This window comes from Entomohabitans teleogrylli, from assembly GCF_001484765.1.
GTDB classification, from domain to species: domain Bacteria; phylum Pseudomonadota; class Gammaproteobacteria; order Enterobacterales; family Enterobacteriaceae; genus Entomohabitans; species Entomohabitans teleogrylli.
Genome location: NZ_LLXO01000014.1, coordinates 1 through 52,801 on the forward strand (window position 1 = coordinate 1; position 52,801 = coordinate 52,801).

The following is a 52,801-nucleotide window of genomic DNA, read 5'->3' on the forward strand; positions in this document are numbered from 1 at the left end:
ATCGCACAGGTTGGCATCGCGCAGGTCGGCATCGCACAGGTTGGCTCTGGATCCGCATTCGCGTGATGACTCTATCCAGACTCTGTGCTCGTCTAAAATTTTAGCTAAATCAGATGTGTTCATTGTTAGCTCCAAAATGCGAATAAAATAAATGCGATTAATCCCCAGAAAATTGCGCAGAATGTGATAACGAAACCCCATACGACAATATTTGAATTCACCATGGCGACACCCTGCCAGGTAAATCGGTTAATCTTCTTGCACCGGTCATTGCTGTAGCGATATAGCTTGACTCGCCGTTGACAACCTCAACAAATATTTTTTTGCCATTAACTTTTACGGTGTAATTTGTTCTTTTGCCCTGTATGCCGTACTCACCGAATCTCATGTGATGCTCTGTCAGAGCTGCCTCACATGCCGCTCTTTCAGTTGGTGATTTCCTGCTGCGGTTAATCAGTCTCATATAATATCCTTAGTCATATTTGACCCGGCCTGTTATTAGTCCGATTCCCCACGATATCCACGGCAGGGTAAATCGCGGGGCGTATTTATTTTCGTATCTCAGTAATATCTTTCTTGCCGCTGCGTCACGCTGTGATTTGCTGGTTATTTCCGGTTGACTCCACGCATGGTCTATTTCCGCCTTGGCTTTTCTGGCTATTGAGCGCAGAGCATTCAGTTCTTCCGGAGTCACAATTAACAACCTCAATTGCGTAGATAATGGTGTATTTCCGGCTCATGACTTAGCCCCTGAATTGTTATCTTTGGCCATGCTGTTCATGTCGTCGGCCTTTGTTGTTGCTGGCTCTGCTTTTTCAAACCAGTCATCAGGAGTGGACATAGCATCGCGCAGGCTGGCGTAAATTTTCTTCATCTGAATCATCTGCGCCGGCCTCATTGCCTCAACGCGGCACTGAATGCGTTTCTGTATCTGTTCTGATGTCACACCGAATTCGCTGCGGAACACGTCAACCATTTTCTTGATCGATTCAGGAGATGTATCTGCTGTACTGGTCAGCGTGATTTCACATTGCCGTACTGCGGCTTCTATGACATCGCCGGGGATAACGCCGAGAATGCAGGCGCGCAGACGACGAGACCCCTGATTGGCAACCATCTCGTAAATATCGCGCGGATCGTCAAGTTTTTTCTTTCCGTTTCTGGTGTAGCGAAAATGCGGTACAGCAAACGTCTTAACCTGCCGGGTATTTGTCTCTATGTCCCACGCAAACGCTTCGACAGTAGACTCACCTGATTTCTGCTCCAGCTCTCTGATTCCAAACTGGATATTCCCCCAGTTCTGGGCCAGCGCCTCGGCAAGGCGAATGCTGGGGCCGGTTACTTCTGCGCCGCCGCGAGAATACGAATACAGCGCGCCCTCTGCGAGGGTTGGTCTTGTGCAGGCCTGCAGAATTTTATCCATCGCACATATAGGATCTCGCGGAAATTTTTTGGCGATAACCATCGCCGCCTGAACTTCCTGAATTGCTCGCTGCTGTTCAACAGCGACCATTGCAGATCCTGCTGCCTGGGTTGCCGGGGCACCAAACGGATTGGCTACTGAGTTATTCATCACGATTCCTTGCCCACGCAGGGCGCTGTATCATTTCAAATCCCAGGCCCCACTCATTACTGATTTTTGCCTGGTGGAATGTTTGCAGGTCACGGCGATAAATCCGGTATCCTGCATCATGATCATCATCATCAAGCACAAAGAGCCTCACCGGATAACGACCGCAATCAATGCTTTCACTCACTGCGAGAAACGCAAATCTTGGCGCCACGCCATTGATAATTTTGTAACCATCGCAGTACATGGCCTCCTGGACGTGATACCGAAACTCTTCGATATGACGCGAAAATCTCTGCATATCCGCAACTTTCTTCACATCAACTATGAAATGGTGATTTCTCAGCATCCTGTCTGGTCTGGATCTGCATAGTTCTCCGGTTTCCGGGTCTGTCCAGTAAATTGATGCCTCGCTATCTCCCTCCTGTTCCAGCAACCACCTGGCGCCGGGGTGAGCAAAGACGCTTTCGCGCATCAGTTTTAATTTCCTGCCCTCATCTGAGCTCATTACCGTCATTTTTAAACCAACACACTGAAGAATAAATTCAGCCTCTTCAGCTTTTCCTGAATTAGTTCTGCGATTAAATTCAGGCGCCACAATGAATCGTTTATCAAATTCATCAGGTTCAAGTAATAAGCAGTGAAGCGCGGTTCCCATATCCAGAGATTTCGTTTTTTCATTATCTACTGGAGCAAGTTTTCGCCACTGATAAATAGCAGGGCTTATTGCAATATCATCCAGTTGAGACTTGCTTATCCCCGGACCACCATGATATTCATCATTTGATATTCCGTGATAAATTCCCTGTTTCATTATCATTCCCTCACCGAATATTCATATTCACATTGTTTCTTTGCCAGCATTTCTGCTGTGATACGCATGAACTCAGAGGCCAAATCCTGATAATCAACATCATCCATTAGAGAGTTTATTGCAGCGTGATCTGCATGTGTATTTCTGATCATTGCTGCAAGGTGGTGATATTTGAGTTCGCTCTCATAGAAATCAGCCAGGTCTGATTCCATTTTCTCAATTGCTATTTGTGCACAGTTCTCATCACAGCGTAACTGTTCTGCCCGGTCATGCATAATATAAGTCTGCATATCGATCACCCCTGAATTCTGAGTGTAAAAATCCCTGCCGCTATCGGCATAATTAATTAGATCTGGTAATTTGCTGTCAGATTAAATCAGGGTTGCCTTTCTGAGCCAGAACGTAGCAGAGGCGGCGAACCATCACCCAGAACAGCGAAAGGGGAATTGCCTGCTGCTGTGGTGGTTTCATCATGAAATCTCTCATCCTGCATCTCCTCTGGTATCCCTTTACGCCGGGTAGCGGAACGTTTTCCTGTCGCGCCAGCTTGTTGCTGTTGCTTCGATGAACTTAGAATACTACACAAAGTAGATTAGTCAACACTAAAAGTAGAAAATAGAAGGGTTTGAGCTACAATAAATTGTATTTTGTTGTTTTTATTGTGTATTTAGTAGAAAAAGAACGAAAAAAAACCGGCACAAAGGCCGGATTTTTTGTTTGAGTGGTTAGCGAGAGTATTTTGTGTAGTATTCTTTCAACTCTTTGTATCGCATTTCGAAAGCGGAAAGCATGTTGCGGGCTTCTATGTCAGGAAATTTCCTGAAAAGTAGCAGTAATCGGATCTCATCTTCACTCAATCCAGGAAATTTTTCTTCCTGGCTGGTGATTGCTGGGAGTTGTTCTGTTGGGGATGTTGCGTATTCAGCTGTATCCTCCTGAACTGTGTGCTCGCCGTAGTCAAGCCATGAGGTGGTAACCCCAAGCCATGTGGCAATCTTTTGCATTTTTTCGGTGCGAGGCTTCGCCGTACCCATAGTATAGCGGCGGGCCATCTCGTATGTGACTTTGATAGCTGAACTTAAATCATTGACAGAATAGCCTTTTTCTTTAAGTACGGCATTTAGCCGGTCAGCAAAGTCCTGATGTCTTTTCTTGTCTTCTACCATATGTAGAAGATTAAGCGAGTAGTTCAACATAGTCATTTCTATTTTAAATAGTTGCTTTTTCTACTTTGTGTAGTATTCTGTGTTCAACCAACCAAGGAGAACGCAATGATCACTACGCCTTACAAGAACATCACGGAAAAAGCAGTTAAGTCCGTAGGGACGCTCTCTTACGTCACCCGTATGTTCGATCTTAAATCTGTCCAGTCGGTCGCTAACTGGATTGCTCGCAATAAGGTCCCTGATACCCGTGTCACAAAGCTATGTGAGATGGGCGGCTGGGTTGTCACTCCGTATGAATTGCGGCCCGACATCCATCTCAACCCAACCAGTGGAATTCCAGAGGATGTTATCAACAAATGGAAATTGAGGCTGACACATGAAAATCACACCGACAGTTGAGCAGATAGCAGATGTAATTCAGCAGCGCGCACAGAGATTTGGCTGGAAAAGCGTGGGCGTGGACATGGCTGCAAAATATCAGGAGAAGCGGGGCGGTGATCTGCTGCCGGCGCCAGATACTGAGGACGGCATCAGAAACGCTGTGCAGCGCGTCAGGAGAATCTGGCAGGGGCTGTCGGGTTGCAATTATCGCGCGATGGCCGAAGACCTTCGGGATGTTGCTCTGGAGACGATACCAACGCGCCAGCGCATGGAGCTGGAGCAACCAGACGCACCAGAACTGTCAATGGCCAGAGTCATGGAGGCATACGGTCAGACGATGTCAGCAATCACGGTCCGCTGCCCGTCTGCCATGTCTCAGCTGAACAAACTGATTGAAAGTTTGCAGGCACTGTATCCGATCGTCGAACAAATGGCGGTTATGTAGTGACCGGAGGAAGCATGATTTTATCAAATAAAAAATCCGCGTCGGGCGAAGACACGGATTTCTGGTATTGCATGAATTATCACCATGACAACATACAGGGTGCATTATGACAAATGCTGCAAAGGTTATCAAATTCCCCGGGCCTGAACCTGCCTGGAAGGAGCAGCGAGTGGCTGATACAGACGACGGTTTTACTCGTCTGGCAAACGAACTCTATGAAGAGCTGATTGGAGCCAATCTGACGCGAAATCAGGCGAAAGTGGCACATGCGGTTTGCCGGAAAACGTATGGATTTAACAAGAGGATGGATCGCATTGCAGATGCCCAGATCGCCCAGTTAACCAGACTGCCAAGACAGAAGGTTAACGCTGTAAAAAATGAGCTGATAGGTATGCGTGTGCTCATCACTGAGGGGGGGTTAATTGGCCCGAATAAAAATCTCAATGAGTGGAATATTCCACCAGTAAAAAGCGGGCCAAAGTGTCACCACGATAGTTACAGTCACCACGATAGTGACACTGTCCCCACCATAGTGACAAAAATTGTCACCAAAACAGTGACAGACCTGTCACCAAAACAGGGACACACAAAAGACACTATTACAAAAGACAATAAAGACAATATAAATATACCCCCTATAGTCCCCCTGGAGTCTGCGAAGAAAAAACCAGTGAAACGGGCAACGCAGTTTCCCGTTGGATTCACTCCGACAGACGGAAACCGAACACTGGCAGAAAATCTTGGGGTCGATCTGCGTGGCGAGATGGAAGCATTCGCCGATTATCACCAGTCCAAGGGCTCGACGTTCAGGGACTGGTCCCTGGCACTGAATACCTGGCTGCGTAACGCCGCAAAATTTGGCCGATCAACTCCACCGGCCGCAAAGCGCAGGCCTGCGCCTGAGGGATTTGCTGAAAAAAACTATGGTCAGACTGAAATTCCGTCCTGGATGGAGGAGTGATCATGAATCTCGACGAACGAATTTCTGCTCTGGAAAAAAAACTCATTGAGCTGGCCAGCCCTCCACAGATTATCGAGCACTCGGAGGTGGTTATCAGTCGTGAGATTTGCCCGGAGCATGGCGAATATGAACAGCGCAGGCGCATATCCACGGCCCAGGCGCCGATACGGCTGCCGGTGATTCCCTCACGGTGTCCGGGTTGTATCCGTGAGGAGCTGATAGGGCTGCAGGCAGAAAAAATAAATCGCGAGGAACTGGTACGAAAAAACACAACTGACAGGTTGCTGGCTGAGCTGAACGTTCCTGAGCGATTTTCAGACTGTACGCTGGAAAACTATGAGCCAGTCAACGCAGACGCAAAACGCGCGCTCAGGGTTTGCCAGGCATACGCATCGAAATGGCCTCAGCGTCTGCAGAATGGTGGCGGACTTGTTATGTGTGGCAAGCCCGGTACCGGTAAAAACCATTTGGCACTGGCTATTGCCAGACAGGTGATAACTCAGTATCAGAGCCCGGTAGTGTTCACTACAGCGCTGAAAATTGCCCGGGAATTTAAATCCACCTGGTCGAAAAACTCCGCCAGGACGGAGGATGATGTCATTCGACATTTCACACGTCCCGACCTGCTGATCATCGATGAGGTCGGTGTCCAGTTTGGTACCGAGGCAGAAAAATTAATCATGTTTGAGGTAATCAATACCAGGTACGAGCGTATGCGGCCAACAATTTTAATTAGCAATCAGAGCAAAGAGGATCTGGCGGCATTCATCGGTGAAAGGGTGATAGACCGCATGAACGACGGCGGAGGTTGCACGCTGGCGTTCACGTGGGGAAGTTATCGCTCTTCTCAGCCAGGTAAAAGCGAGGCAGCCAATTGACACAGCCAATCTCCCGGGGATATATTCCTAAGGCGTCGGCAAAATCCGGCGCCGGGATTGGCATCCTGGAAAGGTAAAGCGCATAACCGCGCCAGCGGTTTTTTTATGCGTTAAGCATAGTCGCATCTCAATGGTGGGGCATGTGGGGGCGCCGAAAGGTGCGCCGGTTCTTTACCTCCGGTTATGCCAACCCTGCATGTCTCACCGCCACTGATTGGCATCAGTAGTGGTGATTAACCAGACAAAAGGTAAATCCCATGAAAACCCAGCTCATCCCCGTATTTAACGGCACAATATCTAACGAAACCACCACGCTTTGCAACGCCCGAGATCTACACGCTTTTCTAGGTGTGGGAAAGGTTTTTGCAGCATGGATTACCAGCCGCATAGCGGAATATGGATTCATAGAGAATCATGATTATATTTTGCTTTCCAAAACTGGAAAGCACTTAAAAAGTAGTAGAGGTGGCTACAACCGCAAAGACTATCACCTCACTCTGGATACAGCCAAAGAGCTGGCAATGGTAGAGCGCAACGAGAAGGGGCGGCAGATACGTAGCTATTTCATCGAGTGCGAAAAACGACTCAGAGAACAGAGCAGTTCACCATCGAAGTCTCGACAATGGGACAATCGCATACTTTGCTACCAACTGAACGGTGTGACGGTGGGAACGATGCATCTCACTGACGATCACATCGTGATCTCCATGTCTGACCATATCCAGATGCTGCGCCGGCATGGATATTTAGTTATTAACCGTTATGAATTAAACAGCCTGACAATCCCGCAGCTAATGAAATTATCGTTTAACTGAAATTCGTAAATCACAATCGCTATGGGCTATCAATAGGTAGCCCTTTACTCCAATTGATCGTAAATAACGATCAAAACAATTGGTTTTGATCTAAAAAATCTATCAATTGAAAAAGCAAGATTAATTTAAACCAAATGTATTTTATCTATATGATTTTTAATGGATTAAAATATAATGACAACAACAGTTTATAATTGTAAATATGTTTTTTATTAACGCAATATTGATTTGGATCAAGAAAAATTAAAATAATATTAATTTTATTGCTGAGTATCTAATGTTGCGCTAGTGTTAATTTTAGCCAATCCAGTAACCAACGCGGAAAAAATATTTTCCTTTTCGCCTGGATGGCTGTGCGCTAAATCTTCATAAAATAATTTTTGTTCGGGTGATTTATCTATGAAATGCAAAGAGTTACTGTTAATTATAGGAGTGCCGGGACGCTATGAGGTTTATTCTGACGGAAAAGGCGAGTTTACGGCACTATCACTGCCGGATGCGGCAATTTTAATTACGCCTGAGGCTCATTTTCAGTGCATTGAGCGCCTGACTCCCTTGCCTGTTCCTGAAACTGATTTATAATAATCAGTGCCGGCCTGAACAACTGGCACCTGTCGCGTCACCGGAGAGATACCGATGGCGCATACAATCTGCAGTTTTCCCCAATCACTGACGTGTAATCGCGCCGGTGATTTTATGCGTCTGTCATCCTGCGTGGTGGCGGCATGAAACAACAATTCCACCTCATCAACGAACACATCCGGCAGAACGCCATTGATTGCATCAGGGCATTGCCGGTCGATGCAAAACGCCCATTGGTTCTGGATATCCGCGAGATGACCCGCTCTCTTGCTCAAAACAGAATGCTTTGGTCTTGTCTCAATGATGTTTCAGAGCAAGTTGTCTGGTACGGAAAAAAACTCAACTCAGAAAGTTGGAAACATATTTTTAGCGCCAGTCTAAAAGGGCAACAGACCGTTCCTGGAATAGACGGCGGATTTGTTGTGCTCGGTCAGTCAACCAGCAAAATGCGCGTCAGTGAGATGCGTGACTTGATAACCCTGATTCATGCCTTTGGAGCAGAACGTAATGTGCAGTTCAGTGATGAGTCTGCATGTGCTCGCGAATGGGCTGTCCGTTTTGGGGGTGAGAATGATCAGTAAAGTCCGAGTTGACCAACTTCTTTCCTTTGATGAAAAAAACGGTGTTTTTGTTTGGAAATTAAACCGTGGAGGGAAAGCGCAGAAGGGATGTGTAGCTGGCGGAGTTGATAGTAAAGGGTATAGGCAGATCCGTATTGATGGGACGCTTTATCTTGCTCATCGACTTGTCTGGTTGATCAAATATGGCGAGTGGCCAGAGCACGATATTGATCACATCGATAGGGACCCGCTTAACATTAGGCCGGAAAATCTCCGTAAATGTACTGACCATGAAAACCAACAGAATGTTGCCCCAAGGAAAGATAACAAAAGTGGAGTGGCGGGGGTTTATTTCTGCGAAAAATCAAAAAAATGGAAGGCGCATATCACCTTTAAAGGTCGCACATTCCATCTTGGAACATTTTCCACATTTGAAGATGCAGTTGAAGCTCGCCTGAAAGCAAAGCATGAGTTTCATACGTTCAGCCCTAAACAAATATTAAGCAGTAAGCAGTGGGGTGAACGAAATGCATAGCCCACTCGCCAAAGTCATTGAGCGCGGCATATTCCGCGTACCGGCGCGTCGCAAGCGCAAAGTCGAAGTTAAACCGTCAGATATCCCGACCCTGAAAGACTATACCGTTCGCTTGGTCGATAAGAAGTGGCTACGCCTGAGAGCAAGGAGGCCACATGCTTAAACGTACTCAGCGCCGGTGCAAAATCTGCCGGGCAAAATTCACCCCAGCATTCGAAAACCATCGTTGGTGCTGCCCTGAGCATGGCGCTGAATTTGCCATGCAGGAACTGGAGAAGAAGCGCGATAAGCAGGCCAATGCGAAAGAGAAGAAAGAGCGCGCAGCCTGGCGCAAGCGCAAAGCAGCGGTGAAACCTCTTCGACACTGGGAGGATTTAACTCAGCGGGTCGTTAACGACTATATCCGCGAGCGTGACCACGATCTGTCGTGCATCAGCTGCGGCACGTTCGATACGGTGCAGTGGGAAGCCGGTCATTACCGCTCACGCGGTAAAGCATCTCACCTGCGCTACAACGAGGACAACATTAACAAGCAGTGCCATCACTGCAACGTGCAGATGTCAGGTAACCAGCAGCAATATCGTATTTGGCTGATACGAAAAATAGGGCATGAGCGTGTTGAAGCGCTGGAAAACAACAATTCCCCACACCGATACACCATCGAAGAACTGGAAAAAATCAGGAGGCATTACAGCGCCCTGAGGCGTCAGCTCGTAAAAACCGGGGGGGCGGCATGACTACCGAAACCATAGCAGCGCTTAAAGCACACTGGCAACGCCTCCGCCTTTATCGTTTTTCAGGATCGGTTATGACGGATTACCGAATCATCCGTAACGCAGCCAGGTTAATCCAAAGAGCAGAGGCCACGAAATGAATACACAGTATCTTGAGTTTGTTCGACAACAGCTCATCGTGGCAACCGCTGATCTGAGCGGAACAACAAAAGGGCAACTGGTGGCGTTTGCTGAGAACGCCACGTTCACTCCAACGGCACGCAGTCGTACCAGAAAAAAAATTATCCATCCACAGACGGGCCGGCTTGTAAACCCATGTAACCCACCTATACCTGGCAAACAATCCTGCCCTAAGGGGACGTCGATAGCCCTTGTTCAGCCGATTGAGTACTCATCATCATCATGGCGCAGAGCTGTTATCTCTCTCGAGAATCACCTGAAGTCCTGGTTGCTGTGGAATTACAGTGAAAATATTAAATTTGAGCACCAGATATCCATTACCCGCTGGGGGTGGCAGGAATTTAAATCCCGTATCGGTGAAAAAAAAGTCACAAAAAAAACAATGGAAAGGCTAGAAAAATTAATCTGGCTCGCCGCTCAGGATACAAAAATGGAACTGGCTGGACTGGATGTTTATGAATTACAGAAACTGGCAGAACTTGTTGATGTAAAGCCGTCAAACTGGTCAGAAACTTTTTCTGGGCACTGGGAATCAATGAAGGGCATATATCGAAAAATGGACGCCGAAGCATTATTGGCGGTTTCTCGGGCCAGATCACAACAAAAAGCGATTAATTTTCATTGCGGAGTTGCAAAACTGAAGTGAAGCAGATATATTTTAATAAATTTTGATATTGTCGCCAGAGCTTTAAGTGACGACGATTAATAAGAGCCTCGGTTTAACACCGGGGCTTTTTGTTTCATAGCGATCTGAATTGATTCAGATTTTTCAGCTCCAAATCGCATAATGAATTGTCTGAGGTGGCGTATGCTTATTCGTGATTTATCACACAAGGAGACGGCAATGAGCATTACATTTCAGGATATCAAGAATAAAAAAAACGAGCTTGACAAGAAGATAGCTTTTCGTGAGGCGACGCTCAGGGGGGATGCAGCAAAGCTGATGGTCGCATATCGTGACTCTTTATCTTTACCCAAAGCGGAATGGTTTTGTTCTGACGGGCGAGGGAGGCCATATGTTGAGTCAGGTTACCTCATGAATGGTAAATTTGCTCCCTGTTCAGTGAGTGGATTTTCTCTTGACGAAGAGCGACGCCTGAAATTCATGATAAGTACTGTGGTGAGTGATGATGGGCTACATGCAGGAGAATATTACCTCGTTAGCATTGGTATGTGGTATGAGGAGAAAATGCTGCATGTTTCTGTAGGCGGCGTTCCTGGCAGCATCATTGTTGCATGTCATGATGATACAGACTCATATTTTGAGGTGTGTACAGCTATGAAGGACGTTGTATTCCGTTCATTCAATGATCGCCGTCTTGATTAAACGACAATCCCGCCTCACGGCGGGGTTTCTGCATCATCTTCCCTGCCGCGTTCTACACAGAAAATTGAATTAAAATCCTGCTCCAGCCGTCGCAGGTCAATAACATCGTTTTCATCATAGTCATCCGGAGGTGCTCCAGGAAGCGCTGGAAAATCACTCATCGGCGATCCCCATGTGTTTTTTAAAGCCAGATAATGCGAGCTGAATAACCTCCTTTCCGTCCTGAGTTGCGAAAAATCCAGGCAATCCGTTCAGGTTAGCGCTGAGCCACTGTTGATCGTTAACGGTCATCTGGCCGCCGATGGAGTTCAGTACGGCGACTGCCGGGTGTGCTGGCTGCGCCGGCGCTGGTGTCTGATTAATTACTGCCGGCTGTGGTTGCTGTTGTAACGACAACTGCCGCTGAACCTCCTGCTGAATGAGCTGCTGGATGTTCGGAACAGGCTGTGGCATTTGCTGCTGTGGGGCCTGCTGAGGCTGCATAAATGGCTGTTGATACTGATTCTGGTATGGCTGCTGGTACTGGGCCGGGTTGGGATAGGTCATTTGCGGTTGCTGTGCCATGAAATTGAGTTGATTTCTCATGTTTTCGAGTTGCTGCATGTACGGTGTCTGAAACTGGTTGTTAAACATTCTGGCTCCTGAAGTAAGGCCCCCGAGGGGGCCTGATTATCAGATTTTGGTGTTGATGGGGTTCGCAGTCTGGCTCGCGCCAGTGAGCGTACCGCTACCAATGTTGATCTGAGCATTGGTGGCTTTAGCCAGTTGCCCGATATCGTACAGCTCACGCTGGAATCGGTCGAAAAACAGCGCCTGAGCCTGAGCCTGCTGTTGGAACTGCACAGCTGTCTGGTTCTGGTTGTTGATCATGTTGATTTCCAGCCCGTGACGATCACGATCTCGGCTGCGTTCATTACGCAGTTCGATGATTTCGTCCTGACGCTCAGCAGCGATGCGGTTCAGTTCCAGGATCTGGTTGTTAGTAATCAGAGCGCGCGTCTTCTCGCCCTCGTTGTGAGTAGCGGTAGCCAGATCGTACCGGGTTTCACTCAACTGCTGGCTCAGCTGGAACATGGTATTAGCCTGTGCCAGCTGAATTGCTGTTTGCCCCTGTTGCAGAGCGATGGTCTGCTCCAGCGTCTGGGTGGTCAGTGAATCCTGAGCCTGTGCCAGCGCCAGTTGAAGATTTGCCTCTGCAAGCGGGACAGCGGCCTTGATATCGCCCAGGTCGCTTAACTGCTGAACGTCCATGACATCATCAACTGTGCAGCAGCGGGTCTGGCAGCAACAATTGTTGTTGTTGTTATTCAGAGCGGCGATTTCCGCAGCAGTGATACCGGCAGCAGCGGCGCCGCCGCCCCAGCCACCGCCCCATCCGCCGCGGAACAGAGACGCAGCCAGGATACCGCCGAGCAGACCACCGCCGCCAAACCCATCGCCGCAGCCACCGTAACCGCCGCCGTAACCGTAGGGTTGGGTGGTGAAAACATTTACCGGCTGTTCCATATGTGAGTCCTCGTGTTTGTGCTTGTGCTTGTGTTTATGCTTAACTTTGTGGTGATGTAACTCGACATCCTTAGCAATGATGTCGTCAACTTCACCGACGTCTTCTTCAGCCATTGTCAGCCTCCTGTCGTCAGACATAAGAATTTTCGTCTCCGGCTTCCCATTCATCAATAACGTTAAACAAATGTTATGGATACGAAGAACATTGCTGTGAGGCGACCTTGCCGCGCGTGCGGCACGCTGCTGTACTTATGCTCTGTATGCGGGCGATGGTATGCACCAGGTCGTGCAGACCAGATATTCTGCGGCCCAGCGTGTCGAATGCGTAAGGTGAGGGCAATCAATATGGTGGCGAGTAAAGACGGTCGTAAACTGCATTTACTGGGAGAGGTCAGAGATGGTGCGCGTGTTCTGGTGGCGGTTAAATGGTACGATAAACATAAGAAAATCTGGATTTTAGAATTAAAAACCAAAGAAGAACTGGATTGATTAATTCCCCGCCACGGCGGGGTTTTTTATTTAACGCTCCCGCGCTAAAAGCCGGACACTATCAATTGTTTATAACTGCAGCGGATACGGCCGGGAGCGTTAAATAAAGAGTAATCGTGAAAATGGGCGACCGCCTGGCTGGTGGAACAGCTGGCGGCCATTCTGCCCGTGATTCGAGTCACGAACAAAACCAAGGCCCACCCGTCTGATCAGACGAAATAACCCTGGCATGGATTTGTTCATTTAACAACTATTCAACATGAATAAATCCCCGGATGGTGGGGTGGGTTATGAGAATGGATAAATATACAACAGGCGCCTCATATGGCTGGGGATCGTTCACCACCATGCTGGGCGCAATTACGCTGAACGACTGGGCAATTATTGTAGGTATCGCCTGCACGCTGGGGACGTTCCTGGTTAATTCATACTACAAACGCAAGGACTACGAGTTACGCAAAGGCAACGGAGGGCAAAATGCTGAAAACACTCAGAAGTAAAGTCGCCGCCGTTATCGGCGCCGGTGCTGTTGCGATTGCCACTGTGCTGTTGAGTGGTCCGGATAGTTTAGAGGGGAGAGTGTACGTTCCGTATCGCGATGTCGCAGGAGTTCTAACAGTCTGTGACGGACACACAGGGAAGGACATCATCCCCGGAAAACGATACACAGATCCTGAATGTGACGCCATTTTTCATGACGATCTGGCTGCGGTGGCCAGGCAATTAGACCCCCTCATTAAAGCCGAAATACCGGAAACCACCCGGGCCGCGCTTTATTCATTTGCATATAACGTTGGTACCGGTGCTGTTGCAGGATCCACGCTGCTGAAAAAACTGAATTCAGGTGACCGTGTCGGGGCCTGTGATGAGTTGCGTCGCTGGGTGTATGCCGGTGGTAAAAAATGGCAGGGCCTGATCAACCGCAGGGAGATAGAGCGAGATATCTGTCTGATGGAGGCACCATGAAACTGCGCTATCAGGTGATGTTAATCTCCCTGGCTGCGACGCTGATCGGCGGGATTATCTGGTCTGCCAGTCATTATTACGAAAAATATCAGATCGAACGCCAGCGGGCAGACGCCGCAGATCTTCAACTCCAGCAGGCTACGGCCACAATTGCAAACATGACAGCACGACAGCAACAAGCCTCAGTGCTGGATGCACAACATACGGAGGAATTACAGCGTGCGAATGCTGAAAATGATGATTTGCGGCGCAGGGTTGCCGCTGGTGGTTGGGTGCTCGTCAGCGGTAAATGTCCCTCGCCAGCAACTGCCAGCGCCAGCAGCGTGGGCAATGCTGCCAGCGTCGAACTCACTGGAACTGCTGGACAAAACATTCTCGATATCCGGGCCGGAATTATCAGCGACCGACAAAAAATAAAATATTTACAGGATTTTATCAGAGAGCAATGCTGGTAGGCATTACAGGCGGCTTTTACGAGAGCCGCCGATAATGCTATTCGACTACAACCCACTCTCCGGCGCTGTCTTTTTCTACCTCTATCAGTGAACCAAACTGTTGCTCTGGTGTCTCCCCGCTGGCGTTTACTTCCCACTCCGGCATTTCTGCGAGCCAGTTTTCTTCTGTATCAACGGAGCCTGTAGCCGGGTTCATGAGATATGTTTCTTTGATCATAGTTAGCGCCTCGTCTATGTTTTTTTTGCGGTTTTTTAGCATGACAGTTATATCGGCGGAAACCAGGTCGGGGATCTGATATTTTCCTGATACCCAGTTCCGGATTGTACGGTCACTGACTGACAGAGCTGCAGCCATGTCAGTCTGCCAGCGTTTTCCGAAAGCGGCCTCACCGGCCGCGATAAGTTTTTCTCGTTTCATCGTGCTGCCTTTACCTCAGCCCATATCTCGCGCAGAGCCTGAGCAAACCAGTCGCGGAGAGAAAGCGCTTCACCCCAGCCATTTTTCTTTCCCGCCAACTGGCGAGCCATTGACCACGCGCGTTTCATCATCAGTGATTTGTTAATAACGCCGTTTTCAATAACAGCATTAGCGTGACCAGCAGTTTTATTTTTGCGACGTAACATCATTTTAAAGCCCTCTGGCTATTGGTCGGGGCCAATCCCCTTACCATGGAAACACTATAACATTCCTAAATTTAGGAATCAATGTTTTTATTTATCAAAAAATGCCATCAGGCATTGCCAAGAACTTTCTCTAAGAGAGTTTAAGGCAATGCCAAAGCATACCAGCGGCACCTGCCGCGTCCCCTTCTAACGTAATGGCCGCTGGTGGCTTTTTTATTCTGAGGCGATTATGAAAATAGCCATTGATTATGACTGTACGTTAAGTATGGCTATAGGTCTGTTCTCACGGTTTATCGCTGATGCTCGCTCTGCTGGTCATGAGGTGAAAATTGTCACATATCGCCATCCTGACAACCGGTACGACGATATCCTGCAGATTGCTGCCATGCTGGGGATTGAGGTGATATTCACCGATCACAGGCAAAAAGCCGAGGTCTGTCTGCGCCTCGGCTGGTCACCGGATATCTGGATAGATGACAAGCCGGAGCACATACCTACCGAACACGGGATGAAGAAGGTGCTCAGGAAGCAAGCGAAAAGGCGAACCGAAGGAAAACGGTGATTTATTTTATGCTGGTTTTTTTGCTTACTTTGGCTATTTTCAGGATAAACGATCTGATTTCAATCAGAGGTGTCTCGGTTTTACCGAGTGTTATATTTATTTAACCAGAGGAATGTTCTGTTATGGCGCTCACAGACAAGCAAGAAATGTTTTGTCGCGAGTACCTCATCGATTTAAACGCCACGCAAGCGGCTATTCGGGCGGGGTACAGCGAAAAGACAGCCAATCGCACTGCGTCCGAAAACATGTCAAAACCTGATATCAAGTCCAGAATCGCCGAACTGAAATCGCAACGCAATGATCTGGTTGGCATAAATGCAACATACGTCCTTAATCGTCTCGTTGAGATAGACCAGATGGACGTTCTCGACATCCTTAACTCTACCGGGGAGCTAAAGCCGGTAGTGGAATGGCCAAAAGTATGGCGCACGACTCTATCAGGTCTGGAGGTCGTGGAAATGGCATCAGAAGGCAACACTGCAGCGCTGCTAAAAAAAATTAAGTGGCCTGATAAGGTCAAAAACATTGAATTGCTCGGCAAACACATTGACGTGATGGCATTCAAAGAGCAGGCAACCCACGAACACACCGGCAAGAACGGTGGCCCCATCGAAATGGCAACTATGACAAAAGAAGAATACAAAGCAGCGCGGCGGGAGATGCTGGAGGATGACGACTGCTGAGCAAAAGGCTTATGCCCGTAAGATTGAGTGCGAAGAAGACGGGCTCTATTATGCTCGCTACTTCTTCAAACAGCGCACTGGCGGAAAGATGATTGTCGCGCCGCACCACAGGGTGATTCAGAAAACACTGGATCGCGTCATTGATGGTGAGATACAACGCCTGATCATTAACGTCCCGCCGGGTTACACGAAAACGGAACTGGCAACCATTAACATGATGGGTCGCGGACTGGCGCTAAACTGCCGGGCCCGCTTCATGCACCTGTCCTATTCGCATAATCTGGCATTGCTGAACTCCTCCACGGCGCGCGGCATGATTAAGTCGCAGGCGTACCAGTCCATGTGGCCTATGACGCTACGTGATGACGCAGATAGTAAGGCTATGTGGTGGACTGAGCACGGCGGCGGCGTTTACGCGTCGTCAGCTGCTGGACAGGTTACCGGATTTCGTGCCGGGCACATGGAGCCAGGCTGGCAGGGGGCGTTGATTATCGATGACCCGGTTAAACCTGACGATGCATATTCCGAGATCGTCCGTGATGGCGTGAATAACCGTTTTAACGAGACAATAAAATCACGACTGGCGGTCGAAACGACGCCGATGATTGTCATCATGCAGCGTATTCACTACCACGACCTGAGTGGCTATTTGCTGCGTGGAGGGAGTGGTGAGAAATGGCATCACCTGAACCTGCCGGTGATCATCGACAACAGCCAGTCATACGCTGCGCAATATCCCGAAAACACCCACGCCATACCCATCGACCATGGGCTGCATGATGGCTGGCTATGGCCGTTCAAGCATAACGAATCGCACCGCGTATCGCTGTTCTCGCACAGGCGCACCGCCGAAGCTCAGTATATGCAGAAGCCTCGACGGTTTAATGCTGAGGGCGCGCTGTGGACTGAGGTAATGATAAGTGCGGCTCGCGATCTGCAGATTCATCACGACAAAGTTCGCACAGTCGTAGCTATTGACCCGCAAGCAACAAACAGTGATGAAAGCGATGAAACAGGGATTGTTGCTGCCAGTTCATACGGTGCCGGTGATAAAAAACAGTTCTCTGTTGATGGCGATTACAGCGGTAAGTATTCCCCTGCCGGATGGGCGAAGAGGGCCATCCGGGCTTACGAGCAACATGAAGCAGACGCAATTGTTATCGAAACCAACCAGGGCGGTGACATGGCGGAGGAGACGCTCCGCAACGCTGATTTTGAGGGGAGAATAATTCGCGTGCACGCCAGCAAAGGAAAGTACGCTCGCGCTGAGCCAATATCGGCGCTGTATGAACAGGGTCGGGTGGCCCACCACGGCAATCTCTATGTGCTTGAAAACCAGCTAATGGAATATATACCGACCACGGCAAAGAAATCTCCCGACCGTCTCGATGCGGCAGTTTATGCGCTCACTGAACTCGGCGGCACTCAGCCGATGGGAATGATGATTCCAAAACGCCTGCAAGGTCGTTAAACTGAGTAATAAGTGGCTAGGGTAGCTCCCGAAAAGCGGCATCGTCACCGCCTGCCACTGATAACCTGACGAGCAACTAAGGCGAGGTTGTACATGAGCATCAATGAAAACAGCGATTCCTTTGAGCTTATCGTGAAGTACGGTTTGCATGTTAAACCATCTGAAAACAGCGCTTCAGGTAAGCGATTTGCAAGCGTTGGATATCCGGTAAGTGAATGCCACTTGGAGTATGTGCATGAAGAGCTGCCAGGTGACGAGCTTGGAAATAAGATTGCATACCGTACTGCAATATTTCGCGCAGTTCAGGCCATAACAATCCTGCACGACTTGCAAGATGGGCGAGGCTGAGATGAAAAATTCCCTCACCGTTAATCTTAGAGGTGCGGAAAATGACGTCTCTGTTGATATTCTGAATGAAAAACGTATTCAGGCCATTTCACAGTTACAGCATGAAGAAGAAAACGTTTATCGCTCCGCCATTGCTAAAAGATTTGGTGAGTTTAACGATGAAAATGCCAAGAAATGCTCGTTGCGAATGGCTGGCAGCATTAAGCAACTCATGTACGGTGAAGATATTCTGTGTGAAATATATCCCTTTGAACAAACAGCACTTCCAGGTTCTAGTGCATCGAACCGGATAACGCTTACGCTTAAATACAGAATTATTTAGTAGTTAAAGTTACGAATTAAGGTCGCCACGGCGGCCTTTTTTATTGCCTGAAATACAGCAATGAGGTTCAGATGAGTGCATCAATGCCAGCATTTAACAACGGGCTGCGGCTATATGAGGAAAATGGCAGTATCGGAGTATGCACGATGGATGGCAGGCCAATTAATGGCCTCATTTCTGTGATTGCGCATTCTGAATGTGGAGCAATCACCAAAGCCACCATCGAAGTCGAAGTTGTTAACGCTGAAGGCGAGAAGGCAACCCACACTGCTAACCGTTATAGAAAACCATCCACTACCTGGTGAGGACCCAGAATGAATAAAAACCTCACTCTGGCCGTCAACCATGCATTGAATGACAGTATAGCGCGTGCGCGTTCTGGACTACTCAATCACAGCATGGGTATTGACGCGAAACGCTCTACTGCATGGTGTGAGTACGGATTCAAGGAAACTCTCGATTTTTTTGACCTGTATAAACTTTACCGGCGAAACGGGATCGCTAACGGCGCGGTAAATAAGCTGACTGGCAACGTCTGGAAAACAAACCCTGAGATTATCGAGGGCGAGAAGAAGAACGAATCTGACGCAGTTACGGCGTGGGAACAGCGAACAAAAACCGTATTTACTAACCGATTATGGCGTGTGTTCTCTGATGCTGATCTGCGCCGGCTGGTGGGTCGATATTCTGCCATTCTCCTGCATATTAAGGACAACAGAGGGTGGAATACCGAGCCAACAAGAGGGCGAGCTCTGGAGAAGGTCACCTCTGTATGGGCTGGGGCAATCAAGGTTAAGGAGTGGGATACGGGCATTAACTCCCGGACCTATGGCCAACCGAAAATGTGGGAATACACAGAGCAACTGGCAAATGGATCGGCGCGTAGAGTTGATGTTCATCCTGGCAGGGTATTTATCCTGGGTGATTATTCTGATGATGCTATCGGGTTTCTTGAACCTGCATATAACGCCTTTGTCAGTCTGGAGAAGGTTGAGGGTGGTTCTGGAGAGTCTTTCCTGAAGAATGCCTCTCGTCAGATGAATATCAACTTTTCTGACGGCATTGATTTCAAAAACATTGCTGCGATGTATGGCGTCAGTGTTAGTGAGTTGCAGGAGAAATATAACGAGGCCGCCAGGGAGATAAATCAGGGTAACGATGTGCTGCTGATTACCCAGGGTGCAACTGTTACTCCGATGGTTACTGAGGTCGCGGATCCATCGCCAACCTATAACGTCAACCTGCAGACTGCCTGCGCGGCTGTTGATATCCCGTCCAGAATCATCATTGGTAATCAACAGGGTGAGCGTGCCAGCACGGAAGACCAGAAATATTTCAATTCCCGCAGTCAGTCATATCGGGCAGATCTCTCGTTCGAGATAGAGGATTTCTGCAACAAGCTGGTCGGGCTGGGGATTATTGATGATGTCCAGCAAAAAACAGTCATCTGGGATGACCTCAACGCCCAGACGGCAGCAGAAAAACTGGACGGTGCTTACAGAATGGCACAGATAAACGCAACGATGCTGGCCGCTGGAGAGCAGCCGTTCAGTAGCGCAGAAATTCGTACAGCGGCTGGCTATGAGGGTGAGCCAGAGCCGTTAGGTGAAGACGATGAAGAAGAAGCCGAAATCGCCAGTCCTCCCGGGTAATCCTAAAGATCCGACTGGTGTAGATCGTCTGGAACGCGGAGCCATGAAAGCATTCGCGGAACGCATGAAACGGATCAGAAAAGTTTACATCGATATTCTGGAGCGCATTCCGGCATCACCTGCAGTAAACCAGCGTTACGCGTTCGATCTTGATGTAACCCTTCTAACAATGCTGCTGAATAACGCCTCGCTCAATGTTGACGAATTACTCTACGGAAGCACTGAAAATAACTGGTTCTGGTCTGATTACGTCAGCACGGCATATCAGCGAGGTACAGCACAGGAATTTGCCAATCTCTCCCGGCAATCTGCGGTATATGCCGCGGGCCAGCAAAACCTTCAGACAATCCTCATCAGCGCGCCTTTCCGGAAGCGGATGGCATTGTTACGGGCCCGTCTCTTTGAGGAAATGAGGGGGCTAAGTGCTGATGTGAAGGCAAACATGGCAAGGATCCTGACAGACGGACTGGGTAGAGGGCAGGCTCCACGGGATATCGCAAAACGACTGACCGAGCAAACCGGTATTGAGTCACGCAGAGCAAACCGCATCGCCAGAACAGAGATCACCACCGCACTACGGCGTGCTCGCTGGGATGAGTCTGACGACGCTACAGAGCAGTACGGGATTAAAAGCAGACTCATGCATATCTCAGCGTTAAGCCCTACGACGAGGGCAACACACGCCGCACGCCATGCACATCTGTACACCACTGATGATGTCAGGGAGTGGTACTCAACCGGAGCTAACGCTATCAACTGTAAATGCAGTCAGATAAGTGTGCTGGTCGATGATGACGGGAAGCCTCTCGACGAAAAAGTTATCGAGAGGGCGAGAAAAACATTCAACACAATCAGGGCCCGCGGTTATGAATGGGCTGAGGATTAATTATGCCAATGCAGGTCAACGTCACCACCAGGGTGAATAACCAGTCTATCCGCCGGGAGGTTCACAACGGGCGGGAGCATATTGTTATACCGAGCTACACGTTGCCGGCCAATGTCATCATGAATAACGAACTGTATACGGAGTCTGAAATAGATGCTCATTACCGGGGGCTGGAAGGCACTCTGGCGCCGTTAGGTCACCCCACGGTTAACGGTCAGTTTGTTTCTGCGTTTTCACCTGAGGGCCTGAATGTTGGGTTTATCGGCGCGTGGAATCGCAACGTCAAAAAGGCCGGTAATCGTGTCTATCTGGAGAAATGGCTCGACGTAAACAGAGCTCAGGAGTCAGCGGGTGGGCGCGAATTACTGGAGCGAATCAAAGCTATCGAACGTGGTGATGATGTTCCGCCAATTCACACCAGTGTTGCAGTATTCCGCGAGCAACTGGAGGCGAACGAGGAGCAGAAAGCCGCTGGTGCACAATGGGTTGTGAAAATCCACGCTATGGATCATGACGCAATTCTGCTGCATGAGGTTGGGGCTGCCACACCAGAGCAGGGCGTCGGTCTGATGGTAAATGCAGATCAGGCTGTTCCGTTGCAGGCAAACGCCGGCGCACTGGTGGGAGAATCATACCGGGAACGAGAGCGCAGGCTGGAGAGGGCAGCTCAGGAAAAGTTTGCGTCAGGTTCAGATGATTATGCGTGGGTTGCTGATTTTACTGATTCTCAGGCCGTCATTGTTCGCAACGGTGGCAGTGCTCAGGTTTATGGGTATGCCGCAAACGGCGGAAAAATCACGTTTGACGATACCGGAACACCGGTTGCCAGGCAGGAGTCATGGGTCTCCATCATCGGTAACAAAATCAAATCACTTTTTACTCAGCAGGATACGCCTGCGACAAATCAGGAGGGCGACATGCCTTTAACCAAAGAAGAACTGGAACAGATCGGCGCTATCGTCGGTGAGGCAATCGCTGCCAACAACGAGAAGGCACTCAAGCCATTACAGGACAGTATTTCTGCTATCCAGACCAATCAGCAGCAACTCAGCGAAACACTGACCTCCAACAGTCGGGCGGAGGAGAAGACAAAGCGCGAGGCAGTGGCGAAAGTACACGGTGAAATCGTTGCTAACGCGCTGTCAGGTGAAGCGCTGGATGTGATGTTCAAAAATATCGGTCAGTCTGCGCCGCTGGGGGCTAACTCTGCACAGCAGCAGGAGGCAAACGGTGCGCCAGATCCATCCGTTTACTTCGGAGGTGCTAACTGATGGCCCGCTATCGTCGTGTGAATATTGATGGTAAGTCGCTGTATAAAACGGAAACCCGCAAAGCAGCTACTGATCTGCTGCCGGGCACGTTTGCTGTGATTAACGGCGATGAGTTCACCCAGGCATCAGCGCTGGTTGGCCGTCTGTATGTGTTGGATCCTGCGTTCAGTGAGGGGCTGAGCATCACTGACACTATCCCTTCCGGTCATTCAACCAGTGGTAACTATGTCGAGGAGGGGCGTGAACTGGCTGTGCTGTGTCCTGCAGGCACATACGCCAAGGATACACCAATTAAGATTGGTTCTAATGGCCGCGGGGCGATCGCATCATCTGATACAGATTCGGTGATCGGGTATAGCCAGGATGACGCTGTTATTGCAGCCGGTCAGACCGATTTCATCCGCGTGCGATTCCGCGTTGGCACGGCGGCGTAAGGAGAAAATAATGTATTTTGACCCTAAAACACTGGCTACAAACAGCCGTTTACGTGCTCACTGGGATTCGCTCTGGGGGCAACGCAATATCTGGAATACATCCCACCGTCTGATGGTTAACAATTATCGCGGTGCGATGGACACAGAGACGTTGGCCGCTAACTCCCTGCTCGGCGATGGTCTGGGTATTGATTTCTGGAAAGAGGTTGATAATCAGATTATCCAGTTGCGGGATCAGGAAATTGGCATGGAAATCGTCAATGACCTGATGAGCGTGCAGACTGTTTTACCCATTGGAAAAACGGCGAAACTCTATAATTTTGTTGGTGATATTGCGGATGATGTCGCTGTAAGCATTGATGGTCAGGCTCCGTATTCATTCGATCACACTGATTTCGGCAGCGATGGCGATCCGATCCCGGTATTCACTGCGGGGTATGGTGTTAACTGGCGTCTGGCCGCTGGACTGAATACGGTTGGTATTGACCTTGTTCTGGAATCTCAGTCTGCAAAAATGCGCAAATTTAACAAGGCGCGCGTATCCTACTATCTGGATGGAAGCAGCAAGATTCAGGTAGCCAACTATCCGGCGCAGGGGCTCCGTAACCATCGCAACACAGCCAAAATTAACCTTGGTTCTGGCGCTGGTGGTGCGAATATCGATCTGACCACAGCAACACCCGAACAGTTACTGGAGTTTTTCGGCCCCACCGGTCCGTTTGGTATGACGCTGCGCGCCAATAAAATAACCGCTCTTGATAAGTTGTGGTTGAGTGACGCTATCTGGGCAAATGTGTCTAAGCCATATGTTATCAGTGTAAATGGTGGTTCAAATGCTCTGCTCGGCGGTACAGTTCTGGATGCAATCAGGCAGTTTATTCCGGCCCGTGACATCGCGATGACTTACGCGCTCACAGGCAATGAGTTACTCGGCTATGAGCGCAGGCAGGACGTCGTGTCACCGCTGGTGGGAATGGCGGTGGGCACTGTTCCGGTGCCGCGAACAATGCCGCAACACAACTATAACTTCCAGATCATGTCAGCTGAGGGTCTGCAGGTTAAACGTGATGCTGAGGGTCATTCCGGGGTTATCTACGGTGCAAATCTGGGCTAAGGGGGATTCATGGCTAAGTATGAAGTTGTCCGTCCATGGCATGGTGTGGCACTGGGGGATGTGGTGGAGTTTGAAAAACTGCATCCGTCTCTGAAATCTCACCTCAGGCCGATTTCATCCGCCGCCGCGGCATCAGCAACACCAGCGGCAGAGGTAACACCAGCAACGCCAGCGGCGTCCAGCAATAAAGAGCAGAAAAAGTCCTGACATGTTTGCGCCAGTTGGCCGCCGAAAGGCGGTTTTTTTATGCCCCGCTTCGGCGGGGTTTCTTTTTCGGGAGGCGTGATGGTCATCTTTGAACAGGCGAGTGAATATCTTGATGGGCAGGGCGTAAATCTCCCTGAGTTCCTGCTGAATGCCCTGATTGAGCAGGTGAACAGTATTCAGGAATGCCTGGATGCTAATTACCCTGAATCTACAGCCCTCCTTATCCAGATGTATCTGCTGGGATTACTGGCGCTGGCGCAGGGGGATAAATATATCAGCTCACAACATGCGCCAAATGGTGCATCTCAGTCATTCCGGTACCAGTCATTTGCAGATCGCTGGAGTGGATCACTGAATTTGCTGCGATCTCTCGACAGGGAGGGTTGCGCGACCAACCTGATCCCCCCTGATCCAACCGTAACGGCTTTTGGTGGGTTGTGGATTGGTCGCGGTGGCTGTATGTGCGGGAATTAATATGATGTGGACATCAGTAGATGATGGGTTACCGACGCCGTTCGTTAAGGTCTGGGTGCTGACCGACACGGGTCGGCAGACAACGGCCTATATCAGGAGCGATGGAACCTGGAATTTTTTATGCCCGAAATTTGCAGCACAACAACCGGCCGTTGTGAAATGGAGGGGATAGCGAGTGAGCAAAACTGCAAGCTGGTGCTACACCAAAAATGCCACGTTCTGGAAAAATCTCGGTTTTAATGAAAGCGGTGATCCGCTTGGTTTTGCTGAACCGGTTATCATCAAATGCCTGTATAAATCAGCCACAGCCGCGAAACAGGATGCTGTGGGCGTGGAAATAACCACGACAATCACATTCTGGACGGAGTTTTCTGGTGCCCGGCGCGGTGATTACATGATGCCCGGTATTTCAATGGACCAGGACCCGGTAGCGGCTGGCGCTGATGAGGTGATGAGCGTTGATCTGGATGCCAGTGCGTTCGATTCATCACCGGACGATTACACCATCAAAACCGGGAGGTAGTCATGCCGGTACGAATAAGGGGATTTGAGCAGGCCAGAAGCAACCTGGATGACATAGTGAAAGACATTCAGGGAAAGAAGGCGGTCAGGGCACTGAAGGTTGCGACGGGAATTATTGCATTGCACGCCGCGCAGTATACGCCGATCGGTAAAACATCAACACTAATCAACTCACTGGCGCAGGATGTTACAGCCAGGGGAACCAGAATAACCGGCAGGGTAATTTACTCTGCAAACTATGCAGTGTATGTGCATGAGGCTCCCGGGGTTCTGAAAGGAAAGCGCCGCCCGGCATCGCAGGGAGGGGGTAATTACTGGGACCCATCGGGTGAACCTGAGTTTTTAAAGAAGGCTGCAGAAGAAACAGAAACCGAGGTCAGAGGGGCCATCGCCAGGGAGATGAGGTTATGACGCCACCAATGTATAAGCGGGTGAGAAATTTTATCGCTGAATCAGGACTCCTGACAGGATACATCATCCAGAACCTCATCTGGACAGATGATATTGCCGATACCAGAAAGACCAAAAGTTACGTTGTATTCAGACCTAACGGTGGAACCAATCCTGACAGGGAGCTGGGAAGTGAACATTACACCATGGTTGATGTTATCTCGGCAAGGGGACCATCAGCTCATCATCGGGCTGATAATACTGTAAATGCAATCGTCGATTACGTGCAGAAAAACCCCATATCAGACTCATGTCTCGGTCAGATAACCTGTCTTGGTGCTGTGCCGGCCCCCGTTCTGTCTGCTGAGGGTCGCCTGATTTACCGCCTCCAGTTCGCCTGCCTGTACGGCGAATAATCCACAAAACATTTTCTCCTGCCGCCTCCGGGCGGCTTTTTTACGTCTTTATGTCAAAGAGGAATTACCCACATGGCCGAGAATTGCACAACGGACAATACAAAACTGTTTGGCCGCGCTGTCCTCCTGGAGGTGGCTGACGGTTGCGGCGATACAGTACCGGCAGAGGCTGAATTTAAGCTGCTGATGCCCGGAACGTCGAAAACGTTCGATATGTCTCCGAATACCACGACGTCATCTGCTGATGATACCAAGGGCTGGGTAGAAAACATCGTGACCTCTAACGATCTGACGCTGTCGTTTGAGGGAGAGGTCCGCGTTAACGATCGCTCTGATCAATACGGCGTGTACAAATTCATCAAATATTACGTTACTGAGGTCAACAACTCGCGCCAGCCGACGCTGTGGGTGCGCATGAGTTTTGGCCAGTTGCAGATCCAGGGATATATGGTAATTACCTCTCTCAGCAATGACGGCGGCACTGATGACATTGTCACCCTGTCTACAGAGTTCAAAGTTGCTGACGGGGCAACGGTTAGCGTGACCGATATTACTGAAGAAGAGACGCCCTGATTAAGCGGGCGGCGCCAGTCACCCATGGAGGTTTTGTGACGCCATTAACGGAAATCGGGGAATGCCTGATCGGTGATGGCCGGCGGGAATATTTTTTCCGCCCGTCATTTGCTGCGATGACGAGGATTGGTGAGCCACGGGAGATAGTCAGGGTCTTTTATGACCTGCACAACACCGATCCGGATGTTGCAGATATCCGCTCTGTAATCGATGGTGCGGTGGAAACGTTTGGCTGTCTGCCGCCGTATATCCTGAAATACATCAACTCATACATCACCAGACAGGTAAATGACAGGACTCTGACGGCTGCCAGCACAATTATCCGGGCTTGCTGTGATGATGATGTTACACCACTGACCGGTGAGTTACGACAGGGTAAATCAGGGCGAAAGGGGATGCTCTGGCGCTGCGGTAAAATGTCGCCAGAGGAAATGCTGCTGGTAGCTCAGTCTCTGATACTGCATGGGATCATCGGCAGGGTGAAAATGCGCAAATTACAGCGGCATGAGTCATCAGCGACGGTCGGTGAGTTCCATGCTATCGAGTATATCAACGCAGCAAGGCACCATTTCGGTATCAGCAGGCAGGAGGCTGAAAACCTGACGATGACCGAATTTATCATGATGCTGAACACGAAATATCCCAGTCAACATGGATTTACACGAGAGGAATATGACTCCGTGGTTGATGAGCATTTCCGCAGGAAAGAGCTACGCCTGCAGAAGGAGAGAGAAAAAAACACTAAGTGACAGCCCGGCATAGTCCGGGCTTTTTTGTGTCTGCATATCACCGCGCATCTCACGCGCATTTCACACAGAACCTTTCAGGATGACCCTTGAGGATACCGGCTGGCTGTCGGTGCCTTTCTGTGGGCCGGATTCCTGTGAGACAAGGTTCATCACTAAAAGGTAATACCGATATGAAATATCCAACTGAAATTAATGGATTAGACTTCCGCGATCTGGTATTTGTGGCCGATAACGACCCGGTAACTGACTCGTTTATGGTGGCGAAGGCATTTGGAAAGTTGCCTAAAAACGTAATTCGCGACATTGAGCGAACTATCGAGGCCTGTCCTCCTGAGTTCGATACAAAACTCAATTTTGAGCTTTGCTATAAAAACAATGAGTTGCAGAACGGCAAGCCGCAGAAGTTCTATCGACTCCGCAAAGATGGCTTGATGCTTCTGGTCATGTCCTACACCAAAAAAGAGGCGATGCGCATCAAGATCGCCTACATCAACGCCTTTAACTGGATGTACGCAATGCTTCAGGTTGGTCGGCGCCAGTTTGAAGAGGAGCGTAATGCTGTGATGCTTGAGTTCATGAAGGAAAAGGATGTCGCCAGTATGTCTGGTCGCCTGCTGCGTCGCTGGGGGAAAGAGAAGAAACCGCAGTTACTTTCGCGCATTGAGCAATTGGACAAGCAAGGTCAGTTGGTATTGCCTGGTTTTCCTGGCGCACTAACCGAAGCGTGAAACCCACGGATCTGTGGTTTTTGAATAGCCCGCTTTGCTGGGCTTTTTTTACAGGGCATAACCATGAATACTGACCTGAGTGACGAACCAGAATACACAAACGGCAGCTATCACGAATTTCCGGCTGGCTCAACGGATTCACGCCTGAGCAGAATAGAGGCCGATATCGATCACGTTAAATCGATGCTGCGTGATATCAAAGATGATGCCCGGGAAGTGCGGCAGGACATGCGGAGCGACTTCAAGCTGCTTTTTGGTGCTCTCATTGCCGCAGTGCTGGGACTGGCAGGAATTATGGCACATGGGTTTGGGTGGCTATGAAAAAAACTCTTTGCACAGACTCACCAGGGCGATAGGCAGCGTTTTTAATATTTCCCCTTCCGCAGGCTACACAGAACGCCTGAAAAAAGTGTCCGACTCCGGCAGTATCGGGGGTGATTTCCGGTGTGCTGGTGATGAGCTAAGAAAAATTCTTGATTGTGAGGCAGAGGAATTTTCACCTGATAAGTCGAGCCAAAGGTGAGCCGGTGGTTTCGGTGATGAGGCTCAGTTTTCATCATCATCTGGCGTGATATTATTCGAGAAATTGCTTTGACAGTATAGCAATCAAAACGGTAATGATAATTGCCGAAACGATCTTCCATGTCTGAGCGCTGGCATCCTTATGGATATCTGCTTTTAGTGACTGAATATCTTCTTTAGTCGCTTTTTGTGATAAATCATCTTTAGTCGCCTTCTGGGATAAATTGGCATCAAAGTCGACCATTTTCTGAAGGATGACGGCGACATCCCTTGATGTGTTTGCTGATGATTCCCTCAGCCTGGAGATATCAATCCTTGCTTCAGAAAGATTGGTTTTAATATTTTCCACATCTGACTCAAGTTTTGCTACGCGAGCTTCTAACATGCTGTCTCCTCCGCCGCCGCCGCCATAATTACCAGCCACATCACCAGGCTGAACAAGACGTAGACGATTTTTAGCATCTAAAGATACATCCATCATAATATTATCATTCTTCATGGATTATGCTCACTAAAAAGTAGGCCAGAGCGGAATGAACAGGCTTGTTATCGTGATGAATGCACGCCTTAATCAGGTAGTGTCCTTCTTCATGAAATATGCACTTATCAAAGTTCAGTGATATTGATGCAGCCAGATTTTTTGCTGGATTTTCGCCACTCCTGGCTCTCATCCAGACGCCTTTTTCACCGCTTATATCTACTTCCAGATTGCCTTCAATTTTTAACAGGCTGGCCGTTATCCAGTAGGGTGTATCGCTCGAAAGGCCAAGAAAGTGAAGTTGGAAGTACATGTCCGTTGTAAGCGGAAGCGAACTGGTTTCTAAAACCAACATCGGCATTTTGTTACCGTCATCAATGCGATGATACGGGTAAAGGAATGCAATTTTTTCAGGTCTCACGGCTATCCTTACCATGCGTGGTGATCATTCAAAACCTTAGTAATGATGAGGATAACATGTAGCGTCGTAGCGATCAGCAAAAACTGGTAGCTAAAGTCAGGTTTCCTTAAGTTCGCATCCTGTACAAAACGAGATATCTGATGCTGACCCTCCCGCTAACAAGTGCTATCCTGTAACAAATTATTGCTATGGAGATGGGGATGTGAAGAAAGTTACATTGGCTGCAGCTGCAGTTACAGCAATTGTACTTACAGGTTGCGCCTCTGGCGGGAACAAGTCTATTGAGCAAGAAACACAAATTGGCGTTCAGAGTAAAATAATCAAAGGGAAGACGACTAAGCAAGATGTAAGGGCTGCATATGGCGATCCCACTGGAGTATCAATCTCTAGCGACGGGAAAGAACAATGGCATTATGTATTCACGAATACACAAGTCAGCGGTAAAGCTTTTATTCCTATTTACGGGCTGTTTGATAACGGAGCTACTACTAACATGAAGCAGCTCATAATCGTTTTCAATGGTGACGTTGTAGATAATTACCTGTTTAATAATTCAAACACAGAAGTTAAATCTGGACTCTTAAACTAACTTTCATCTTGTAGACCTCGCACCGGCGAGGTTTTGTCGTATCATTACGAGATGCCCCGGATAAACAGTCCGGGGCACGCTCTTACTGAGCAGCAATTTTCGCCCACTTGTGCATTTCTCGTCTGGCGGTATCTGCCCGTTTAGCCAGTTCCGGAACTGCCAGTGTTTCAAGATCGTCGCAGTGGATAACAACATAGCCAGAGCGTCTGGCCAGTTCCATTGATGTTTCTACTGACATAAAGCATTCGCCATCCTGTGCGTGGCGGACGTATGCGACCTGACCATCATTTATTACCGTCAGGAAAGAGTAGTTGAGGCGGTCGCCTGGTACGGTTGCGGGCAATTCCTGCTTGCCGATGAACTCTCCCTCAATAACTTTCGATGCGAGATACTCTACTGCTTCAGCCGTCTGTTTTGTGGTTAGCTCGTCAATATGCTTTACACCAAACTCTTTATGTACCAGCTTATAAACAGCCTGGTAGGTCAAACCGTACTTACCCATAATACGATTAACAATCCCGCGCAATGGGGTGCGGTCATCAACAGTTGTCTCTGGTGCTGGTCTGACTGCAGATCCTTTAGTCCAGTAGTCATGCAGAACGGTGAAACATTCTTCCTGATACTGAATCAACTTGTCGCGGATGTCGGCGCGTACCTTTTCAGGGTTTATACTGAACAGCCAGCCGTTGAGCTTCTTCAGGGGAATGCAGAGTAGCTTTCGCAACTTGCCATCTACGGCAACCATAGAGATATCTCTACAGTTGAATTTATCCTTCATTTTACGCAACTTAACTGATTGCCCTGTCCAGTCGATGCCGATGTTCTCCACAATCTGACGCATCGCTACGTAAGTCACTCCAGCGGCAACAGCAGTTAAAACTTGCTGGCCGTTGAACGGTACGTAAGAGGTGTTAACTGCTTCAAGAATTGCTATACTTGTCATGTCGGTTTTCCTTCGAAGATATACTGACATCAGAAGCCCTGACTGTTACAGCAGTTGGGGCTTCGCTGTTTCTGGCGATAAATTCTGTGACTGCCTTAACTATTAAGTAATTGATCGAGCGTTCATTGTTTTTTGCTATTAAATAAAGGCCATCCCGCATGTGCATTGGGAGTCTTACCTTTAACTGCCATTCCTGTTTCATTCACTCTCCTTGGTGGCACGGTGGAACCATTGATAATGTAGACCCACAGTGCCACCATGTCAACGATGATTTATGAGGTGACCCGATGGCTAGAGATGAACCAAAAGTAAACGTAAGAATGCCTCAGGAGTTGAAGGATAAGCTTCATGCGTTGGCGGCGCAGAACAAAAGATCTGTTAATGCTGAAATTGTTGCTGCCATAGAATTTTCCTGCAGAAAAGCATTTGGCGAGGTAATTGAAAGGGACGAAGGAACAGAGATTATCCTGAATGAAGGTGACTCCCTGGTACTTAAGTCTCAGATTGACACCCTGAAAAAAGTTGTCGAAACAGAGCGAAAGGTGGACGAAATCTTAGCAACGCTCGAAAAGTTTAAGGTGGATCGCTGACCTTGTGTCAACCATTTGCTAACATGTGAGAAAAGTTGCGGAGGGAAGATAATGAAGAGGATAGCGTTTTTATCGTTAATTGTTTTAATTTTTAGCACTTACTCGCACGCAGATGAATATCCAGAGATGAAACAATTGAAGGAGCTACATGCTGAAATATGCAGGGAGCATAGCAAACCAGATTTATGTTTGCGAGCTGTTGGTTATTTAATGAAAGGCGTTCAGACTGAAGGCGATATCTATAGCCAGTGTCAAGAACTTACAGAGGCACAGCGTGATAATGAAGAGGCATGTAGGGCAGCGATTGCTGTTCGCCAACTGATAAATGGCTTCAAATAATAATAAATTCATTTTTTATTTTAAAGTGAGATAAAATGTTCAAAATGATTGGTTGTATATTACTTGCAATAGGTATTTTCTGGGTTGGTTATGCTTTAATAATGGGCGTTACCGTTGGTTATGTAGATAAGGTATACAACGCTGGGTTAATGGCTCACAGGCAAATACATGCAATTGTTGGTAGCTCAGTATCAATAATTGGAACTATTTTTTTAACCGTAAGTGTAATTATTGAAAAAATTGATTTTATAAATAAAGAGAAGGTTGATGTTTTAAAAAACATGAACAATGGTCTTGCTGATATAGTTGATTTATATAAAGCAAAGTAATTATCAAATATATCAAAATAAAAAACTCGCCTAGTGCGGGTTTTTTTATTTCCGGAGAAATAAAATGCAAGTTGGATCCCTGTATATTGATATTGACATAGAAACAGCAAATCTTATTGAAAGCCAGAGAAAAATAAACTCATCAATTAATAATGTTGAGGCTGGTTTTAATAAATTAGATAAATCTGCAAACAGCTTAAATACAAATCTTACAAAACTTGCAACTGTAGTAAAGGGAGTTATTGCAGCTACAGCATTGCGCGAACTTGCTGGAATGGTCCAGAGATACCAGGAGATGGCAGAGCGTGTAAAAATGGCCACCACTGGTCAGGCGGAATTTGAACGAGTGCAAAAGCGCCTGTTGAATACTGCTAATGGCACGTATCGCTCATTATCTGAAGCGCAGGAACTCTACATCCGTACTGCCAGTGCTCTCCGCAGCATGGGATACACGACAGACGAGGCGATCGACGTCCAGGACTCACTGTCTTACGCATTTGTTAAAAATGCCACCAGTGCCGATAGCGCAGAATCAGCAATATCAGCACTTACGAAATCAGTAAACACAGGCAAGGTATCGGCCGATCAGTGGCTAACCATAATAACTGCTGTACCAACTGTTATTGATGATATAGCTGCCTCAAGTGGAAAATCATCGGCACAGATAAGGGCGCTGGGCACTGCTGGTAAACTGACTGCTACTGAACTGACTGAGGGATTGAGATCATCGCTGAACGCGAACGCAGAGGCGGCCGCGAACATGGCAAACAACCTGACAGATGCTGGAGTTCGTTTCAAAACGGCGATTACTCAATTACTGTCAGGGATTGAAAATCAGACTGGTGTTCTACAGGCATTTACTAATGGGATCATCTCTATTGCGGATTCCATTCTCGAATTCAGTTCAAAATCAGATAACCTTAAAGCGGTGATTGATGGGATCTCCGTAGCAGCTATCGCTCTGGCAAGTGTTGTTGCTGGAAGGCTGGCTGCATCCTTCATCACTGCGACACAGGCTAATTTAAAATTTATAGCAACAACTTATCAGGCTGCTGGCGCGCAGGCAGTATTTAATACTGCGCTAACTGCTGGTAAATCTATTCTGGCGCTTTTCGGTGGGCCATCTGGAGTTGTAACGGCAGCAGCAACAGCAATTTTTCTTCTTTATCAGAAAACAGAACTGGCAAAGAAGGAAAGCATTGCGTTTGCTGATAGCCTGAACGAGCTAACATCCAGCACTAATAAGCTGACTACAGCACAATTAAATGCAGCAATAGCAAAAACGGAACAGTCTATTAAAGCTCAGGAGGAAGCTATTAAATCCCTGCTTGACGAGCAGAAGCGACTTGAAGACGAAAAAGGATTTATAAAGTTAGCATCAAATATAAGAGGTGCAGAGCGAGCAGCTAAAGACCTAAAAAGAATCGAGCAGGAACTGGCGATTCAGGCAGAAAAAGTTGAAGAGGCAGAAAACAAGTTAAGTCAGACTACTAGTTCTCTGGGTATTTTACGTGCGCAGCTAAGTGGAGAATACAGGACCGGTATTGATCTGCTTAAGCGCGATGGTCGCGAGGCTGGTGTTACAGCTGGATTGATGAATCAGCTTGGCGATGCCATTAACTTCGCAGCAAGGGCAAAATCGAACTTTAACGCTACAAGTCTATTTGTTGAGCGTAGCGAAGAAGGCGACAAATATCTCGAAAGTCTGCGTCAGCAAAACCAGTTACTTTCCATTACTGATAAAAGAGAAAGGGCAATTACAGAGGCAAGGCAAAAAGCGCTTAGCACCGGGGTTGAGGCAGGATCAAACCAACTTCGCCAGATAGAAGAAGAGGCCGCTAAAAAGTTCGATTTGATTAAAGCCGATAACGACCGTAATAGCGCCCAAAAATCATCAGCTAAGTCATCTGATGAGGCTGCTACAGCGTTACAGCGCCAAAATGAGGAGATAGCACGTCTCAGCACCGGTTACAAAGAGGGCTCTCTGGAGCTGGCTAAATACGATGCTGTGATGGCGCTTGGCAACAAGGCGTCACAGCAGCAAATTCAGCAGGCGGAGAGAAATGCAGAGGCGCAATGGAGACTCAACGAAGCGATACGTGCTCAGGCAGCTATTGCTCAGTTAATCCCGGAAGCTGGTGAAGGGGTGCGATACGAACAACAGACGCGAGACCTGAAAGCTGCGCTGGATGCACAGATTATCGATCAGCAGACATTCAGCCAGCAATCGGAAAAAATAGAGCAGGAGCACCAGGCAAGTCTTGCAAAAATCCGTTCCGGTGAGGTTGTTACGCCGAAACACGCAGCGGCAGCAGAGGTTGATCCTGTTCAACGGCTTGCCAATCAGCACGCTCAACAGATAGCACTCATACAGCAATTTGAGCGGCAGGGAGTGCTGGAGCATGAGCAGGCTATCGCGCTGAAAACGGCAGCCGACAAAAAATATGAAACAGAGCGAACTAACGCGCAATGGGAACTCCTCAGCCAGCAAAGCCTCGGCTATGACATGCTGACGAGCGCTATTGATGCGTTCAGCGGTAACGCCTCCAACGCTATCACCGGGCTGCTAACCGGAACTATGAGCGCTACAGAAGCGTTTCGCTCGCTGGGTAACACCATCCTGAACAGTGTTATCAACAGCCTCGTGCAGGTGGGCGTTGAGGCGCTGAAAAACTACATTCTCGGCCAGACTCTCGGCGCAGCATCCACTGCGGCGGCAGCTACACAGGCCGGGGTTGTGGCGTCGGCATGGGCTCCAGCGGCGGCACTGGCGTCACTCGCAACGCTGGGCACCAATTCAGCGGCGGCAATCGGGGCCATTACCGGAACTGTTGGAGTCGCTCAGGGGCTGGCGCTGGCCGGTGCCCGTAAAAATGGCGGTCCAGTTTCTGCCGGCAGCCTGTACCAGGTGGGCGAGGGAGGGCTACCGGAGATATACCGGGCCAGTACCGGGAAGCAGTACATGATCCCCGGCGATAATGGCAGGGTAATCAGCAATAAGGATATGCAAAGCGGCGGGATGAATATTCAGATTAATATCACCAACGCTGCAACTGGCGCTCAGGTATCCCGGCAGGATGCATACGAGCAAAACGGCACAGCGGTTATCGACCTGCTGATTACCGACATCGAGCGTGGCGGACAGTTTTCCGGCGCCATGCAATCTACATTCGGGCTCAACCGCAGGGCTAATGGCAGTTTTTAATCTATCGTAGTGAAATATTGCAGTACATCATGACAAACATTTTGATATTGATTAACGAATAACCCGCTTTGGCGGGTTGGTTCATCATTCAGGTAGAGAATTCATGACAGTTTCCAGGTCCCTCCCCAGAAAACCTGACGACCAACCACAGGAGCCACAATGGTAAGCAAAATCATCGAAGAAAGAGCCGACAGCTACAAAACAGTTGGGACAATAAACCGCCCTTGTATAACCACCAGAGGTATCTTTTCTAAAGGCCGCTCCCATGTGCTGGACAAACTGCTCTTGTGCCCGATAACGCTCTATCTCATTCGTAAGTTCTACGCATTTGGCCTTCGCCTTGGACAGTTCTTCTACGGTGGCAGCATGGGCTTTTTGAAGTACGTCAATTTGCTCGCCAATGAAAGCGATGCGTTCGCGCAACACCTCGTTGCTTTGAACCGCAGAGAGAGCGCCGATACCAGTTTTAAGGGAAGCAATAATTAAACCAATGTCCATATTACCCACCAATTTTACAAGGGTATTTAGCCTAACCTGGTAAGGTGGTGTCGAAAATCCTGATAAAAGATCAGTGCAGCAACAACTGCTTTTTTTATTCCTGGAGGAAAAGTGGCGACAGTACGCTATCCAGACTGGCTCCCGCTTCCCCAGCGGGCAGATCAGAACTTTACGCAGGACACTGGTTTTCAGACTATTCAGCCAGCGATCGGGCCTGCGATTTTCATCCCGCAAACTACCGATTTGAAGGGGAAGTGGTCACTCAAGTGGATTTTTACCCTTGAACAAGCAGAGCGGTTTAAATCGTGGCTACGTTCGCCAAATTACTGCGACCGAGGAAATGCCTGGTTCACGATACCGATTGACCTCGGCGACACGCAGGGCGTGCAGGATCAGGAGGTTCATTTCACCAGTATGCCGGTGCAAACCAGTAAAAACGGCATAACAGTGACGTGGACTGCGACTGTTATTTGTAACGAGATAACCGATATCACCGAATATTATGACGACTGGATTGTCGAGGCTCCGCAGGGTTACGGGTACTGGCTCGATTATCTGGTAACTGCTGTTATGCCGGAGGCGAAATGACAACGCTGAGAGAATGGAAAGAGCGCAGGCCTGCCAGTGATCTGAAACAAACGCTGGAATTTTATCATTCGACATTTGGCTATTATCGGCTGGTAAACAATTCATTTCGACCAGCGACATTTGGCGGTAATGAATTTCAGCCATCGAGATTTTCCGTTGTAGAACCAGCACAGGATGGAACAACGGATATTTCCCTGACTATTACCCTCCAGGCTGGTTCTCAGGAGGTGCGGCAGATACTGAAAAAATGGCGCGGTCAGGCGCGTATGTCGCCCATCTCAGTGAAATATCAGTTGTGGGATAAAGTCGGCGATGAGGTGTCGCTAAAAACGTATAGCGTTTATGTGATCGGCGTTCCTGTTGGCTCCGAGGATATCACTGTAAACGCTGGCCACACAAACCCCCTGACGCTGGCCAACAACACCATATACACCTATCAGCAATTCCCGGGACTCCTGAGCCTATGACAGAGATAGAATTTGTACGGACTGTCACCGGCAGGCCGTGGGCTAATCGCGCCTGTACGTTTGATGAGCTGGATTGCTGGGGGCTGGTGGTGCTGTATTACCGGCATGTATTGGGGGTTGAGCTACACCACCTGCCAGATTACGAGTCAGGCGCTGATTTTGTGACGTGCTATGAATCGGCGGCGTCGTGCTGGCGCACAATACCGGCAGCGGTGCCCGGGTGTATAGCCGTGTTCTATCGTGGTGACGTTCCGGCTCACACCGGCGTAATGCTCACCCCTGTCAAATGCCTGCATTCCCGCGGCGAACACGGATTTGTCAGGATAGACAGCCCTGTCGCGCTGCTGCGCATCTACAGTCGTGTGGAGTATATGAGTTATGCCAAAATTTGAACTACAGCGACTGCCCGGGGCGCCGAAAGAGCGAGGTGCTATAGCTGCCGGAACACCCTTGGTGGAATGGCTGAATGGTCAGCGCCTTCATAATTGCGTGGTCATTAAACTGAATGGCCGCGAACTGGCTGACGATTTTGACATTAGCTACCCGTTGCGCGACCGCGATGTAGTGCATGTTTTCGATCAGCCTGAGGGTGGCGTAGGCAATCTGATAACATCTGTTTTGCGTCCTGTTACAAAAATTCTGTCAACCAGCCTGAAATGGCTGGGCGGGGCGCAAAAAACATCATCGCCGTCAATCTCCACCGGAGAATCTCCGAACAACGATCTGACACAGCAGACTAACCGGGCGCGCCTGTACCGTGGTCGCCCAAACAGCTACGGACTGACAAGAATTTATCCCGATCTCATACAGGAGTCTGGTTATGAATTTGCTGACAACAAAAAACAGGTTTTTGAATGGATGAATGCCGGGATTGGCCGCGGCATCATATCGTCTGTTCGGTATTCTGAGTCGTCACTGATCGCCCTGGCTGGTGGCAGTTATCGTGTTTATCAGCCCGGTGAAGTGATCCCGGAGATTCCCCAGCCGTATGCGTTTGATGATGTGGACGGGCAGGAAATCCCGGGCAGAAACGAGGATAGCGAGGAGATTCGCCAGCAGGCAACCACTGATAGTCTACTTAGTGGAATTTTTGGCGGCGGCCAGTTCCATGCGCGGATCCTCAAAAACAACGATTTTGACGGCATATACGATTCTCCGAGACCGCTTGCTGTAGCTGTGACAGTAAATGTCTCATATAACACGGCCAGTGGTCCGGTCACAAAAGACGCCAAAATTAACGCCTCGTTATTCAACGCAACAATTACAGACGACGGCGCAGAGATAAACCCGGAGCAGTATTATAATTTTTATTTCGATACCCTATCCGGTGCCGATTATGACGCACTTCCGGCAGATACCATTGTTAACTCAACGCTGTTTACCATTACCGAGTACGAAACAATTGTGATCGGGCCGTTTTTCGCTGCTCTGGAATCAGAGCAACTCTGGATACATCTCTACGCTAACCTCGGGAAGCGCTATGACGCGCCGGCGCGGGTTACGCTGTGGGCTGTGGACAGTGACAATAACGCGATCGCCGGTACAGAGGAAACGGTAGATATCGAGGTACATAACCCAACAGGCGGGCAGAAATATATCTATGTAACAAAAAAAATCACACCCGCTGCAGGCGTTCAGCGCTACGCGTTTCGCATCGAGCGAACCAACAATTCTCAGTCTGATTCGGTTCTGTATATCCATGGTGCACAGGCTGTTACTGTACGTCGTGACGTGGTTTATCCTGACGACACGATTATCATGGTCAGTCGTCGGGAAACTGAAAACCCGACAGCACTCAGCGACCCGAAATATAACTGCCTGTGGCAGCGTATGACGATCTCATGGACGCCGGAGGGTGGGATTGATTACACGCTGCGTGCCAGCCGGTCATTTGCTGATGCTGCGCTGCATGAATGGGTCGTTGTGAGTAAACAGGATCCGGAGAGGCTAGATCTGGCCGCACTATACGCCATTGCCGATAGCCTGCCCGATCCTCGACTTGGTTATTTCGACTGGACATTCAGCGACGAAAAACAATCGCTGGGTGAACGTATACAGACAATCTGCAACGCTGCCCGGGTGAGCGGAAACCAAATCGGCGACATGCTAACCTTCTGGCGCGATGAGAGAGTGGATTATCCTGACGCTGTTTTTGCGCGCTCAAATATGTTCTGGGAGGACTATAAGGTCGAGTACACGATGTCACTGCCCGGCGGCTATGACGGCGTGACGCTTGATTACACAGATCCTGTAACAAATAAAAAATCATACATCTATCTTCGGGTTGACGAAAACGGCATAGCTGAGGTTCCTGATGCGACCATTAACGCACAGCAGATTAGCCTGAGTGGTTGTCGCAATGCTGTGCAGGCGAACGACAAAGCGTGGCTGGAGGCGCGCAGGATGCTACATTCCCGTATCACAATGACCGCCCGGGTTCTGGAGTCAACGCAGGTTGTACGCGGTTCTGTCGTGCAGTGCCCGGACATGTACGATAACCGGCAGCAAACCGGATACCTGCGGGGCAGGGATGGCGATATGTTTCTGACATCTGAGCGTATCGAATTCGACGGCGATATGTGGGTGGTGATGAGTGACAGCGCAGGAGATTTCCGTGGCCGCTGGCGCGCGCAGCGGGTAGAGGGAAATCCCAGGGCATTTACCGCGAACGCTGAGGAATTTGATATCAACATTTATGATGGAAAACACACACAATCTCCCAGTCGGTATTTTATCGCCACAGATTCAGAGCTTAACTCTACCCTGTGGAGAGTGGACAGTGCTAAACCCAACGGTGATGAAACACAGACATTAACCCTGACTGAATATTCAGACGAAATATACCAGTAATTAATTTGTGTGCGATGTGTCAGATTTTATTCTGATATGTCTGCATAACTTTCATAAAGGTAATATAATGGCAGATTCATTACCAGTACCAACAAATAAACCAGTGCCAAGTTCTGATATAAGAGATTCTGTATATGCTGGCGCTATGCTTGATAAAATAATTACAAGCAGGGAATTAACATACACAGACCGCCTTGGAGGTGAGCATTATACTGCTGATGGCATTAAGCATGAGGGTGATCGTGTCATTGAGAATACACGACAGAATCTAATACCACTCAGCAGGCAATATATGTCAATTGCTGAAGCTCAGGCAGATATAGAAAATATACCTGATGGCTCTGCTACATATATCAGAAGCGATGACGGAAGCTCTCTTGCTGATGAATATATAAACAATGGGGGAGTTCTTGAGCCTACTGGTAGAAAAATGACGTCGCAATATGCGCTGGATAGCGTTTCCAGTGCGCTTTATTCTTCTGCGTCATACCAGTCTATAAAGAGAATACCTCGCGGACCCAGCAATATTCGCTGGGGTGTTATTTCTGGTGGTTTCTGGTTGATTGCAGTAGATGTCTCTGGCGTCTTAATTAGTACGCATAATCACGAAAACTATGAAAACACATTTAAAAATCTTGGTAATCCAGTACTTATATCTGCAATAGTAAAAGCATCACCATCACGTATACCGCGTGGGCCAAAAAAAGTAACGTCGGGGTTAATTGTTGGCGGATTATATCGCTGGTATCTGGATGATGATGGCAATTACGTTGATGGGATCAGCGATGCATCTGATTCTGTTTATGCGCCGGGTGTGGTACGTAGTGATATCGGCACGGGGCAGTCACTGGCGCTGGGCTCGCGTGGTTTTATCAATACAGCACCTGGTGGTGCTATTTCAGGGCAGGTGTTTTCTTCAGAGCCATCTCGTCATGGTGATTTATGCCTGATGCTTAATGGAGAGGACTCACCTGGAAATAGCATGGGCGTTAGGGTTTTTGTTAATAATGACAATTATACCCCGCCATCCATTGATGACTTTACTGGCGTCCAGCCAATTTACGAGCGATGGGATAATGGTGTTTTAGGAGAAACTATCTGGTCTGCATATGCAAATTCTTTGATGACATCATTAAAAAATGAAAAAAATGTCAGCTTCCGTTTATTGCCTATTGTTTCCGGTAAGGGCGCCAGCACGTATAATTCACTGAAGCGCGGCACAAATGTTTGGAATGCGATGTTTGCTGCAATTGATGCCGCACAATATTTAGTAGAAGAGCGTGGTTGGATATACAGAGTTGGTGATTTGGACACAATGCATGGCGAGGCAGAAATAAATACTACTCAGGCTGAATATGAGGGTTATTGTCGTGAGTGGCTTAGTGACTTCCGCACTGATGCAGTTAGCAGAACAGGACAAACAGCCCGCTCAATTAAAATGACGTTTAGTCAGTGCTCAACTGGTGGAACTGCATCCGAGGGGGTTGCCGCTGCACAGATTAATCTACATGAAACTGATGATAATTTCATTCTTTACTGTCCTAAATACCAGTTTCCCTATTACGACGCGCAGCATATGCTAGCAGAGGGGTATGTAAAAGTCGGTGAATTAAGAGCACGAGCAAAACGATTCATGCTAAATGGTAAAAAATGGGACTGCTTACGTCCAGTGGCTGCGGTATTATCAGGCACCACACTGACAGTTAAATTTAATAACTCTGTATCTGGCGATGTTAACACAGCAGGACCAATAGGAAGTCTTGTTCTTGACACTCTGCGCGGTAAAAACCCCAACGGAAATTATGGATTTTATATTTCTGACACGAGCGTAACGATTTTATCAGTTGCTATCGGAACGGATGGATCGTCTGTTGATATTGCTCTGTCTGCTGCTCCAACTGCTGGCTCGGTTGTTAAATATGCAATCGGAGAAACAGGCGCGGGCGGTGCTGTTCGCGATAGTGATGAGCGCGATAAATCCAGTTTTGACAACGATTTTATATATAATTTTTCAGTCGGGAAATCCCTGACAATCAACCAATGATTGGGAGTTAAATATGGTTACTCGCACAGCTATTGTTCTCGACGACATTCAGGGGCAAGCAGGTACAATTCCTCTGGATATTACACTGGAGGAAATTGCCGTGGCTAATATCCCGGGGTTAGTTTACTGGCCGTATATTAACGATATTTACGGGCGTGTTCCCGGGTCTAGTCCGCAGGCGCTCTACGATCGTCTGACAGATGACGCACTAACAACCGTCGCGTCACCATCATTTTCTATAGGCGCGCTACCAGACTCAAGTCCTGCCGTGATAATCGGTAGCCAGAATACCTCCTGGCGCGCTACTGTGCCGGAATTCAACAAGGGGGCTACATTTGCGGCAAAAATAGCAAATACAGTTGGGATCTCAAGTAATTCTGCGCCGGCAGATTCGACATTCTGGATCATGGATGATGGCGCAGGAAGATTGACATTTCGTGTTGGTTCGTACACATGGGCCGCATCAAATTACGACGGGCCGACATTAACTCCCGGAACTGCTGTAGCTGTGATTTTCAGAATCGACGCACTCACAGGGACCGTCACTCTGCGTGTAGGAGGATCGTACACTAAAATCGTGCAGGATGATGTGATGCGAAGTGCCGCGTTGCACCCCAATTTCCAGTTCGGTCTGGTGAATAACGAGGGCTCCCTCACATCACGCTTTGGAAATTACGGTCATTTGTTAGCTTTTGATAATGCGATCAGCGATGCGGACATGGATGCCGTTTTAGAGATGATGTAAGTAAAGCCCCGCCAGCGCGGGGCAAACTATTTTTTCAACACTTTCCATCTGCTGAACAGACAAATGTGCAACAAATTCAGCAGAAACGACTTTTTCTTTTACTGGTTCAAAAACCTTTGAATAGTCTGATTTTCTGTTTATTGAAAACCGCATAAATCCTCCATTGACTACTACACCACTCATGGATGACACACTTGCCAGTCTCCACAGTCCGCTTTCTAAGTGGGTGCGATATTCTACATAAAACTTAACATTGAACAACGCATCGCACAATAAAACTTAGTCTGCAAATGTGACACATAAGGGATCTATCCAACAGATTAGCACACGGAAATTCATAATATTATGCGATGAATGCTTTTTGTTAATCCTATGTTACTTGCGGGTAGGGTCTCTACCATGGTTTTTTGGGGCCGAAATTTCCACGAATCGTCACGAAAAAAATGCTATGTATTTGATTTTTAGCGCACGTATTTGCATCTTTTTTTGATTAAAATACGTACTCATATTTTTTTAATTTGTTGATTTTTAAATATGTTTTAGGTGTCTGGGCGAGAACAGGACTCGTATTCGGTCTTTTTTTATTCCCGCAATCTGGCGTTGTTAGTGCCATGGTGCCGGAACCGGGCGAGGTCCGGCGCTGGACCTCGAATCCGTTATATCACATCATTTTTACCATTAACAATTCTTTTACAAGAAAAATAATCATCTGCCTGAAGGCGCTAATAACTGCGCTATATGGGCGATTTCAGGCCACAGGAATGCTGCCCATGACGCTGCGCGTCGCGGTTATTTCCAGTGATAGCTTTCTTTCTGGCGGCCGGAGATAACGCCCGCGACGAAATGTTGTTCAGCCACCGCCGCAGGCTGCGGCGCCAGACTGAAGTAGCAAGCTGAAAACAGGCACAGGGTATAGCCCAACAGCTCCGTGCCTTCTTCAATACTGGTTTTAACGATATTCGCGTAGCCATCATTGAGCAGGGTTTCCCACAGCATGGTCATTCCGAACACCCGGGAAAAGATCAGTACCGTGACCAGCCCGCACAGGGTATAGGCAAAGCCGGGATGCAGAATAAATGTCGCCAGGCCTCTGGCGACAGAATCCCGCGCTTTCCAGGCGGCAAACAGCGCCAGTCCCGTGGCGCTCAGGGCGAACCATAACCAGGCGCCGTGCTGAATGAAGTCGAACCAGTAGTCCAGTTCACGGATAAACAGGGTGGCGTAAAACCCGGCGATCAGCAGCAATCCCCCGCGGATCTCTTCACGCTTGATGGCGCAGCGCAAATACAGCGCCGCTGTGATCAGCAGAAACAGTTCCTGAGAAATTTCGGTAAGTGAAATTTCTCTGACGCCGCTTTCCAGCCACAAAACGTCGATAAGTACAAAGCTGGATATTAATCCCGTGAGTGCTGCAAGTAGCAGAAAAATAAGAAATTGCTTAACAATGATCGCGTTGTTTTTAGTCACATCTCACCTCTTATTGTGTCCTGAGATGAAACATAAATGTAAATAAAAGCCGGGTATTAGCAAAACTTGCTTAATTTAACCTTAATGATTTGCTTAATGTGCTGTAGTTATGGTGGGTATTGTAATATTTCACTGAAAATAATAACTTTTGCGGGATAGTTAACTAATAGTGATTATTGCCATACTGAACAGATCCGCTGGCCGGTAGCCGTCGGGTAAAATGGATTTTCCCGTTTTGCGCCTCAGCGCCGCAAAAGCCGTCAATCTGGTAACCGCGACGGATTAAGAAAATCAGCATTCCCGGGTAGCGGTTCATACTTTTTACGCTCAGGGTGTGGGCGCCTTCGCGGCTGGTCTGCTGCTCCAGGGCATCCAGCAAATGGCTGGCAACGCCGTGGCGGCGCCAGGCCGGAAGCACACCGCCGAGCCAGAAATAAAAGTGGGTCGGATTCAGCCAGTAACCGAGATGATAGCCCACCGTGGCGCCATCGATTTCCGCCAGCAGGCCGATCCAGCGCTTGTCGCCAATGCGTTCTGCCAGTACTGCGCTGTCGTGAAGCGGAAAAAGCTCCGGAATCTGCTGGTGTAGCCGGACAATTTCGGTGAAATTGGTATGTCTGATAATCATTTTCGGGCGCCAGAACTTATATCGGGCGCCGATTGTATAAGGAAGTGCCTGTGATTCATATTGCTCCACGCATTGAAACTCCACGTTTGATACTGCGCCCCTGGACTATGGAGGATTTTCCGGCGCTGGCGGCCTGCTGGCAGGATCTGCGCCTGGTGCGCCATATCGGCGATGGTCAGCCGCACAGCAGAGAAATGAGCTGGGGTCGCCTGTTACGTTATATCAGGCACTGGCAGATGTTGGGTTACGGCTACTGGGCCTGCGAAGAAAAAGAGACAGGAAAGAATATCGGCGGCCTGGGTTTGCAAAATGCCGGCCGCGATATCGCTCCCGCACTGCTCTGGCCGGAAGCAGGCTGGACGCTGATCCCGGAAGCGCAGGGGCTGGGCTATGCCCGGGAGGCAATGAGCGCCGCGCTGGCATGGGCGGATAGCGAACTGCGATCGCCCCTGTGCTGCATTATTGATGAACAAAATCTGCGCTCAATCCGCCTTGCCGAAAAACTGGGATTCCGGTTTAGCCATCTCGCGGATTATCGCCAGAAATCGGTACAGGTTTATCTGAGAGAGCCACCGTCCTCCGCAGCCTGACTATACTTTTCCTTCACGGGAGGTGCGGTGAATGTATCAGTCTCTGGACGGCGAACGCTGGCGGCATATCTGGCTGGTGGGGGATCTGCATGGTTGCCTGACGCAGCTGGCAAGCTCGCTGCGCGACGCGCATTTTGACCCATGGCAGGATCTGCTTATCGCGGTGGGCGATCTGATTGACCGCGGCGATAACAGTCCTGGCTGCCTGTCGCTGCTCGATAAACCGTGGTTTTATAGCGTACAGGGTAATCATGAGCAGATGGCGATTGACGCCCTGGAAAATGGCGCGGAGCTATGGCGGGCAAACGGCGGAGAGTGGTTTGACGCGCTGTCGGCGCAGCAGCGTCAGGCGGCACTGCAGCGGTTACGGCGCTGCCGGAGGCTGCCGCTGATTATTGAGCTGCGCCTGGCGCAGGGGATACATATCATTGCTCATGCGGACTACCCGGCCAGCCGGTATGCGTGGCAGCAGCCGTTGGACTGGCGGCAAGTGGTGTGGAGCCGGGCGCGGCTAATGCGTAATTTGCAGGGCAAGGGGGAGAAGATCCACGGCGCCGATCACTTCTGGTTCGGCCATACGCCGCTGAAACGGCCGCTGCAATTTTATAATCAACACTATATCGATACTGGCGCGGTATTTGGCAATACCCTGACACTGATACAGATTTGCTGACTTCAGAAATCGCTGAACTCCTGGGCCGGTCGCCAGAATCCGTCAATGAACTCATCTATCGGGTAGCAGCCGGCATGCCGCAGGCGCTGTTCGTTCATTGCCGCCAGGCACTGCTCTTCAGTGTGAAAAATATCAATGGCGATATCATCGCAGCCGCCATCCAGATAACAGATAAATAGCACCAGCGCGTACATTCCCGGCCTCAAAAAATCTCTCCCCTGGCATTATTGTAGAGGATGTTCGGCATTTACGGGATGGTGATGTTAAATAACCCGCCTCGCTCGACGGGTTCAGTGAATCATGCAAGACGCATGACCCAGGCATCGGACTGGCTATCGTAACGGTGACGGTAAAGGACGGAGTGTTCGCCGTTCAGGACGGCAGGAATGCTGGTATCGTCATCCCAGGCATCAAGCTGCATACACAGATCGGGATCCGATTTACAGGGAATGCTTAACGTTCGATTTCCGTGATTTTCATGGTGCAGTTCGGCATCGTCGATCTCAAAGATGCCGATTTTTACGTTGGTTTTGGCCATAAACAAACTCTCCCGGGGGGGTGGATGTGGTACGACCAGTGGCGCCGTACCTTTTAATCCTGGAGGGTTTTGCAAAAAGTGCCAAATAAATTGCGATTATTTTTTGTCCGCGCCGCTAACCCTCGGTGGAAAGTTTACCGTCACGCACCAGTTCCCGGGGGTAGCTGTTCTTGAGCCGGGCGGAAATACGTTTCGCCAGCCCGAGCGGCTGCCCCTGCCAGGTGACAATCACTTCATCCCGCTCTGGCGGAAGCTGCGGATAGATATCCTGGCCGTGATACCAGGTTTCGGCCTCCTGCGCCGTGAGAGCAAAAGTCACCGGGCCATTGCCGGGCGCCAGGGCGATAATTGCTTCATGCTGCCAGCGGTAGCCCTTGTTGTGGGTTTCGGCCAGTTTCAGGCCGATACGTGAAAAGCGTACTTTGCCGAACAGCGCTTCCATCTGCGCCGGGAACAGCCACAGCTCTTTGTCGCGTTTCCACAGGCGGCTTTCCTGCGACCAGTGCAGGCCAGACTGCTGCGCGGCCTGTTGCACTACTGCGGCCTCGCGGCCTGTCAGGGGAGTGAACGGAAAATTGCCGGCCTTAAAGCGCAGCGCGGGAAGGGGAGGAACGGATTTTGTTTTGCGCAGTCGGGCGACAAAGAACCCTTCGCTGTCGAAAATCTGCGGAAAAACGTGCAGATAGCCTTCGCGGGTTGCGGCTTCCCGGGCGCCGGGGAACAGATCGCTCAGCGCCTCGACGGCGACGGCGTCAGGATATTGCTCCAGTAACCACTGGCAGACGCGCTGGTTTTCTTCGCGGTTTAGGGTACAGGTGGAATAGATAAGCATTCCCCCCGGGCGCAGAGCATGAAACGCGCTATTGATGAGCTCGCGCTGGGTGGCGGCAATCTCCAGATTACTCTCCATCGACCAGTTGCGCAGCGCATCGGGATCTTTACGTACCACACCTTCTCCGGAGCAGGGAGCATCCAGCAGGATGGCATCAAAACTTTCCGGTAACGCGGCGCCGAATACCCGCCCGTCAAAATGGGTCAGCGCGGCATTCGCCACCCCGCAGCGGCTCAGATTGGCGTGCAGCACTTTGACCCGGCTGGCGGAATATTCATTGGCCAGCAGCGCGCCGCGGTTGCCCATGCGGGCGGCGATTTGCGTGGTTTTGGAACCCGGCGCCGCCGCCATGTCCATAATCCGCAGTGGCGTTTCGCCGGCGGCGAATAGTGCGCTCACCGGCAGCATAGAGCTGGCTTCCTGAATATAAAACAGCCCGCTGAGATGTTCGACGCAACTGCCAAGCGGAAACCGGGCCTCCTGTTCGCGCTCAATCCAGAACCCTTCCTCGCACCACGGCACCGGCGTGAGTTGCCAGCCGTAAGGCTCCACCAGGGCCAGAAAGTCGCTCACGCTGATTTTCAGGGTATTAATGCGGATGCTGCGGCGTAGCGGGCGCTGGCAGATATCAATAAAGCTCTCCATAGAGAGCGCGTCAGGCATGGTGTCGCGTATGACATCCAGAAACGACTCAGGTAGCCAGGGGGAGGAGGTTGTAGCCACAAAATGATCCCGAAAAGAGAAACCGGGCGCGAAGTGTAGCACAGAAGCCCCGCTGCGGCACCGGGGCTTCTGTTAACAGGGCGGGGATCAGCGTGGCAGCGCGGTTCCCCACTGGCGCCAGTCTTTCGGCTCGCTTTCCAGCAGCAGGAAGTGCTTGCCGGGCTGCGCTTTCGGCGCCAGCGGTGTACCGGGCGGTGTGGCAAAAGCGATACCGCCGCGGATAAACTGGTTAAAGGTGCCGGTTTTCACCACGCCGCCGGTGAGACCGAAATCCAGCGTATAGCCGGAAGCCAGCCAGAATACGCTGTTTTCGCGCACCAGATCCTGATAACGCTTACTGATGCGCAGGGCAATCATCACCCGGTCGGACAGGGTGCCGAGGTTCATACCGGTAACCGTCCCCACCTCCATACCGCGGAACAAGACCGGCGTGCCGATACCCAGCGAACCGGCGTCCGGTACCTCCACCACAATACTCAGACCGTCGAGATAGCGGGAGTCGCTGATTGTCGCCTCCTGAAGCTCGAAATCGCGGCGCGCCTTGCCTTTACCCGGCTCAACGTTGATGTACGGCTGGAGGATGGTATCGAGGTGTTCCACCCCGGCGGCGGAGATCTGCGGCGTAATGACCGAGAAACGCGTGCCGGCGCGGGCGAAGGTTGACACGTACTCCGGATACAGGACCGCGGAAGCCTGGACTTCATTACGCTCGGTGATCAATTTCAGGGATTCTATCTGGCCGATATCAATGCCCAGGTAGCGGATGGGCATGCCGGCCGACACTTTGCCGGCGTCGAACATATGCAGCGTAATCTGGCTACCCACCGCCCGCGCGGCGGTTTCCGACGGGAACAGAATGCGTTTGTCGCCGCGGGTCAGGCCGGCGCCGGCGCCGGATAAATTATCGAAGCTGATCGCCCCTTTCAGCGCCCGGGAAAGCGGGGATGCCTGGACAGTAAGCCCGCTGCCGTTAAGCTGCACCCGGGCGCCGCCTTCCGCCCAGAATACGCTGTCGCTGGTCAGCAGCTTGCGAAATTCCGGCTTAATATGGACATCAATATCGAAGGCGTTAGCGCGCGGCTGGACGTTGATTATCTGGCCCACTTCAAATTTACGGTACAGCACCACAGAGCCGGCCTGGATATCCGGCAGCGCGTCGGCCGTCAGGGTCAGGGTGGTGGTCGGCAGTTCGCCAGGATTATTCTCCAGCGCTTTATCCAGATTGCCGTACAGCGGGTACGATTTTTTCATGGCGCCGCTTTTGCCCGGCAGTACGCGGATCCCGCCATTAATCCATTCACTGGCGCTGGCGCCGAGGAATTCAACGCCGTCGAGACCCATTTTGACGTCAATGCGGCTGTTCACCACAAACTTACTGTCGCCCTGTACCAGGTGGCGGTAGCGGCCATCGACGGCCACCACGAAATCCACCCCTTTGGCGGTCAGATTGCGTTCCAGCACCTGGCCGATTTTAACCCCGTACATCAATAGCGGCTGGCCGCCTTCAATACCATAACTTTCCGGTGCATTGAGCGTCAGGGTCAACACATCCGGGCGCTGGAGCGGCGTTTTATCCGCTGGCAGTATCGTAAAGTGATTTTGGGTTTCGCCTTCGCCTGGCACCAGTTCAAAAGTGCTACCGGTCAGCAGGCTACTGACGCTCGGGTTATCGAGTGAGAGTTTCGGGCTGCGCATTTCAATCCGCGTGCCGCTGCGCAGTAAATTGACCACCGAAGGATCGACAGTCATCTCGCCAGTAACGGCGCCGCCGGGGTTAAGATTGAGTTTGGTGAGAGTACCAACCTCCAGCCCCTGATACATCAGCGGGGTGCTGCCGGCTTTCAGTCCCTCGCCGCCGGGCAGATCGAGCTTGACGATAACCCCGCGCTGGCTGTGGGCCAAATCCTCATACAGACCGAACTCGTCATCCTGCTTTGCCGCGGCGGAGTCGTCCGGCGAATCGAAGGCGATGGCGCCATTGACCAGCGCGCTGAGGCTTTCCAGCTGTACCTGGGCGCCGCTGAGATTGACGTCAGCCTTAACGCCTGAGACGTTCCAGAAGCGGCTACCTTTTTTTACCAGACTGGTAAAGCGGCGCTCGATCAGGACGTCGATGGTGACGCCGCGTTTATTGGGGCTGATGGCGTAGTCATAGACCCGGCCCACCGGAATTTTCCGGTAATAGACCAGTGAACCCGTCGTCAGGGAGCCGAGGTCCGGCGCGTGAAGATGGATCATCAACTCGCCGTTATTGAGGCGATATTTGGGCTGGCTGTCGAGGGCGACAAAGTGATCCTGGGGTTCCCCCTGACCCGGCATCATGCCGATGTAGTTACCGCCGACCAGCGCGTCCAGCCCGGAAACCCCGGCAAGGGAGGCTTTCGGCGTGACCAGCCAGAACTGGGTGTCGGCGCGCAGCGCATCCTGCATATCTCTTTTAATGCTGGCGGTGACTTCGATTTTGCGCAGGTCTTTACTCAGGCGGATGTTTTGCACAGTGCCAACTTCCACCCCCTGATAGCGGACCGGCGTGCGGCCGGCGACAATGCCGTCGGCGGACATAAAGTCGATGGTGACGGTGCTGCCGCGTTCCTCCCAGTTGCTCCAGATGAGCCACAGCGCAATAAACAGCGCAATCAGCGGCAGCAGCCAGAAAGGAGAGATACGGCGCTTGTTTTTTATTCGCGCTTCAGTCGGCGAAGCGGGCGTTTCCTGACTCATGTGCGTCCCAAAGTAAGCGGCTGTCCAGCCATTCCACGGAAAGAATAGTTAAGATCACCGCGGCGCCGAAATAAAACGCCGCAGGACCCATGGTAAATGCCAGCAGTTGATCGCGATCGATAAGCGACATTGTCAGCGCGATGACAAACAAATCGAGCATCGACCAGCGACCAATCCAGGTAATAAAACGTAACAAAATAATTCGGGTTTTCAGCCCCTGCTCGCATTTATAGCGCACGCTGAGCAGCAGGGTCAGCATCACCAGCACTTTAGTGAACGGCACCAGAATACTGGCGAAGAACACCACCGCCGCCACCGCGACATTGCTGTCGGCCAGCGAAATAATCCCCGACAGGATAGTGTCCTCCTGGCGCACGCCGTTGACGTAGATGATTGATATCGGCAACAGATTGGCCGGCAGCAGGAAAATCAGCGAGGCGATTAGCGCCGCCCAGGATTTCTGGATGCTCATATTGCGCCGCAGACGCAGCGGAATATGGCAGCGCGGGCAGCGTCCGCGGGCGTCGGGAATGCCGGTGTAGTGGCATCCCAGACAGACGCGCAGGCTGCTGCTCGGCTGGCTGGCGCGGCGCTGGGGGTAAAAACGCTCCCAGAGTTGTTCGACGTTAAGGTGGATCAGCGTCAGAATACTGAGAATGGTCAGCGCCGCAAACGCGAGCAGGCCGATGCCCGGCTGAAGGAACGCGAATTCTTTGACTTTAATTGACGCCACGCCGATGCCGACCAGGTAGATGTCCAGCATCACCCACTCTTTGAGACGCTCGAGCATCAGCAGTACCGGGCGTAAATTCATACCAAGAATATTGCCCAGCCACAGATATGCAATCGCCGCTACCAGGGTGAGCGGCGCGCCAACCGTGCAGAACAACACCATCGAAGCTGTCAGGACATCGCCCTGGCGGGTCATTTGCCAGATTCCCTGCAGCAGGTTGGCGTCAATATGGGTGCCAAGCAGGTAGAGTTTGAGTAGCGGTTCTCCCCAGGCGAAGGGCATCAGCAGTAGCATGGTCACCGCCATGGCCGCCAGACGGGTCAGAGACCAGTCGCGGCCATTATGCACTTTGGCGTTGCAGCGCGGACACCAGGCATTCTGGTGCGGCAGCACCGCCGGCAGCTGAAACAGCAAGTCGCACTGCGGGCAGCGCTGATAGCGCGAATGAGGCAGCGATGATCCAATGTGGTGAATGCTGAGCGGTTTGCCGGAGGGCGCAAATTTGGGTTTTAGTGCCATCGTGCCTGCGAGCTGTGAATATGTTGAATGAATATTATCTCATAATTTATAAATCTTGAGCCGGAGAGCATTTAATGTTTATTTTAGTGACGTGCAGTATACGTAAGACAACCTATGGTTAACCGATGAACAAAAAACAATTTTACGCGGATCTGAACCGCGATTTTGATGCATTAATGGCAGGAGAAACCAGTTTTCTGGCCACACTTGCGAATACCAGCGCGCTGTTGTTTGAACGCCTCAGCGAAGTAAACTGGGCGGGATTTTATCTTCTGGAAGGCGATACGCTGGTGCTCGGGCCATTTCAGGGTAAGATTGCCTGCGTGCGTATTCCGACCGGGAAAGGCGTGTGCGGTACCGCGGTCGCCAGCGGCGAAGTCCAGCGCGTTGAGGATGTTCACGCCTTCGCCGGACATATCGCTTGCGATGCGGCGAGCAATTCGGAAATTGTACTACCGCTGCGCGTGGGCGGTCGAACGATCGGGGTTCTGGATATTGACAGTACCGCTTTTGCCCGCTTCGACGCTGAGGATGAGCAGGGGCTGCGCGCGTTGGTTTCACAGCTGGAAAGCGTGCTTGCGCGTTGTGATCTTAAAAAATTCTTTGCGTCTGACGCAGGATAAACAACGGTTAACGTAGCATTTGCTGATGGCGTCATTATAATGTCGCCTGTTCATGCCTGCGGCTCGTTGGCAAACCCGTTGTAATCAGGAAATTTCATGGAAAATCAACCTAAGTTGAATAGCAGTAAAGAAGTTATCGCCTTCCTGGCAGAGCGTTTTCCACGCTGTTTCAGCGCCGAAGGCGAAGCACGTCCTCTGAAAATCGGCATTTTTCAGGATTTGGTTGAGCGTGTTGAGGGTGAACTGAATCTCAGTAAAACCCAGCTTCGTTCCGCATTACGTCTTTATACGTCAAGCTGGCGCTATCTTTACGGCATCAAGCCTGGCGCAACCCGTGTCGATCTCGACGGTAATCC

At 49.9% G+C, this 52,801-nt stretch carries 74 protein-coding genes and 1 pseudogene (1 of these 75 cut by a window edge); 52 read left to right on the forward strand and 23 right to left on the reverse strand.

From position 1 onward, the window contains the following. Positions 1-217 precede the first annotated feature (217 nt). The 5 genes from AQ981_RS26180 to AQ981_RS16480 form a co-directional block, all read right to left on the reverse strand. The gene (locus AQ981_RS26180) at positions 218-463 is read right to left on the reverse strand and encodes a DUF4060 family protein (protein ID WP_071608918.1); all 246 of its coding nucleotides are present in this window, start codon (positions 461-463) and stop codon (positions 218-220) included. A 273-nt stretch (positions 464-736) separates the two neighbouring features. Next, complete coding sequence (locus AQ981_RS16465) at positions 737-1,573, reverse strand: hypothetical protein (RefSeq protein ID WP_058912838.1); 837 nt, start codon at positions 1,571-1,573, stop codon at positions 737-739. Continuing rightward, entirely contained in the window at positions 1,566-2,384 is an 819-nt protein-coding gene (locus tag AQ981_RS16470) for a PD-(D/E)XK nuclease-like domain-containing protein (protein ID WP_058912839.1), read from the reverse strand. Before AQ981_RS16470 ends, AQ981_RS16465 begins: the two co-directional genes overlap by 8 nt. A gap of 2 nt (positions 2,385-2,386) precedes the next feature. Beyond that, the gene (locus tag AQ981_RS16475; RefSeq protein WP_058912840.1) at positions 2,387-2,674 is read right to left on the reverse strand and encodes a host-nuclease inhibitor Gam family protein; all 288 of its coding nucleotides are present in this window, start codon (positions 2,672-2,674) and stop codon (positions 2,387-2,389) included. 435 nt (positions 2,675-3,109) lie between these two features. Next, the gene (locus AQ981_RS16480) at positions 3,110-3,580 is read right to left on the reverse strand and encodes a helix-turn-helix domain-containing protein (RefSeq protein ID WP_249226327.1); all 471 of its coding nucleotides are present in this window, start codon (positions 3,578-3,580) and stop codon (positions 3,110-3,112) included. Positions 3,581-3,655: 75 nt separating this feature from the next. Between AQ981_RS16480 and AQ981_RS16485 the strand changes: the two genes are divergently transcribed. The 13 genes from AQ981_RS16485 (at position 3,656) to AQ981_RS16530 (ending at position 10,948) form a co-directional block, all read left to right on the forward strand. Further along, a complete protein-coding gene (locus tag AQ981_RS16485; protein ID WP_249226328.1) occupies positions 3,656-3,949 on the forward strand; it encodes a helix-turn-helix domain-containing protein in 294 nt (97 codons plus the stop codon). Continuing rightward, positions 3,927-4,376 (forward strand): hypothetical protein, encoded by a 450-nt coding sequence (locus AQ981_RS16490; protein WP_058912842.1) that lies wholly within the window; start codon positions 3,927-3,929, stop codon positions 4,374-4,376. Before AQ981_RS16485 ends, AQ981_RS16490 begins: the two co-directional genes overlap by 23 nt. A gap of 106 nt (positions 4,377-4,482) precedes the next feature. Beyond that, a complete protein-coding gene (locus AQ981_RS16495; protein ID WP_058912843.1) occupies positions 4,483-5,337 on the forward strand; it encodes a replication protein in 855 nt (284 codons plus the stop codon). Between the two features lie 2 nt (positions 5,338-5,339). Beyond that, positions 5,340-6,215: an ATP-binding protein gene (locus AQ981_RS16500; protein ID WP_058912844.1), complete on the forward strand. Its 876-nt coding sequence runs from the start codon at positions 5,340-5,342 to the stop codon at positions 6,213-6,215. A gap of 257 nt (positions 6,216-6,472) precedes the next feature. Beyond that, positions 6,473-7,030, forward strand: coding sequence for an antA/AntB antirepressor family protein (locus AQ981_RS16505; RefSeq protein ID WP_058912845.1), 558 nt, complete (start codon positions 6,473-6,475; stop codon positions 7,028-7,030). 399 nt (positions 7,031-7,429) lie between these two features. Further along, positions 7,430-7,612 carry a hypothetical protein gene (locus tag AQ981_RS27680; RefSeq protein ID WP_154675945.1) on the forward strand — a complete coding sequence of 61 codons (183 nt, stop codon included), beginning with the start codon at positions 7,430-7,432 and terminating at the stop codon, positions 7,610-7,612. 143 nt (positions 7,613-7,755) lie between these two features. Further along, positions 7,756-8,193, forward strand: coding sequence for a recombination protein NinB (locus AQ981_RS16510; RefSeq protein ID WP_058912846.1), 438 nt, complete (start codon positions 7,756-7,758; stop codon positions 8,191-8,193). Continuing rightward, on the forward strand, positions 8,183-8,707 hold the full coding sequence (locus tag AQ981_RS16515; protein WP_058912847.1) for an HNH endonuclease signature motif containing protein: 525 nt from the start codon (positions 8,183-8,185) through the stop codon (positions 8,705-8,707). The genes AQ981_RS16510 and AQ981_RS16515 overlap by 11 nt, the downstream gene beginning before the upstream one ends. After that, complete coding sequence (locus AQ981_RS26185; RefSeq protein ID WP_071608919.1) at positions 8,700-8,870, forward strand: NinE family protein; 171 nt, start codon at positions 8,700-8,702, stop codon at positions 8,868-8,870. Before AQ981_RS16515 ends, AQ981_RS26185 begins: the two co-directional genes overlap by 8 nt. After that, on the forward strand, positions 8,863-9,444 hold the full coding sequence (locus AQ981_RS16520; RefSeq protein WP_058912848.1) for a recombination protein NinG: 582 nt from the start codon (positions 8,863-8,865) through the stop codon (positions 9,442-9,444). The genes AQ981_RS26185 and AQ981_RS16520 overlap by 8 nt, the downstream gene beginning before the upstream one ends. Beyond that, positions 9,441-9,581 (forward strand): YlcG family protein, encoded by a 141-nt coding sequence (locus AQ981_RS27340; protein WP_121500680.1) that lies wholly within the window; start codon positions 9,441-9,443, stop codon positions 9,579-9,581. Before AQ981_RS16520 ends, AQ981_RS27340 begins: the two co-directional genes overlap by 4 nt. Next, on the forward strand, positions 9,578-10,267 hold the full coding sequence (locus tag AQ981_RS16525) for a bacteriophage antitermination protein Q (protein WP_058912849.1): 690 nt from the start codon (positions 9,578-9,580) through the stop codon (positions 10,265-10,267). The genes AQ981_RS27340 and AQ981_RS16525 overlap by 4 nt, the downstream gene beginning before the upstream one ends. A gap of 198 nt (positions 10,268-10,465) precedes the next feature. Next, positions 10,466-10,948 carry a hypothetical protein gene (locus tag AQ981_RS16530; RefSeq protein ID WP_058912850.1) on the forward strand — a complete coding sequence of 161 codons (483 nt, stop codon included), beginning with the start codon at positions 10,466-10,468 and terminating at the stop codon, positions 10,946-10,948. A gap of 14 nt (positions 10,949-10,962) precedes the next feature. On the opposite strand, the gene AQ981_RS27685 is transcribed toward AQ981_RS16530, so the two are convergent. Genes AQ981_RS27685 through AQ981_RS16540 form a run of 3 tightly spaced genes read right to left on the reverse strand, consistent with a single transcriptional unit; the run spans position 10,963 to position 12,568 of the window. Next, complete coding sequence (locus AQ981_RS27685; protein WP_154675946.1) at positions 10,963-11,109, reverse strand: hypothetical protein; 147 nt, start codon at positions 11,107-11,109, stop codon at positions 10,963-10,965. After that, a complete protein-coding gene (locus tag AQ981_RS16535) occupies positions 11,102-11,581 on the reverse strand; it encodes a hypothetical protein (protein ID WP_058912851.1) in 480 nt (159 codons plus the stop codon). The genes AQ981_RS27685 and AQ981_RS16535 overlap by 8 nt, the downstream gene beginning before the upstream one ends. A gap of 39 nt (positions 11,582-11,620) precedes the next feature. Further along, positions 11,621-12,568: a hypothetical protein gene (locus AQ981_RS16540; protein WP_058912852.1), complete on the reverse strand. Its 948-nt coding sequence runs from the start codon at positions 12,566-12,568 to the stop codon at positions 11,621-11,623. 231 nt (positions 12,569-12,799) lie between these two features. On the opposite strand from AQ981_RS16540, the gene AQ981_RS27690 reads away from it, so the two are divergent. The 4 genes from AQ981_RS27690 (at position 12,800) to AQ981_RS27345 (ending at position 14,364) form a co-directional block, all read left to right on the forward strand. Further along, the gene (locus tag AQ981_RS27690; protein WP_154675947.1) at positions 12,800-12,943 is read left to right on the forward strand and encodes a hypothetical protein; all 144 of its coding nucleotides are present in this window, start codon (positions 12,800-12,802) and stop codon (positions 12,941-12,943) included. Positions 12,944-13,233: 290 nt separating this feature from the next. Further along, positions 13,234-13,443: a phage holin family protein gene (locus AQ981_RS16545; protein WP_058912853.1), complete on the forward strand. Its 210-nt coding sequence runs from the start codon at positions 13,234-13,236 to the stop codon at positions 13,441-13,443. Further along, a complete protein-coding gene (locus AQ981_RS16550) occupies positions 13,421-13,909 on the forward strand; it encodes a lysozyme (protein WP_058912854.1) in 489 nt (162 codons plus the stop codon). The genes AQ981_RS16545 and AQ981_RS16550 overlap by 23 nt, the downstream gene beginning before the upstream one ends. Then, entirely contained in the window at positions 13,906-14,364 is a 459-nt protein-coding gene (locus AQ981_RS27345; protein ID WP_249226329.1) for a lysis protein, read from the forward strand. The genes AQ981_RS16550 and AQ981_RS27345 overlap by 4 nt, the downstream gene beginning before the upstream one ends. Positions 14,365-14,401: 37 nt before the next feature. Here the strand turns inward: AQ981_RS27345 and AQ981_RS16560 are convergent, their stop codons facing one another. Together AQ981_RS16560 and AQ981_RS16565 are read right to left on the reverse strand one after the other, a co-directional pair. Beyond that, positions 14,402-14,782, reverse strand: a complete 381-nt coding sequence (locus tag AQ981_RS16560) for an Aca2/YdiL-like domain-containing protein (protein WP_058912855.1) — start codon at positions 14,780-14,782, stop codon at positions 14,402-14,404. Further along, positions 14,779-14,991, reverse strand: coding sequence for a hypothetical protein (locus tag AQ981_RS16565; RefSeq protein WP_058912856.1), 213 nt, complete (start codon positions 14,989-14,991; stop codon positions 14,779-14,781). Before AQ981_RS16565 ends, AQ981_RS16560 begins: the two co-directional genes overlap by 4 nt. Before the next feature lie 226 nt (positions 14,992-15,217). On the opposite strand from AQ981_RS16565, the gene AQ981_RS16570 reads away from it, so the two are divergent. The 20 genes from AQ981_RS16570 (at position 15,218) to AQ981_RS16655 (ending at position 28,111) form a co-directional block, all read left to right on the forward strand. Continuing rightward, entirely contained in the window at positions 15,218-15,550 is a 333-nt protein-coding gene (locus AQ981_RS16570) for a hypothetical protein (protein ID WP_058912857.1), read from the forward strand. 122 nt (positions 15,551-15,672) lie between these two features. Then, positions 15,673-16,233, forward strand: coding sequence for a terminase small subunit (locus AQ981_RS16575; protein ID WP_058912858.1), 561 nt, complete (start codon positions 15,673-15,675; stop codon positions 16,231-16,233). After that, a complete protein-coding gene (locus tag AQ981_RS16580) occupies positions 16,220-17,704 on the forward strand; it encodes a phage terminase large subunit family protein (RefSeq protein ID WP_058912859.1) in 1,485 nt (494 codons plus the stop codon). Before AQ981_RS16575 ends, AQ981_RS16580 begins: the two co-directional genes overlap by 14 nt. 93 nt (positions 17,705-17,797) lie before the next feature. Beyond that, the gene (locus AQ981_RS16585) at positions 17,798-18,052 is read left to right on the forward strand and encodes a hypothetical protein (RefSeq protein ID WP_058912860.1); all 255 of its coding nucleotides are present in this window, start codon (positions 17,798-17,800) and stop codon (positions 18,050-18,052) included. Between the two features lies 1 nt (position 18,053). After that, the gene (locus AQ981_RS16590) at positions 18,054-18,374 is read left to right on the forward strand and encodes a hypothetical protein (protein WP_249226330.1); all 321 of its coding nucleotides are present in this window, start codon (positions 18,054-18,056) and stop codon (positions 18,372-18,374) included. 71 nt (positions 18,375-18,445) lie between these two features. Further along, the gene (locus AQ981_RS27695; RefSeq protein WP_154675948.1) at positions 18,446-18,679 is read left to right on the forward strand and encodes a hypothetical protein; all 234 of its coding nucleotides are present in this window, start codon (positions 18,446-18,448) and stop codon (positions 18,677-18,679) included. A gap of 9 nt (positions 18,680-18,688) precedes the next feature. Continuing rightward, entirely contained in the window at positions 18,689-20,026 is a 1,338-nt protein-coding gene (locus AQ981_RS16595) for an anti-CBASS protein Acb1 family protein (RefSeq protein WP_058912862.1), read from the forward strand. Continuing rightward, positions 19,989-20,912, forward strand: coding sequence for a phage minor head protein (locus AQ981_RS16600; RefSeq protein ID WP_058912863.1), 924 nt, complete (start codon positions 19,989-19,991; stop codon positions 20,910-20,912). Before AQ981_RS16595 ends, AQ981_RS16600 begins: the two co-directional genes overlap by 38 nt. A gap of 2 nt (positions 20,913-20,914) precedes the next feature. Next, complete coding sequence (locus AQ981_RS16605; protein ID WP_058912864.1) at positions 20,915-22,183, forward strand: hypothetical protein; 1,269 nt, start codon at positions 20,915-20,917, stop codon at positions 22,181-22,183. Continuing rightward, complete coding sequence (locus tag AQ981_RS16610) at positions 22,183-22,617, forward strand: gp53 minor capsid family protein (protein ID WP_058912865.1); 435 nt, start codon at positions 22,183-22,185, stop codon at positions 22,615-22,617. The genes AQ981_RS16605 and AQ981_RS16610 overlap by 1 nt, the downstream gene beginning before the upstream one ends. A gap of 10 nt (positions 22,618-22,627) precedes the next feature. After that, on the forward strand, positions 22,628-23,731 hold the full coding sequence (locus tag AQ981_RS16615) for a major capsid protein (protein WP_058912866.1): 1,104 nt from the start codon (positions 22,628-22,630) through the stop codon (positions 23,729-23,731). A gap of 9 nt (positions 23,732-23,740) precedes the next feature. After that, positions 23,741-23,938 carry a glycoprotein gene (locus tag AQ981_RS26190; RefSeq protein ID WP_071608920.1) on the forward strand — a complete coding sequence of 66 codons (198 nt, stop codon included), beginning with the start codon at positions 23,741-23,743 and terminating at the stop codon, positions 23,936-23,938. 78 nt (positions 23,939-24,016) lie between these two features. Then, positions 24,017-24,412, forward strand: coding sequence for a DUF7370 family protein (locus tag AQ981_RS16620; RefSeq protein WP_058913024.1), 396 nt, complete (start codon positions 24,017-24,019; stop codon positions 24,410-24,412). 175 nt (positions 24,413-24,587) lie between these two features. After that, the gene (locus AQ981_RS16625; RefSeq protein WP_058912867.1) at positions 24,588-24,935 is read left to right on the forward strand and encodes a hypothetical protein; all 348 of its coding nucleotides are present in this window, start codon (positions 24,588-24,590) and stop codon (positions 24,933-24,935) included. Positions 24,936-24,937: 2 nt separating this feature from the next. After that, complete coding sequence (locus AQ981_RS16630; protein ID WP_058912868.1) at positions 24,938-25,345, forward strand: hypothetical protein; 408 nt, start codon at positions 24,938-24,940, stop codon at positions 25,343-25,345. Further along, on the forward strand, positions 25,342-25,740 hold the full coding sequence (locus AQ981_RS16635; protein WP_058912869.1) for a phage tail termination protein: 399 nt from the start codon (positions 25,342-25,344) through the stop codon (positions 25,738-25,740). Before AQ981_RS16630 ends, AQ981_RS16635 begins: the two co-directional genes overlap by 4 nt. Positions 25,741-25,812: 72 nt before the next feature. Next, positions 25,813-26,313 (forward strand): phage tail tube protein, encoded by a 501-nt coding sequence (locus AQ981_RS16640; RefSeq protein ID WP_058912870.1) that lies wholly within the window; start codon positions 25,813-25,815, stop codon positions 26,311-26,313. 35 nt (positions 26,314-26,348) lie between these two features. Next, positions 26,349-27,062 (forward strand): DUF6246 family protein, encoded by a 714-nt coding sequence (locus AQ981_RS16645; protein ID WP_058912871.1) that lies wholly within the window; start codon positions 26,349-26,351, stop codon positions 27,060-27,062. Positions 27,063-27,232: 170 nt separating this feature from the next. After that, complete coding sequence (locus AQ981_RS16650) at positions 27,233-27,790, forward strand: Rha family transcriptional regulator (RefSeq protein ID WP_058912872.1); 558 nt, start codon at positions 27,233-27,235, stop codon at positions 27,788-27,790. A gap of 63 nt (positions 27,791-27,853) precedes the next feature. After that, entirely contained in the window at positions 27,854-28,111 is a 258-nt protein-coding gene (locus AQ981_RS16655) for a hypothetical protein (protein WP_058912873.1), read from the forward strand. Between the two features lie 253 nt (positions 28,112-28,364). Here the strand turns inward: AQ981_RS16655 and AQ981_RS26940 are convergent, their stop codons facing one another. Next, positions 28,365-28,811 (reverse strand): hypothetical protein, encoded by a 447-nt coding sequence (locus AQ981_RS26940; RefSeq protein ID WP_058912875.1) that lies wholly within the window; start codon positions 28,809-28,811, stop codon positions 28,365-28,367. Beyond that, positions 28,801-29,211, reverse strand: coding sequence for a hypothetical protein (locus AQ981_RS16670; protein ID WP_058912876.1), 411 nt, complete (start codon positions 29,209-29,211; stop codon positions 28,801-28,803). Before AQ981_RS16670 ends, AQ981_RS26940 begins: the two co-directional genes overlap by 11 nt. Positions 29,212-29,413: 202 nt before the next feature. Here AQ981_RS16670 and bamE point away from each other — a divergent pair, with 202 nt between their 5' ends. After that, positions 29,414-29,800: an outer membrane protein assembly factor BamE domain-containing protein gene (gene bamE / locus AQ981_RS16675; protein WP_058912877.1), complete on the forward strand. Its 387-nt coding sequence runs from the start codon at positions 29,414-29,416 to the stop codon at positions 29,798-29,800. A gap of 82 nt (positions 29,801-29,882) precedes the next feature. Here bamE and AQ981_RS16680 read toward each other — a convergent pair whose 3' ends face one another. After that, the gene (locus AQ981_RS16680) at positions 29,883-30,743 is read right to left on the reverse strand and encodes a phage antirepressor N-terminal domain-containing protein (RefSeq protein ID WP_058912878.1); all 861 of its coding nucleotides are present in this window, start codon (positions 30,741-30,743) and stop codon (positions 29,883-29,885) included. Continuing rightward, positions 30,721-30,945 carry an Arc family DNA-binding protein gene (locus tag AQ981_RS26205; RefSeq protein ID WP_071608922.1) on the reverse strand — a complete coding sequence of 75 codons (225 nt, stop codon included), beginning with the start codon at positions 30,943-30,945 and terminating at the stop codon, positions 30,721-30,723. The genes AQ981_RS16680 and AQ981_RS26205 overlap by 23 nt, the downstream gene beginning before the upstream one ends. Positions 30,946-31,030: 85 nt before the next feature. On the opposite strand from AQ981_RS26205, the gene AQ981_RS16685 reads away from it, so the two are divergent. From AQ981_RS16685 to AQ981_RS16700, 4 genes are all read left to right on the forward strand, one after another. Then, positions 31,031-31,333: an Arc family DNA-binding protein gene (locus AQ981_RS16685; RefSeq protein WP_058912879.1), complete on the forward strand. Its 303-nt coding sequence runs from the start codon at positions 31,031-31,033 to the stop codon at positions 31,331-31,333. A gap of 51 nt (positions 31,334-31,384) precedes the next feature. Then, positions 31,385-31,672, forward strand: coding sequence for a hypothetical protein (locus AQ981_RS16690; RefSeq protein WP_058912880.1), 288 nt, complete (start codon positions 31,385-31,387; stop codon positions 31,670-31,672). Positions 31,673-31,707: 35 nt separating this feature from the next. Then, complete coding sequence (locus tag AQ981_RS16695) at positions 31,708-32,001, forward strand: hypothetical protein (protein ID WP_058912881.1); 294 nt, start codon at positions 31,708-31,710, stop codon at positions 31,999-32,001. A 64-nt stretch (positions 32,002-32,065) separates the two neighbouring features. Continuing rightward, positions 32,066-35,206, forward strand: coding sequence for a tape measure protein (locus tag AQ981_RS16700; protein WP_058912882.1), 3,141 nt, complete (start codon positions 32,066-32,068; stop codon positions 35,204-35,206). Positions 35,207-35,290: 84 nt separating this feature from the next. On the opposite strand, the gene AQ981_RS26210 is transcribed toward AQ981_RS16700, so the two are convergent. Then, the gene (locus AQ981_RS26210) at positions 35,291-35,704 is read right to left on the reverse strand and encodes a coiled-coil domain-containing protein (protein WP_071608923.1); all 414 of its coding nucleotides are present in this window, start codon (positions 35,702-35,704) and stop codon (positions 35,291-35,293) included. 111 nt (positions 35,705-35,815) lie between these two features. Between AQ981_RS26210 and AQ981_RS16710 the strand changes: the two genes are divergently transcribed. The 6 genes from AQ981_RS16710 (at position 35,816) to AQ981_RS16740 (ending at position 42,398) form a co-directional block, all read left to right on the forward strand. Next, positions 35,816-36,292: a hypothetical protein gene (locus tag AQ981_RS16710; RefSeq protein ID WP_058912884.1), complete on the forward strand. Its 477-nt coding sequence runs from the start codon at positions 35,816-35,818 to the stop codon at positions 36,290-36,292. Beyond that, on the forward strand, positions 36,289-36,759 hold the full coding sequence (locus tag AQ981_RS16715) for a hypothetical protein (RefSeq protein ID WP_058912885.1): 471 nt from the start codon (positions 36,289-36,291) through the stop codon (positions 36,757-36,759). Before AQ981_RS16710 ends, AQ981_RS16715 begins: the two co-directional genes overlap by 4 nt. After that, positions 36,756-37,151 (forward strand): NlpC/P60 family protein, encoded by a 396-nt coding sequence (locus AQ981_RS16720; RefSeq protein WP_058912886.1) that lies wholly within the window; start codon positions 36,756-36,758, stop codon positions 37,149-37,151. The genes AQ981_RS16715 and AQ981_RS16720 overlap by 4 nt, the downstream gene beginning before the upstream one ends. After that, on the forward strand, positions 37,138-39,609 hold the full coding sequence (locus AQ981_RS16725; protein ID WP_058912887.1) for a host specificity factor TipJ family phage tail protein: 2,472 nt from the start codon (positions 37,138-37,140) through the stop codon (positions 39,607-39,609). The genes AQ981_RS16720 and AQ981_RS16725 overlap by 14 nt, the downstream gene beginning before the upstream one ends. Positions 39,610-39,676: 67 nt before the next feature. Then, positions 39,677-41,653, forward strand: a complete 1,977-nt coding sequence (locus AQ981_RS28160; RefSeq protein ID WP_249226331.1) for a hypothetical protein — start codon at positions 39,677-39,679, stop codon at positions 41,651-41,653. A gap of 13 nt (positions 41,654-41,666) precedes the next feature. After that, positions 41,667-42,398, forward strand: coding sequence for a hypothetical protein (locus tag AQ981_RS16740; RefSeq protein WP_058912890.1), 732 nt, complete (start codon positions 41,667-41,669; stop codon positions 42,396-42,398). Here the strand turns inward: AQ981_RS16740 and AQ981_RS27700 are convergent. From AQ981_RS27700 to AQ981_RS16750, 3 genes are all read right to left on the reverse strand, one after another. Continuing rightward, the gene (locus AQ981_RS27700) at positions 42,384-42,581 is read right to left on the reverse strand and encodes a hypothetical protein (RefSeq protein ID WP_154675949.1); all 198 of its coding nucleotides are present in this window, start codon (positions 42,579-42,581) and stop codon (positions 42,384-42,386) included. The genes AQ981_RS16740 and AQ981_RS27700 overlap by 15 nt on opposite strands. A gap of 606 nt (positions 42,582-43,187) precedes the next feature. After that, positions 43,188-43,865, reverse strand: coding sequence for a hypothetical protein (locus AQ981_RS16745; protein ID WP_058912891.1), 678 nt, complete (start codon positions 43,863-43,865; stop codon positions 43,188-43,190). 163 nt (positions 43,866-44,028) lie between these two features. Then, positions 44,029-44,493, reverse strand: a complete 465-nt coding sequence (locus AQ981_RS16750) for a GNAT family N-acetyltransferase (protein ID WP_058912892.1) — start codon at positions 44,491-44,493, stop codon at positions 44,029-44,031. 50 nt (positions 44,494-44,543) lie between these two features. Here AQ981_RS16750 and AQ981_RS16755 point away from each other — a divergent pair, with 50 nt between their 5' ends. Together AQ981_RS16755 and AQ981_RS16760 are read left to right on the forward strand one after the other, a co-directional pair. Next, a complete protein-coding gene (locus tag AQ981_RS16755; RefSeq protein ID WP_071608924.1) occupies positions 44,544-45,083 on the forward strand; it encodes a GNAT family N-acetyltransferase in 540 nt (179 codons plus the stop codon). Positions 45,084-45,114: 31 nt separating this feature from the next. Beyond that, positions 45,115-45,756 (forward strand): metallophosphoesterase, encoded by a 642-nt coding sequence (locus tag AQ981_RS16760; RefSeq protein ID WP_058912893.1) that lies wholly within the window; start codon positions 45,115-45,117, stop codon positions 45,754-45,756. Positions 45,757-45,758: 2 nt separating this feature from the next. Here AQ981_RS16760 and AQ981_RS16765 read toward each other — a convergent pair whose 3' ends face one another. The 5 genes from AQ981_RS16765 to yebS all read right to left on the reverse strand — a co-directional run bounded on the left by AQ981_RS16765 (position 45,759) and on the right by yebS (position 51,822). Continuing rightward, entirely contained in the window at positions 45,759-45,950 is a 192-nt protein-coding gene (locus AQ981_RS16765) for a YdfD/YebW family protein (RefSeq protein WP_058912894.1), read from the reverse strand. Between the two features lie 104 nt (positions 45,951-46,054). Then, complete coding sequence (locus tag AQ981_RS16770) at positions 46,055-46,294, reverse strand: DUF1480 family protein (protein WP_058912895.1); 240 nt, start codon at positions 46,292-46,294, stop codon at positions 46,055-46,057. A 115-nt stretch (positions 46,295-46,409) separates the two neighbouring features. Continuing rightward, complete coding sequence (rsmF, locus tag AQ981_RS16775; RefSeq protein WP_249226333.1) at positions 46,410-47,789, reverse strand: 16S rRNA (cytosine(1407)-C(5))-methyltransferase RsmF; 1,380 nt, start codon at positions 47,787-47,789, stop codon at positions 46,410-46,412. Between the two features lie 147 nt (positions 47,790-47,936). Then, positions 47,937-50,570, reverse strand: a complete 2,634-nt coding sequence (locus AQ981_RS16780) for a PqiB family protein (RefSeq protein ID WP_058912896.1) — start codon at positions 50,568-50,570, stop codon at positions 47,937-47,939. Beyond that, positions 50,539-51,822 (reverse strand): membrane integrity lipid transport subunit YebS, encoded by a 1,284-nt coding sequence (yebS, locus tag AQ981_RS16785; protein ID WP_058912897.1) that lies wholly within the window; start codon positions 51,820-51,822, stop codon positions 50,539-50,541. Before yebS ends, AQ981_RS16780 begins: the two co-directional genes overlap by 32 nt. A 125-nt stretch (positions 51,823-51,947) precedes the next feature. Between yebS and AQ981_RS16790 the strand changes: the two genes are divergently transcribed. Both AQ981_RS16790 and proQ read left to right on the forward strand, forming a co-directional pair. Continuing rightward, positions 51,948-52,445 (forward strand): GAF domain-containing protein, encoded by a 498-nt coding sequence (locus tag AQ981_RS16790; protein WP_058912898.1) that lies wholly within the window; start codon positions 51,948-51,950, stop codon positions 52,443-52,445. A gap of 96 nt (positions 52,446-52,541) precedes the next feature. Further along, positions 52,542-52,801: pseudogene (gene proQ / locus AQ981_RS16795) on the forward strand (RNA chaperone ProQ) (it continues 426 nt past the right edge of the window).

Excerpts from the sequence above, each read along its gene's own strand:
- AQ981_RS16685 (WP_058912879.1), top strand. The coding sequence starts at position 31,031 with ATGGCTAGAGATGAACCAAAAGTAAACGTAAGAATGCCTCAGGAGTTG.
- AQ981_RS16765 (WP_058912894.1), bottom strand. The coding sequence starts at position 45,950 with ATGTACGCGCTGGTGCTATTTATCTGTTATCTGGATGGCGGCTGCGAT.
- AQ981_RS27685 (WP_154675946.1), bottom strand. The coding sequence starts at position 11,109 with ATGAGTGATTTTCCAGCGCTTCCTGGAGCACCTCCGGATGACTATGAT.
- AQ981_RS16510 (WP_058912846.1), top strand. The coding sequence starts at position 7,756 with ATGAAACAACAATTCCACCTCATCAACGAACACATCCGGCAGAACGCC.
- AQ981_RS16535 (WP_058912851.1), bottom strand. The coding sequence starts at position 11,581 with ATGTTTAACAACCAGTTTCAGACACCGTACATGCAGCAACTCGAAAAC.
- AQ981_RS16465 (WP_058912838.1), bottom strand. The coding sequence starts at position 1,573 with ATGAATAACTCAGTAGCCAATCCGTTTGGTGCCCCGGCAACCCAGGCA.
- AQ981_RS16655 (WP_058912873.1), top strand. The coding sequence starts at position 27,854 with ATGAATACTGACCTGAGTGACGAACCAGAATACACAAACGGCAGCTAT.
- AQ981_RS16580 (WP_058912859.1), top strand. The coding sequence starts at position 16,220 with ATGACGACTGCTGAGCAAAAGGCTTATGCCCGTAAGATTGAGTGCGAA.
- AQ981_RS27700 (WP_154675949.1), bottom strand. The coding sequence starts at position 42,581 with ATGAGTGGTGTAGTAGTCAATGGAGGATTTATGCGGTTTTCAATAAAC.
- AQ981_RS16470 (WP_058912839.1), bottom strand. The coding sequence starts at position 2,384 with ATGAAACAGGGAATTTATCACGGAATATCAAATGATGAATATCATGGT.
- AQ981_RS16570 (WP_058912857.1), top strand. The coding sequence starts at position 15,218 with ATGAAAATAGCCATTGATTATGACTGTACGTTAAGTATGGCTATAGGT.
- yebS (WP_058912897.1), bottom strand. The coding sequence starts at position 51,822 with ATGGCACTAAAACCCAAATTTGCGCCCTCCGGCAAACCGCTCAGCATT.
- AQ981_RS16600 (WP_058912863.1), top strand. The coding sequence starts at position 19,989 with ATGAAGAAGAAGCCGAAATCGCCAGTCCTCCCGGGTAATCCTAAAGAT.
- AQ981_RS16490 (WP_058912842.1), top strand. The coding sequence starts at position 3,927 with ATGAAAATCACACCGACAGTTGAGCAGATAGCAGATGTAATTCAGCAG.
- AQ981_RS26940 (WP_058912875.1), bottom strand. The coding sequence starts at position 28,811 with ATGAAGAATGATAATATTATGATGGATGTATCTTTAGATGCTAAAAAT.
- AQ981_RS16720 (WP_058912886.1), top strand. The coding sequence starts at position 36,756 with ATGACAGAGATAGAATTTGTACGGACTGTCACCGGCAGGCCGTGGGCT.
- AQ981_RS16610 (WP_058912865.1), top strand. The coding sequence starts at position 22,183 with ATGGCCCGCTATCGTCGTGTGAATATTGATGGTAAGTCGCTGTATAAA.
- AQ981_RS16590 (WP_249226330.1), top strand. The coding sequence starts at position 18,054 with ATGAAAAATTCCCTCACCGTTAATCTTAGAGGTGCGGAAAATGACGTC.
- AQ981_RS16770 (WP_058912895.1), bottom strand. The coding sequence starts at position 46,294 with ATGGCCAAAACCAACGTAAAAATCGGCATCTTTGAGATCGACGATGCC.
- AQ981_RS16585 (WP_058912860.1), top strand. The coding sequence starts at position 17,798 with ATGAGCATCAATGAAAACAGCGATTCCTTTGAGCTTATCGTGAAGTAC.
- AQ981_RS16605 (WP_058912864.1), top strand. The coding sequence starts at position 20,915 with ATGCCAATGCAGGTCAACGTCACCACCAGGGTGAATAACCAGTCTATC.
- AQ981_RS16715 (WP_058912885.1), top strand. The coding sequence starts at position 36,289 with ATGACAACGCTGAGAGAATGGAAAGAGCGCAGGCCTGCCAGTGATCTG.
- AQ981_RS16650 (WP_058912872.1), top strand. The coding sequence starts at position 27,233 with ATGAAATATCCAACTGAAATTAATGGATTAGACTTCCGCGATCTGGTA.
- AQ981_RS27345 (WP_249226329.1), top strand. The coding sequence starts at position 13,906 with ATGAAACTGCGCTATCAGGTGATGTTAATCTCCCTGGCTGCGACGCTG.
- AQ981_RS16620 (WP_058913024.1), top strand. The coding sequence starts at position 24,017 with ATGGTCATCTTTGAACAGGCGAGTGAATATCTTGATGGGCAGGGCGTA.
- AQ981_RS16495 (WP_058912843.1), top strand. The coding sequence starts at position 4,483 with ATGACAAATGCTGCAAAGGTTATCAAATTCCCCGGGCCTGAACCTGCC.
- AQ981_RS16690 (WP_058912880.1), top strand. The coding sequence starts at position 31,385 with ATGAAGAGGATAGCGTTTTTATCGTTAATTGTTTTAATTTTTAGCACT.
- rsmF (WP_249226333.1), bottom strand. The coding sequence starts at position 47,789 with ATGCCTGACGCGCTCTCTATGGAGAGCTTTATTGATATCTGCCAGCGC.
- AQ981_RS27680 (WP_154675945.1), top strand. The coding sequence starts at position 7,430 with ATGAAATGCAAAGAGTTACTGTTAATTATAGGAGTGCCGGGACGCTAT.
- AQ981_RS16640 (WP_058912870.1), top strand. The coding sequence starts at position 25,813 with ATGGCCGAGAATTGCACAACGGACAATACAAAACTGTTTGGCCGCGCT.
- AQ981_RS26185 (WP_071608919.1), top strand. The coding sequence starts at position 8,700 with ATGCATAGCCCACTCGCCAAAGTCATTGAGCGCGGCATATTCCGCGTA.
- AQ981_RS16505 (WP_058912845.1), top strand. The coding sequence starts at position 6,473 with ATGAAAACCCAGCTCATCCCCGTATTTAACGGCACAATATCTAACGAA.
- AQ981_RS16615 (WP_058912866.1), top strand. The coding sequence starts at position 22,628 with ATGTATTTTGACCCTAAAACACTGGCTACAAACAGCCGTTTACGTGCT.
- AQ981_RS16560 (WP_058912855.1), bottom strand. The coding sequence starts at position 14,782 with ATGAAACGAGAAAAACTTATCGCGGCCGGTGAGGCCGCTTTCGGAAAA.
- AQ981_RS26210 (WP_071608923.1), bottom strand. The coding sequence starts at position 35,704 with ATGGACATTGGTTTAATTATTGCTTCCCTTAAAACTGGTATCGGCGCT.
- AQ981_RS16680 (WP_058912878.1), bottom strand. The coding sequence starts at position 30,743 with ATGACAAGTATAGCAATTCTTGAAGCAGTTAACACCTCTTACGTACCG.
- AQ981_RS26180 (WP_071608918.1), bottom strand. The coding sequence starts at position 463 with ATGAGACTGATTAACCGCAGCAGGAAATCACCAACTGAAAGAGCGGCA.
- AQ981_RS16725 (WP_058912887.1), top strand. The coding sequence starts at position 37,138 with ATGCCAAAATTTGAACTACAGCGACTGCCCGGGGCGCCGAAAGAGCGA.
- AQ981_RS16500 (WP_058912844.1), top strand. The coding sequence starts at position 5,340 with ATGAATCTCGACGAACGAATTTCTGCTCTGGAAAAAAAACTCATTGAG.
- AQ981_RS16700 (WP_058912882.1), top strand. The coding sequence starts at position 32,066 with ATGCAAGTTGGATCCCTGTATATTGATATTGACATAGAAACAGCAAAT.
- AQ981_RS16575 (WP_058912858.1), top strand. The coding sequence starts at position 15,673 with ATGGCGCTCACAGACAAGCAAGAAATGTTTTGTCGCGAGTACCTCATC.
- AQ981_RS27690 (WP_154675947.1), top strand. The coding sequence starts at position 12,800 with ATGGTGGCGAGTAAAGACGGTCGTAAACTGCATTTACTGGGAGAGGTC.
- AQ981_RS27340 (WP_121500680.1), top strand. The coding sequence starts at position 9,441 with ATGACTACCGAAACCATAGCAGCGCTTAAAGCACACTGGCAACGCCTC.
- AQ981_RS16595 (WP_058912862.1), top strand. The coding sequence starts at position 18,689 with ATGAATAAAAACCTCACTCTGGCCGTCAACCATGCATTGAATGACAGT.
- AQ981_RS16480 (WP_249226327.1), bottom strand. The coding sequence starts at position 3,580 with ATGTTGAACTACTCGCTTAATCTTCTACATATGGTAGAAGACAAGAAA.
- AQ981_RS16740 (WP_058912890.1), top strand. The coding sequence starts at position 41,667 with ATGGTTACTCGCACAGCTATTGTTCTCGACGACATTCAGGGGCAAGCA.
- AQ981_RS16485 (WP_249226328.1), top strand. The coding sequence starts at position 3,656 with ATGATCACTACGCCTTACAAGAACATCACGGAAAAAGCAGTTAAGTCC.
- AQ981_RS16525 (WP_058912849.1), top strand. The coding sequence starts at position 9,578 with ATGAATACACAGTATCTTGAGTTTGTTCGACAACAGCTCATCGTGGCA.
- AQ981_RS16760 (WP_058912893.1), top strand. The coding sequence starts at position 45,115 with ATGTATCAGTCTCTGGACGGCGAACGCTGGCGGCATATCTGGCTGGTG.
- AQ981_RS16515 (WP_058912847.1), top strand. The coding sequence starts at position 8,183 with ATGATCAGTAAAGTCCGAGTTGACCAACTTCTTTCCTTTGATGAAAAA.
- AQ981_RS16540 (WP_058912852.1), bottom strand. The coding sequence starts at position 12,568 with ATGGCTGAAGAAGACGTCGGTGAAGTTGACGACATCATTGCTAAGGAT.
- AQ981_RS26205 (WP_071608922.1), bottom strand. The coding sequence starts at position 30,945 with ATGAAACAGGAATGGCAGTTAAAGGTAAGACTCCCAATGCACATGCGG.
- AQ981_RS16530 (WP_058912850.1), top strand. The coding sequence starts at position 10,466 with ATGAGCATTACATTTCAGGATATCAAGAATAAAAAAAACGAGCTTGAC.
- AQ981_RS16550 (WP_058912854.1), top strand. The coding sequence starts at position 13,421 with ATGCTGAAAACACTCAGAAGTAAAGTCGCCGCCGTTATCGGCGCCGGT.
- AQ981_RS16780 (WP_058912896.1), bottom strand. The coding sequence starts at position 50,570 with ATGAGTCAGGAAACGCCCGCTTCGCCGACTGAAGCGCGAATAAAAAAC.
- AQ981_RS27695 (WP_154675948.1), top strand. The coding sequence starts at position 18,446 with ATGAGTGCATCAATGCCAGCATTTAACAACGGGCTGCGGCTATATGAG.
- AQ981_RS16565 (WP_058912856.1), bottom strand. The coding sequence starts at position 14,991 with ATGATGTTACGTCGCAAAAATAAAACTGCTGGTCACGCTAATGCTGTT.
- AQ981_RS26190 (WP_071608920.1), top strand. The coding sequence starts at position 23,741 with ATGGCTAAGTATGAAGTTGTCCGTCCATGGCATGGTGTGGCACTGGGG.
- AQ981_RS16750 (WP_058912892.1), bottom strand. The coding sequence starts at position 44,493 with ATGATTATCAGACATACCAATTTCACCGAAATTGTCCGGCTACACCAG.
- AQ981_RS16520 (WP_058912848.1), top strand. The coding sequence starts at position 8,863 with ATGCTTAAACGTACTCAGCGCCGGTGCAAAATCTGCCGGGCAAAATTC.
- AQ981_RS16790 (WP_058912898.1), top strand. The coding sequence starts at position 51,948 with ATGAACAAAAAACAATTTTACGCGGATCTGAACCGCGATTTTGATGCA.
- AQ981_RS16545 (WP_058912853.1), top strand. The coding sequence starts at position 13,234 with ATGAGAATGGATAAATATACAACAGGCGCCTCATATGGCTGGGGATCG.
- AQ981_RS16635 (WP_058912869.1), top strand. The coding sequence starts at position 25,342 with ATGACGCCACCAATGTATAAGCGGGTGAGAAATTTTATCGCTGAATCA.
- AQ981_RS16695 (WP_058912881.1), top strand. The coding sequence starts at position 31,708 with ATGTTCAAAATGATTGGTTGTATATTACTTGCAATAGGTATTTTCTGG.
- AQ981_RS16630 (WP_058912868.1), top strand. The coding sequence starts at position 24,938 with ATGCCGGTACGAATAAGGGGATTTGAGCAGGCCAGAAGCAACCTGGAT.
- AQ981_RS16475 (WP_058912840.1), bottom strand. The coding sequence starts at position 2,674 with ATGCAGACTTATATTATGCATGACCGGGCAGAACAGTTACGCTGTGAT.
- AQ981_RS28160 (WP_249226331.1), top strand. The coding sequence starts at position 39,677 with ATGGCAGATTCATTACCAGTACCAACAAATAAACCAGTGCCAAGTTCT.